Source organism: Pseudomonas sp. S1(2024) (assembly GCF_046557535.1).
The window spans coordinates 1-57,671 of the sequence record NZ_JBKGFP010000084.1; the positions used below are offsets into that span (position 1 = coordinate 1).

Here is a 57,671-nt window from a genome sequence, read left to right on the forward strand (position 1 = left end):
TCTCCTTTCCCCCCCCAACGACCCACTGCCCAGTCGTCGTGGTGATTTGCTTCTGTGGGAGCGGGCAGGCCCGCGAAGAGGCCAGCCCAGGCCACATAAAATCCACACCCTCCACCGATCGTCAGCTCAACGCATCCCATCCCCAGCCCAGGCGTCAAATGGTTCCAAAGGCCCCTTTGGAGAACCCCCATGACCCAGCACGCCGTGGCTCGCCTGGCCCAACTCGACGAACACCGCCCCCTGCGCGTCCAGGCCGGCAGCGAGGAGATCATCCTCATCCGCCAGGGCGACCAGGTGCACGCCTACCAGGGCAACTGCCCCCACGAAGGCGCGCCACTCAATGAAGGCGTGGTGTGCGGCGGCCTGCTGGTGTGCCCCTGGCACAAGGCCGCGTTCGCCGTGGACGAGGGCGCGGTCTGCGAGCCGCCGGCCCTGGCCGACCTGCGCCGCTACAAAACCTGGGTCAAGGGCGACGAGGTCTGGGTCGACGACCAACCCCTGCCCAGAACCGAGCCGCCCCGCCACAGCGACGCCCGCTGTTTCGTGGTGGTCGGCGCTGGTGCCGCGGGCAGTGCCGCAGTGTCCACCCTGCTGGCCCATGGCTTTGCCGGCCGCCTGGTCTGGATCGATCAGGAGCGCCAACCAGCCTACGATCGTACTTCCCTGAGCAAGTTCGTGATCGCCGGGCAGATGCCGCCCGATGAAGTGCCGGCCCTGCTCGACGCCGACGCCCTGCGCAAGGGCCAGCTGGAGCGCAAGCATGGCAAGGTGCGCACACTGAACACCCAGAAACGCCAGGTCACCCTGGCCGACGGCCAGCAGATCGACTACGACGCCTGCCTGCTGGCCACCGGCGGCAAGGCGCTGCGGCCCGATATCCCGGGCGTCGACCTGCCTGGGGTATTTACCCTGCGTTCACGGGAGGATGCCGCGCACCTGCTGGATGCTGCCGAGCCCGGCCAGCCGGCAGTGATCGTCGGCGATGGCTTCATCGGCCTGGAAGCCGCGTCGGCCTTGCGCAAGTACGGCGTGCAGGTGCACCTGATCACCCGCCATGAGGTCCCCCTGGCCCGGCAACTGGGCGAGCGCATTGGCCGTAGCATCCGCGAGTTGCACGAACGCAAGGGGGTCACCTTCCACGGCCCTACCGAGGTCGTACGGATCGAGGGCCAGGGCAAGGTCGAGGCCGTGCTGCTGGCCAACGGTGAGCGGCTACAGACGCCATTGGTGCTGCTGGGTACCGGGGTAAGACCTGCGACCGCGTTCATTCAGGGCGTGCTGCTGACCGAGGACAAGTCGGTGCAAGTGGACGCTGAAATGCGCGCTGCAGATGGCCTGTGGGCCGCGGGGGATATCGCCACCTTCCCCCTCAGCGGGCGCCCGGTGCGTATCGAACACTGGCGGCTGGCCCAGCAACATGGGGTGATCGCCGCGGCCAACATGCTCGGCGAGCAGCGCCGCTACGCCGACGTACCGTTCTTCTGGACCTACCAGCACGGCCGCACCTACGAAGTACTGGGCCACGCGCGGGACTGGAACCGTATCGAGTTCGTCGGCGAGCCGGAAAAAGGCAACTTCATTGCCTTGCAATGCGTGGATGAGCGGGTCGAGGCAGTTGTCGCCAAGGGGTATTCCGATGCCATGGCGACGCTGTCGCAACGCCTGAAGTGCCCGTTGACCTTGCAGGAGGCATTGGCGCTGATCGGTTGAGGCTGCCTTTCATTGCGCCCCGGTTGTGTGTAAAACGGGTAGATCTGCCGACCGCACAAGGACCCAAGCGCATGATCTACCGCCCCCTCGGCCACAGTGGCCTGCAGGTTTCCGCCCTTACTCTGGGCAGCATGATGTTCGGCGAGCAGACCAGCACCGAGGACGCCCTGCGCATCATCGACAAGGCCTGGGACCAGGGCATCAACTTCATCGACATCGCAGACGTTTACAACGCCGGGCGTGCGGAGGAAATCGTCGGCGAAGCGGTGGCCCGTCATCGCCATGACTGGATCGTGGCCAGCAAGGTCGGCTTTGGCCCGGCCGATGGCCTTCCCAACCGCAGCGGCCTGTCGCGCAAGCACATCTTCAATGCCCTCGATGCCACGCTGACGCGCATGGACATGGACTACCTGGACATCTACTACCTGCACCGCGAGGACCACAAGGTGCCGCTGGAGGAAACCGTGCAGGCCATCGGCGACCTGCTGCGCCAAGGCAAGATCCGCTACTGGGGCGTGTCCAACTTCCGCGGCTGGCGCATCGCCGAGGCCTGCCACATTGCTGAGCGCCTGGGCGTGCCCAGGCCGGTGGTGAGCCAGCCGCTGTACAACATCGTCAACCGCCAGGCCGAGCCGGAGCAGCTTACCGCTGCGGCAGCCCATGGCCTGGGCGTGGTGCCGTTCAGCCCGCTCGCGCGGGGCGTGCTCAGCGGCAAGTATGCGCCGGGGGCGGTGCCGGATGCCGGTAGCCGGGCCGGGCGCCAGGACAAGCGCATCATGGAGGTGGAATGGCGCCAGGAGTCGCTGGCCATTGCCCGGCAGATCCAGGCCTATGTGGAAGCCAAGGGCGTGGGTATCGTCGAATTCGCGATTGCCTGGGTGCTGAACAATCGGCTGGTCAGTTCGGCGATTGTCGGGCCGCGGACCGAAGAACAGTGGGATACCTATGGCGGGGCGCTGGCAGTGAAGATCACGGCGGAGGATGAAGCGTTCATTGATTCGCTGGTCACACCAGGGCATGCGTCGACGCCGGGGTTCAATGATGTGGCGCATTTTGTTAGCGGCAGAATTACCGTGCATTAACACTTGTCAACACACGCGTGGCATCGAGCAGCAGTCACAAGGCGCGGCCTGGTATTTCTGCCAGTTGTCCACCAGTGCTGCTCTGCATAGGGTGAGGTCACTCACTTGAACGGGGCGTAGCCATGTCATCCACCGCCGTCACTGACCGTTTTTTCTATCAACAGGACCGTTTGGTGTCCAGGTATCGCGACAAACACGCAAGGTTGCTATACGCCGAGAAGCTGCTTGCGCAGCTGGACGCCAGAACGGATGAACATTCAATGCTGCTGCAGACCGATTCGAACGGATCGGTGCTGAATGCGCGGGGGCAACAGCGTATTCGTGCTTACACGCCTTACGGTTTTTCTCCTGATGATTCGGGGAAGGTACTCGCAGGCTTCAATGGCGAGTATCTGGATGTCGTGACGCTCGGCTATCCGCTTGGGCAAGCCAAACGGTTTTATCTCGCCAGGGCAAGATTCAACAGTCCCGACCCATTGAGCCCGTTCGGGGAAGGGGGAACCAATTGCTATACCTACTGCGAAGGTGACCCTGTGAATTTCGCCGATCCGACAGGGTTACGCAGGTTTGATGGTTCTTCTCCGCCAAGACTTCCTTCAGGACGTCCTTCAACACTTTTTTCAAGACTTTTTTCAAGAATTTTTTCAAGAATTTCTCCAAACCGAAACTCTGCGCGAGGTGGCAGTAATCCGCCACCAAGTTCGTCGTTGAACATCTCCAGCCAGTCCAGCCCTCAGTCAGACCACAGAGGCCACCAAGCTGCAAGAGCGCGTCCGCAAGAAACTGAATTGAGACGAATAGGTTCAGGTGGGGAAAGTCCTGCAAACCTCAATGAGGGGGAGAGTTTTAACCTCAGTCAGGCGTGGAATCGACCAGGCACTATCATGCAAAATCTCCAGATCGCGATCTATCTTCCCTACAGCATCGCCAGAAGGTATCCGGCGATATCCATTCTTGCAGTTATCGGTATTGTCGGAGGTATAACAGCTGCAGTACTTCTTACAAGGAAGAACTGACTGAAGATTGGCTGCCAGTCTCTATCACCATTGGGGAGACCAATGCCGGGCTCCCGGTCCCCCCTTTCCCCAGTCACCCCGGTATCGTGCGCACCATTGGTTTTCCACCTCTGGAGCAGCACTGCACGCCGCCCACGGCTACCTGCTGCATCAGTTCCTCACCCCCAGCGCCAACCAACGCGAAGACCGCTGCGGCGGCAGCGTCGAGAACCGTGCGCGTATCGTGCTTGAAGCAGTGGACGCGGCGATTGCCAACTGGAGCGCCGAACGCGTGGGTATCCGTGTGTTCCCGCTGGGTGGTTTCAATGGCGTGGACAATGGCGTGGACAATGGCGAAGACCAGGAAGCCGCAGGCCTGTACCTGATCCGCGAACTGGCCAAGCGCAACCTTGCCTACCTGCACCTGTCCGAACCGGACTGGGCCGGTAGCAAGCCGCTGCGTGACGAATTCCGCCAGGCGATTCGTGCGGTCTACCCGGGGGTGATCATTGCTGCCGGTGCCTACACCGCCGAGAAAGGTGAAGACCTGATCGGGCGTGGCTTGATCGATGCCGTAGCGTTCGGGCGCTGCTTCATTGCCAACCCGGACCTTGTAGAGCGGCTGCGGGTGCAGACGCCGTTGAATGCGCACCGGGCGCAGTTCGATTATGCCAATGGGGCTGAGGGGTATACGGATTATCCGTTCCTCAAGCGGGCGTGATGCTGAAAGAGGGAGCTCATGGGCTCCCTTTTTTTCCTGTGCAGGCCTCTTCGCGGGCACGCCCGCTCCCACAGGTATTGCGCAGGTCTTGCATCCTGTGGGGGCCTTGTGGGAGCGGGCGTGCCCGCGAAGAGGCCTGTAGGGCTTAGCTCAGTTCAGCCAGGGCCTGCGCGGCATAGGCATGCGAACGCTGCCGCGCCAGCGGGTCGTGGATGCGGCAGTCGATCATCAGTTCATCCGCACCGGTCTGCTCGATCAGGGTGCGCAACCCTTCCCTTACCCGCTCCGGCCCGCCGGCCACAGTGCAGGCCATCACCTGCTCAAGTACCGCGCGCTCATGGTCCGGCAGGCCTTCGACATACCCCTCCTGCGGCTTGGGCAACAGGCCGAAGCGCCCGACATGCAAGTCCAGCATCCACTTGCGATGGGAGCTGGCCAGGTAATCCGCCTCGGCATCGCTGTCGGCGGCGAACAGGTTCATGCCCACCATCACATACGGCTTGGCCAGTTGTGCCGAAGGCTGGAAGTTGGCCCGGTAATGGGCAATGGCCTGCAGCAGGTAGCGCGGGGCAAAGTGCGAGGCGAAGGCATAGGGCAGGCCCAGTTTCGCTGCCAGGTCGGCACCGAACAGGCTGGAGCCGAGAATCCACACCGGTATGTCATGCTTGCCAGGCACGCCGCGCACCCGCCGTTTGCCATTTTCAGCCAGGTAGTCGCGCAGTTCGGCGATGTCCTGGCTGAAGTCGCGCTCTGGCGCAGCACCACGCAAGGCGCGCACGGTAGGCCCGGAGCTGCCCGGCGCACGGCCGAGGCCCAGATCGATGCGGCCAGGGTGCAGGGTGTCGAGCGTACCGAACTGCTCGGCCACCACCAGCGGCGCGTGGTTGGGCAGCATGATGCCACCGGCGCCGACGCGGATATGCCGGGTGGCGTTGGCGATTTCGTTGATGACCAGTGACGTGGCGGCCGAGCCGATGCCCGGCATGTCGTGGTGCTCGGCGATCCAGTAGCGGCTGTAGTGCTGTTGCTCGACATGGCGCGCCAGTTGGCGGGACTCTTCGATCGCGTCGGCGAAGGTCTTGCCTTCGCCGATCATGACCAGGTCCAGTACGGACAGTGCAGTCATGGGGTCTCCACAGGGATTATCAGTGACTGCCAGTTTCCCTGCTGCGCAGCCAGTGATAAACCCGGCTTCAGGCCCGGCATAGGGGCCTGCCATTCCCCAATCAGTCTTCCCAGGGCACGCCCGGTTCCCAACTGGCTACCAGCAGGTCGATGAAGCCGCGTACGCGCGGCGACAGGTGGCGCTTGCTTGGGTACACGATGCGAATCGGGTCCGCCGGTGGCCGATAGGCTTGCAGCACCTCCACCAGGGTGCCGGCGCGCAGGTCGTCGCCGGTGATGTAGGTGGGCAGGTGAATCAGCCCGAAACCCGCCCGGGCGCCGGCGAGCATTGCCTCGGAGCTGTCGATGTTCAACCGCCCGGGGTCTTCGCACAGGTGCAGCCCCGCTTCGGTATGAAAGCGCCACGGCATGACCTTTTCGCCGGCCAGGAAGGCGATCTTGTCATGGCCGTAGAGGTCGCCGGGCACCTGTGGTACGCCGCGTGCGTCCAGGTATGCGGGCGAGGCGCAGGTGACGAACTGCTGCCAGGCCACCGTACGGGTCAAGAGTTGCGAGTCTTCCTTCGGTACACCGATACGCACCGCAACGTCGATACCCTCCTCGACCAGGTCGACGAAACGGTCGGTGAAGCGGATGTCCGCGCGCAGCTCGGGCCACTGCTTCAGGTACCGGTCGAGAATCGGCAGCACATGGCGCTGGCCGAACGACAGGGGTGCTGTCAGGCGCAGGGTGCCGGTGGGCTTGCCACGGCGCTGGGCCATGGTGCTTTCCACCTCGTCCAGGTCATCCAGAATCTGCCGCCAGCGCTCGTAGGCCACCAGGCCCTCGTCGGTCAGGCTCAGCTTGCGCGTGGTGCGGTTGAGCAAGCGCACGGCCATGCGCGCCTCCAGGCGAGCGATGCTCTTGCCCACCGCCGAGCGCGTCAGGCCCAAGGTGGCGGCGGCGGCGGTAAAACTGCCGGCCCTCGCGGCGCTGACGAAGGCGGCGATGTCGCCGAAGCGGTTGGGTTCCATGGGAGGTTCCTGAGTCTGGTGCGGCTGGTTTAGATAGGTATGGATTTGTGAAATGCAAGCAGGACTGTCGAGAGCGATCAAGCGAAGACCTTGATCACCAGTAAATGCACCGGATAGAACAGGTAACCCCAACGCCCCACCGCAGGCACCCGCCAACCCTCCTGACGCAGCAACGACCACCCGAGCGGAATCGCCAAGGCCGCGGCCATCAGCGTCAGCACGGTAAACGGCGCCAACAGATGCTCCTGCAACCAGCTGTTGGTCAGGTTCCCAGCCATGGCCAACAGGCTGGGCAACAACCAGGCCGCCCCTTCCTTGCGCCGGGCCATCAACCAGGTGCCCGGCAGCATCACCCCCGGCAGCCCGTACATCAGCTGTTCACTGAACAGCCACCCTGCAAGCAGACCGGAAAAGCCAAGCACGCGCGCCGAAATCAACGGATGATGCACACCCCAGGCAACCAGCAACCCCAACACCAGGGTCGGCATCACGCTGAACGTTGACGAACCACTGTCCAGCCAACGGTACGCAGGTTCCGACAGCACTGCGAACACCAGCATCAGCCCCAGATAACGCAGGTTGCCGCGGGTATAGAGCGCACCGCACCTGGTGCGCGCCACATTCACCGCAATCGCCAGGCAAAACAGTGGAAACGCCAACCGGCCAACCACGAACAAGCCATCGGCATCAGGCCACAGAAAACGCAGGTGGTCGGCGACCATGGTCAGCATCGCCGTCCACTTGACCAGGTCCAGCCCGACTGAACGCACGCCTCAGCGCCCGCGCTCGACTGTGGCAGGCCCCAGGTAGCGATCGGTCCAGGCGGCCAGCGGCAAAGGTGGCTGCTGCTCGACGATCCGTCGCCAGATCAGCACCAGGTCGTCGCCATTGAACGCCGCCCCTGGCCCGGCACCCTCCCACAGCGACGGCACATCGGCAATCCAGTGCCCCTGGCTGTCTCGGTGGGCCATGTTGAAGCGGAACGTGTAGTTACCCGGGATGCCCATGCGCAGGTCGCTGACCACCAGCGCATCGCCGACCTGGTCGTAGCGCAGCCAGTCATCGGTGAACCAGCGCAAGCGCTGGTGCAACGGGTGCCCGGCCAGCGCTTGCGCCAGTTGAAGATTACGCGGCAAACGTTGCATTTCTGGCGAGTGCTGGTCGAACCCGCTGCTGATGCCCTCGTAGTAATCGCCATCCGGGGTCTTGGCAAGCACCCGCCAGACCAGGCTGTTGAACGCTATCGGCACGGCACGCACTTGGCTGACGGCGATGCCTTGGCGGTCGAGGGCAGCCTGGAACCGCTGCTCGGCCGCCATGCGTCCGGCCAGGCCGAACCCCAGGTAGGCTGCGCTGAAGAGCAAGGCCAAGGTCATTAGCTGCACCGCCTTGCTTGTCAGCCCCTTGATGCTTGCGTAGATCACCGCGGCCAGCAGCGGCACGGTGTAGACCGGGTCGATGATGAACACCGCCGCCCAGCTTTCCGGGGTGGCCTGCAAGGGCCAGAACAACTGCGTGCCGTAGACCGTGAAGGCGTCGAGCAACGGGTGGGTGACCAGCACCAGCCAGAACGCCAGGAACAGCCTGGGCAAGGTATAGCCTTTGCCTGGCCAGCATTTGTTGACCAGCCAGGCCAGCAGCAAGGCCAGCCCGGTGAGCACGAACAAGGAATGAGAAAAGCCGCGGTGGTAGGTCATCTGCGACACCGGGTCGGCGTAGCGGATGATCACGTCCAGGTCGGGAAGCGTGCCCAGCGCCGCACCATACAACAGTGAGCGGCGGCCCTGGATGCGGCCAAGCACGGTACCTTGCAAGGCCGCGCCGAGTACGGCCTGGGTGATGGAGTCCAAGGGTGGCATTCCTGAAAGGGAGGTTTCCGGAAGCTAACTTCATCCGGGCCCAATGCGCAATTCCTCTTGAAGGTGCATCTGCAACGGGCTGCCTGCACTGGCCTCATCGCCGGCAAGCCAGCTCCCACCCCGACCGCGTTGAGCTTGCGGCGTGTTATCTCCCTGTGGGAGGTTTCTCGTTCTCGATGAGGTCAGTGCAGGCAACATAAGACAGCTGCTCCCACCGGGTTTGCACATGCCTCTATGGATGATTCAGAACAACTGCCAGGTGTACACCAACGTCAGACGGTTCTCGTCGATGTCGCTGCGGTAGTTGGACCGGGCCATGGCATTGCGCACCCGGATCCCCAGCCCCTTCAGCACACCGCCCTGCACCGCATAACCGATGTCCAGGTCGCGCTCGCGGTCGCGCCCTTCGTAACCCAGCCCGGTATCGACATTGTTACCGGTTATGTAGCGCACGGTCGCGGTCAGCCCCGGCACGCCCATGGCCGCGAAGTTGTAGTCGTAGCGCACCTGGTACGAGCGTTCGTCGGTGTAGGCGAACTCATAGGTCGGTACTTCGTTACCCAGCGGCGAGATGTTGGCGAACACCCGTGGGAAAGGGCTGTCGCCATAAATGCCCTGGTAGCCGGCATGTAAGCTGTGCCCGCCATGCCGGGCAGTGAACATCGAAAAGAACGCCTGGTTGTCGATGTTGCCGAGCAACGCATCGCCGTCCTCGCGCGCGGTGAAATACCCCAGGTTGGCACTGAGCACCCAGTTGCCCAGGGGCTTGCTGTGCTTGAGGCCGACAAAGCCCTGTTCGTAAATGTCCTCAAGCTGCCCATACCACAGGCTGACGCTGCTCTGGTTGGCATTGAACGCATAGTCCCCGCCCAGGTAGTTGAAGGCGTCGCTTTCTACCTGGCGGATCGGCACATGGCCGAGCATGGCGTTCATCTTGCCGTCGCCGCCTTCGTTGCGCAGGTGGGTGCTTTCCAGGTGCCCGGCCTGCACGGTCAGGCCGTCGATTTCCGCCGAGCTCAGGCTGGCGCCCTGGTAGGTCGGTGGCAACAGGCGGATGTCGCTGAAGGTCAGCACCGGCAGGTTGGGTTGCAGTTCGCCGGCGCGCAATTCGGTTTTGGACAGCCGGGCCTTGAAGGTGGGCGCCAGGCGGCTGTATTCGTCGGCGGCGCGGCCGTTGCCGTGCACCGGCAGCAACCCGGTATTGGTGCGGTCTGGGCTGCTGTCGAGCTTGATGCCCAGCAGGGCCAGGGCATCAATGCCAAAGCCGACCGTGCCCGGGGTGTAGCCCGACTTGAAGTCGAGGATGAAGCCCTGGGCCCGCTCCTCGGCCTTGGATTGCCGGTTTGCCCCGACGATGTCGGAGAAGTCGCGGCTGAAGTAGTAGTTACGGGCACTCAGGGTGGCCTTCGAATCTTCGAAGAAGCCGCCTTCGGCGGCCAGCAACGGTTGGCTGAGCAAAGTCAGGCCCAGGGCGACGCAAGGGGTGTGGTTCATTCCGAAGCTCTCTTGATCTTGTTTTTATGGGTAAAGCGTTGGAAGCACGGCGGTTCATGGGGTACGGCGCAGCACCTCCCGGGCACGTGGCTGGCGCAGCCTCAGCAACCCATGGCTCAGCAGGCCGAACAGCAGGCCCCAGAACGCTGCCGACAGGCCCAGGAAGGCCACCCCCGAAGCGGTGACCAGGAAGGTGAACAGCCCGGCATCGCGCTCGGTTGGTTCCGCCAGGCTGCGGGCCAGGGCTTCGCTGATGGCGCCATACAGGGCCAGCCCGGCCAGGGCGGCGATCAGGGCGGCGGGGAATGCTGCAAACAGCGACATCAGCGTGGCCCCGGCGATCCCCAGCAGCAGGTACAGCGCACTGCCAGCCACCGCCGCGACATAGCGCCGCCGTGGGTTTTCATGGGCCTCATGCCCGGTGCAAAGGCTGGCGGTGACCGCCGCCAGGTTCAGCCCGTGGCAACCGAACGGCGCCAGCGCGGCGCCGGCCAGGGCGCTAGCGCTGATGATCGGGCTGGCCGGCGTGGTGTAGCCGGCGTTGCGTAGTACTGCCATGCCCGGCATGAACTGCCCGGTAAGGGCCACCAGCACCAGCGGCAGTGCCAGGCTGAATACCGCTGCCAGGCTGAACTGCGGGGTGACCCACTGCGGCGACGCCAGCTCCAGCACCAATGCCTCGCTGCGAAACGCCCCGCTGGCCACGGTCACCAGCGTGCCCACGCACAGCACCGCCGCCACGGCGTAGCGCGGCTGCACCCGGCGCATCAGCACGTAGGTGACGAACATCGCCAGTACCAGCAGCGGTTGCACCGGCAAGGCGCGGAACACCTCGATGCCGAAGCTGAACAGGATGCCGGCCTGCATGCCGGCGGCGATGGAGCCCGGCAGGCGCGCGATGATGCGGTCGAAGGCCCCGCTGATGCCGATCAGCAGCAGGACCAGGTTGGCTACCAGGTAGGCGCCAACGGCCTGTTCCAGGCCCAGTTGCGGCAAGGCGGTGACCAGCAGCGCCGAGCCAGGGATCGACCAGGCGATCACCACCGGCACCCGGTAGCGCAGGCTGAGCAGCGCGCCGAGTACGGCACTGCCCATGGACACTGCCCAGACCCAGGAGGACAGTTGCCGATGGGACAGGCCGGCGGCTTCTGCGGCGTGGAAGATGATCACCAAGGGGCCTGCGTAGGAGATCATCGTGGCGATGCAGCCGGCGACCAGGGCCGATAGTGAGCAGTCCTTGATCAGGGTTTTCATTAGCTTCTCGCAAGGCAGCGGCCGGCCTTTGTGGCTGGCTCTTGTTTTGGTGTTGCCTTCTTCGCAGGCTTGCCCGCTCCCACAATCCTGAAACCTGTGCAGTCCCCTGTGGGAGCGGGCAAGCCCGCGAAGAAGCCAACCCGGTGGATCAGGCCTCCTGCAAGGCCCGCGGCCGCCCACTGCGCTGCTCATCGGCACCGCCCCGGGCCTGCTGCAACTGGAAGTCGAATTTCAACTCGGCATGTCGCCCCGCCTCGCCCTCGACGAACACCACCTCGCCCACCAGCCCATCCCGCGTGGCATAGGCAAAGTCATCCCACAGGTATTTGTCTCCGGCCAGGTTGATCTGCGTGGTCAGGTGTCGGTACCCCGGTGCCGAGATGAAGAAGTGCACATGCGCCGGACGCTGGCCGTGACGGCCGAGCAGGTCCAGGCACTCCTGGGTCGGCCCCTGTGGATCGCAGCCATACCCGGACGGCACGATGGAGCGCGCGCGGTAGCGGCCTTCGCCATCGGTGATGATGCGTCGGCGCAGGTTGTACTCGGACTGGCTCTGGTCGAAGAACGAATAGGTGCCACGGGTATTGGCATGCCACAGGTCGACCGTGGCCCCAGGCAACGGCCGCCCTTGTGGGTCGAGCACCTGGCCCTCGAGGTACATCGGCGTGGCCACGCCCTCCTCGCTACCGTCATCCATGCGTACTTCACCTTCGGCGATCGGCGCGCCGGCCACGTACAGCGGGCCTTCGATGGTGCGTGGAGTGCCGCCGACAAGGCCTGCTTGCTGGTCCTTGGCATCCTGCAGCAGGTCGAGGAAGTGCTCGATGCCCAACCCAGCCACCAGCAACCCGGCCTCGCCGCGGCCACCCAGGCGGTTGAGGTAGTCGACGGCATGCCAGAACTCGTCTTCGCTGATTTCCAGGTCTTCGATCAGCCGCGCGGTGTCTTGCAGCACGCGTTGCACGATGCGCTTCAGGCGCGGGCTGCCGGCATCGTTGCCAAAGCCTGCGGCCTCTTCGAAGAACTGCTGTACCTCGGCAGTGTGGGAAATTTTCACGGTCATGGTGTTTACCTCATGTTGTTTTTCTGGAGTTACGCCTGTGCCGCAACCGCCTGGGCGTGCCGACGGCCGCTGGCCAGGTGCACGGCCATGGCCAGCGCGGCAATTGCGCCAGGGATGGCGAAAGCAATGAAATTGAGCTGCAGGGGCAGGTTGATGCCCATCAGCGCACCACCCAGCAGCGGGCCGACGATGGCACCGTTGCGGCCGATGCCCGAGGCCCAGCCCAGCCCGGTGGAGCGCACCGATAGCCCGTACAGTTGAGCGGCGCCGGCATACAGCAGGATCTGCGTGCCGATGGTGGTGGCGCCGGCAATGAAGATCAGCAGGTACAGCACCGGCATCGGGCTGTTGACGCCCAGCAGGCTGATCGACAGCGCGGCGGCGATGAAGAAAGCCACTTTGACTTTGACCAGGCTGTAACGGTCGCCCAGCCAGCCACCGAGAATCGCCCCGGCCATGCCACCGAAGTTCAGCGCCAGCAGGAACGACAGGCTCGAGCCCAGGCTGTAGCCGGCGTTGGCCATCAGCTTCGGCAGCCAGGAGCTGAGTGCGTAGACCATCAGCAGGCAGCAGAAGAACGCCAGCCACAGAGCGAGGGTGCGAATGGCCAGGCCGTTGCGAAACAGTTCCAGCACCGAAGCCCCGCTGCCTTTGCGGTCGGCCGCCTGCAGCACATCGTCCGCCTTCACGTCGCAATCCGGGTCCAGCCGCTTGAGCAGCTTGCGGGCCTCGTCGGTACGGCCCTGGCGTACCAGGAAACCGATCGATTCAGGGAGGTAGTACAGGATTACCGGCAACAACAGCAGTGGCACCGCTGCGGCGAAGAACATCGATTCCCAGCCAAAACGCGGCAGCATGAAGATGCCGACACCCGCCGAGAGCATGCCGCCCAGCGAGTAGCCACTGAACATGATCGCTACCAGCGTGCTGCGCAGTCGCTTGGGCGCGTACTCGTTCATCAGTGCCACGGCGTTGGGCATCAGGCCGCCACAGCCCAGGCCGGCAATGAAGCGGTAGATGCCGAACTCGCTCGGGCTGCTGGCAAACCCGTTGAGGATGGTCGCCCCGGAGAACAAGGCAAAACAGATGGCGATGCCCTTCTTGCGCCCGATGCGATCGGCCAGGCTGCCGAACGCCAGGGCGCCGAACATCATGCCGAACAGCGCATAGCTGCCCAGTGCACCGGCCTGCAACGGGGTCAGGCCCCACTCTTTCATGATGACCGGCAGTACCACGCCGTAGATGAACAGGTCATAGCCGTCGAAGATCAGCAGCAGGCCGCACCAGGCCATGACCATCCAGTGGAACGGGGTAAAGCGCGCGTTATCGATGATCGGGTGTACGTCAAGGGTTCGCATGGCATCTGTCGCTCTTGTTTTTGTTGTGAAAGAAAGCTTTTTGCCTAGGGGTGTCGCTCAGCCGAGGTCGCCGCCCCCTACCGGCAAGGTCACGCCGGTGATGTACGAGGCTTCGTCGGAAGCCAGGAACAGGATTGCGCCCACCTGCTCGTCGATGCTGCCGTAGCGGTGCATCAGGCTGCTGTCGAGGGTCTGGTCGACGATCTGCTGGTACCAGTGCTTTTCCTGTTCGGTCTGCTCGGCACTGTTGCGCGGTACGCGCCGGGGTGGCGCTTCGGTGCCGCCGGGAGCAGTGGCGTTGACCCGGATGCCACGGCCGGCGGTTTCAAAGGCCAGGCACGCAGTCAGCGCGTTGACGCCACCCTTGGCTGCGCCGTAGGGCACGCGGTTGACGCCACGGGTGGCGATGGACGAGACGTTGACGATGGCGCCGCTGCCACGTTCGAGCATGTATGGCAGTGCGGCATGGCAGCACCACAGGGTGGGGAACAGCGAACGGCGTACTTCGGCTTCGATCTGGTCCACTTCGTAGTGTTCGAAGGGCTTGGCCCAGATGGTGCCGCCAACGTTGTTGACCAGGATGTCGAGGCGGCCGAACGCTTCAACCGCGTTGGCCATGACCCTGGCGCAGTCACCATATTGATCCAGGTCGGCGGTGAGGGTGAGCATGCCCTCGCTGGCCAGTTCGTGAACCAGTTCGGAGCGGTCTACCGCTATCACTTGCGCGCCTTCGGCCTTGAGCCGCCAGCACACGCCACGGCCGATGCCCTGGGCGGCACCGGTGACCAGGGCGACCTTGCCTTGGAATCGGTTGTTCATATCCATCTCTCCGGTTCGCCACGGTTCCTGTGGGAGCGGGCATGCCCGCGAATGCGTCCGACCAGACAAAGTTGTTGAACCTGCTGGCCTCTTCGCGGGCACGCCCGCTCCCACAGGGTCGGCGTATTACTTGGAATAAAAGGAATCAGGCCGCCGCCGCGAACTTCTCGTAGTAGAAGTTCGCCGGTGTAATGCCCTGCTCGCGCACGTACTGGCTGACCGCCTCGACCATCGGTGGCGGGCCGCACAGGTACACATCCACATCGCCATCGTTGAGGTGGCGCGGTTCGATGTGCTGGGTCACGTAGCCCTTCTGCGGGTACTGGCTGTCGGGGTTGGCCACGCAGGCACTGAAGGTGAAGTTGGGGATGCGCGCCGCCAGCGCCTGTAGGCGGTCGAGTTCGACCAGGTCGAAGTCGTTGGTCACGCCGTAGATCAGGTGCAGTGGGTGCTCGCTGCCCTGCTCGGCGATCTTCTCCAGCATCGCCGTGAACGGCGCCAGGCCGGTACCACCGGCCAGCAACAACAGCGGGCGCTGGATCGGCCGCAGGTAGAAGCTGCCCAGCGGCCCGGCCAGGGTCATGCTGTCGCCGGCCTTGGCCAGGTTGGTCAGGAAACTGCTCATCAACCCGCCCGGCACGTTGCGGATCAGGAAGCTGACCTCGCCGTCCTTCTGCAGCGAGCTGAACGAATAGGCTCGGCTCTGCTCGCTGCCCGGCACCTTGAGATTGACATATTGCCCCGGCAGGAAGGCCAGGCGGCTGAGGGCCTCGCCCTTGATCGACAGGGCAATGGTGCTGGCCGACAGCTGGCGGACATCGCTGATGGCGGCCTCGAAACTGGCCTGTTCGGTCTTGCACAGCTGCGACGAGGCCGGGATGCGGATGACGCAGTCGCTCTCGGCGCGCATCTGGCAGGTCAGTACGTAACCTTCGGCGATTTCATCTTCGCTCAGGGCATCTTCGATGAAGTTGTCGCCCAGGTCGTAGCGGCCGGACTCGGCCTTGCACTTGCAGGTACCGCAGGCGCCGTCGCGGCAGTCCAGCGGGATGTTGATGCCCTGGCGGTAGGCGGCGTCGGCCACGGTTTCATGGCCGGTGGCCTCGATGAAGCGGGTAACCCCGTCTTCGAAATTCAGTGCGATCTGGTAGCTCATGTTGCACCTCGCGGGCGAGCCGGGCCACGGCACGTCGCAGGACGCACCGGGCAGTGCTCGCAAAACCCTGGATCAGATGTGGTAGATGTCGATGACCTGGCGAACGTAGTCGTTCTTCAGCACCACCTTCTTGGCCTTGATCAGCGGCTGCTCGCCGCGCAGGTCGAGGGTGTAGAAGCTGGTGCCGAAGTAACTGTCGGTGGTCTTGTAGCGGAAGCTCAGGGTGTGCCAGTTGAAGCGCACCTGGCAGCTGCCCTCGCCCTGCTCGACGATCTCGATGTTGCTGATGTTGTGCGAGGTGCGGGTGTCGGGCACGGTCGCACTGGAGCGCTCGGTCTTGATGCGGAACACCCGGTCTTCCAGGCCGCCACGGTTGCCGTACCAGATCAGCGAGATTTCGCTTTGTGGGTCTTCGGTGAGGGTGTCGTCATCGTCCCAGCTCGGCATCCAGAAGGTGCAATCACTGGCGTACATTTCCAGCCACTGATCCCACTGGGCGTCATCCAGGTAACGCGCTTCGCGGAAAAGGAAGTCGCGCACGGTTGCATACAGGCTCATTGCACGGCCTCCACGGGGATCAGTTGCTGTTCATCCTTCAAGGCCTGGATCATGGTTTCCTGCCAGTACTTGTGCTGCAGCACGAACAGGCCTTCGTCCTCGGTGCGTACGCCCGACAGCAGCGGCTTGAGTTCGATTTCCCGGGCCGCCTCGTCGGCGCCTTCCACCCAGTGTTCAGCGCCGCGGGACATGTCGTTCCAGCCGGTACCGCCGCCGTAGCCGGTCTGGCACGAGCGGAACTCTTCCAGGTCGTCGGGGGTGGCCATGCCGCTGACGTTGAAGAAGTCTTCGTACTGGCGAATGCGCTTGGCGCGGGCATCGGCGCTCTCGCCTTTCGGCGCGATGCAGTAGATGGTGATTTCGGTCTTGTTCACCGAAATCGGCCGGGCGATGCGGATCTGCGAGCTGAACTGGTCCATCAGGTACACGTTCGGGTACAGGCACAGGTTGCGCGAGTTCTCGATCATCCAGTCGGCACGGGCCTGGCCGAAGTCGGCGGCCAGTTGGTCGCGGCGCTCGTAGGCCGGGCGGTCCTCGGGGTTGGCCCAGCGGGTCCACAGCAGCAGGTGGCCGTGGTCGAAGGAGTAGAAGCCACCGCCCTGCTTGGCCCAGGCACCGGCGCTCATGGTCTTGATCTCTTCACCCGCCTCGCGCTGCTTGCGCTGGTTCTGGGTGGCGGCGTAGTTCCAGTGCACGGAACTGACGTGGTAGCCGTCGGCGCCGTTCTCGGCGGTTAGCTTCCAGTTGCCTTCGTAGATGTACGAACTGGCGCCACGCAGCACTTCCAGGCCTTCCGGCGACTGGTCGACGATCATGTCGATGATCTTGGCCGACTCGCCCAAGTGCTCGACCAACGGCTTGACGTCGGCCTTCAGGCTGCCGAACAGGAAGCCACGGTACGACTCGAAGCGTGCCACCTTGGTCAGGTCGTGGGAGCCGTCGCAGTTGAAGCTGTCGGGGTAGCCGGCGTTGCTTGGGTCTTTGACCTTGAGCAGCTTGCCGCTGTTGTTGAAGGTCCAGCCGTGGAACGGGCAGGTGTAGCTGGAGCGGTTGCCGCGCTTGTGCCGGCAGAGCATGGCGCCGCGGTGGCTGCAGGCGTTGAGGAAGGCATTGAGCTCACCGTCCTTGTTGCGCGCGATGAAGATCGGCTGGCGCCCCATGGTCAGAGTGAGGAAGTCGTTTTTCTCGGGTATCTGGCTTTCATGGGCCAGGTAGATCCAGTTGCCCTCGAAGATGTGTTTCATCTCCAGGTCGAACAGGCGTGGGTCGGTGAACATCTCGCGCTTGCAGCGGTAGATGCCCTTTTCACGGTCGTCCTCGAGCAAGGCATTGAGGTAGTCGAATCCCAGGGACATGGCCAGGGTCTCCCTTGTTATTGTTTAGACCTGGTCAGGTTAGGGATTGGGATCGGGAGGGAATATCCGGTTTGTGCGCAGTGCTATCCGTTTTGTGCAGGCTGGTTTTTCTGCAGTGCCCTGTGGGAGCGGGTTTACCCGCGAAGAGGCCGGTGCGGCTCAGCGCCGATTACGCAAGGTTTCCGAGGGCAACTCGCCAAACTGCTGCCGATACACCTCGGAAAACCGCCCCAGGTGCATGAAGCCATAATCCATGGCCAGCTCGGTAACGCTGCGTACCGCGCAACTGGCATCACCCAGGCAGGCATGTACCTGCTCAAGCTTGCGCTGACGCACATACTGCTTGGGCGTGGTCTGCAGATGCCGGTCGAACAGTGCGTACAAGGATCGCAGGCTCATGCACGCCTGCTCCGCCAGCGCTTCAGCTGTCAACTCAAGCTTCAGGTTGCGGTCGATGTAGTCGATGATCCGTTCAAGGCTTGCGCCCGGCGAACCCAGGCTTTCGCGACGGATATTGGTGCTCATCAGGGTCAGCAGCTTGCTGGCGACGATCTGGCTGTAGTGGCCCTGCACCCTGGGCAGCGAATCGCTCACCTCTGCTTCCTGGCAGACCATGGCCAGCAGGTTGACGAACCCCTCCAGTTCGTCCAGCCGGTAATGATTGCGCAAGAACCGCACCCCACCATCGGGTCGGTGCCAGCGCTGTTCGTCGCAGATCGAGTCCAGTAGCCGGGTCGGCACCTTGAGGATGAACTTCTCGCAGTCTTCCGAGTAGGTCAGGTCAACCGGGTCGTCGGGGTTGATCAACAATAGTTCACCCGGCACCAGGTGGTGCTCGCGCTTGTGCCCGCGCCACAGGCAGTTGCCGTTGAGCAGCACCTGCAGGTGGTAGATGGTTTCCAGTGCCGCGAGGTAACGCGCACGCTGCCGCCGTAGCTGATGCGGCAAAGGTCCAGCTCAGCGAACTTGCGGTGACTGAGACTGGCTTGCGGATGAGTGGTGCGGGACAGACCGATGCAATGCTGGCCTACGTGCTGGTTCACATAATCGGACACAGCATAAGGGTCGGCGTGATGAAACACGCTACTGCGCTCGCTCAGCAGGCGGCTTTCCATAGGCAAGGTTACCCGGATCGTTATTGTTCTGGTTGCCGCATCCTACGGCCCGGCGGGCTGTGGTTGCGGTCGTCACGGTCATTCTATCGAGCCGGCTGCGAGTCGCGGGGGCAGGCGACAACCGGTGGATGGGCACACTTAAGCAAAAAGGCGGGGGGTTGGGCAATGCGACCTTTGGAATGGATGGGCGAATGGCGGACAGGACAGCCAGGGTCTGTGTTCGTTTATCGAACGGTATTTTCCTGTGCTGGCCTCTTCGCGGGCACGCCCGCTCCCACAGGGATCACCGCGGCCTCAAGACCTATGCAAAACCTGTGGGAGCGGGCATGCCCGCGAAGATGCCCGTACAGGCAACCCAGAACCGCCCACTTCACTGCACCGGCAGGAAGTTCATCAACAGCAGGCTTTGCGCATAATTCAACCCAATTCGTCGATAACGCTCATCCAGCAACTCCGCCAGCAAGTCCAGCCGTGCCACGATCTTGCCGAACTCCACGGCAAAACTCAGGTTGCTGCCCTCTTCCGAGATCTCGTTGGAGAACAACAGCAGCACGCCATTGGCATCCTGCCGCTGGCTCAACATCCAGGTGGCCTTCTCGATATTGCGCGCCGCGTTGTTGACGAACAGCGGGTCGATGGTATCGGTCATGTAGAACTCGGTACGGCCGCCGTGCGCGGTGATCAGCATGCTGCCGATGGCGTAGATGAAGGCACCGACCCGATCACCGCGAAACTCGGGGCTCAGGGCGTAGCTCAAGGCTGCCAGGTCGCGACGGTTGCCTAGTTGTGGCAAGGGCTGGCGTTGCTCGATGGCGATACGGATCTGCCGCTCGGCAGTTGCAGCATCCACGTAGCCGGACAGCTTCCACTGGTTGGGGTTGCGCAGGTACAGCTTGTTCATCAGCAGGTACAAGCTCTGCAGGTTATCGCGCATGGACAGCGTGGCCAGGCGATCGACGCTGGTCTGGAACAGCTCGCTGGGCTTGCCGTTGCCGAACTGGTCGAGCACGTCGCGGCCCTGCTGCTGGGTGCAGGCGCACAGGCATGTGAGGGCGCCTGCCATTAGCAGGCGGGGGAAGAATTTTGGCTTGCTTGCAACCATCGGCACCGGGTCGATATTCGGCGGCCGCACCGTGGATCAGTGTGGCCTGGCCATGCATAGAGCCCGGAAATTGGAAAAAGTGCGGTGATCGAGGGTTTTGGATACCTGTGCCGGCCTCTCGCGGGCTTGCCCGCTCCCACAGGGACTGCACAGCCCGCAGCACCTGTGGTGAACCTGTGGGAGCGGGCAAGCCCGCGAAGAGGCCGGCGCAGGCAATACATGAATTACATGGCGTGACGCAACATCTCCACCACCTGCGCATGCAGCGCCGGGTCGCCACAAGCCACCACGCACCCACCATTCTGCGCGCTGCTGCCATCCCACGCCGTGATCACCCCGCCCGCCCCTTCGATGATCGGCATCAACGCCTGCACATCATATGGCTGCAGGCTCGCCTCGACGATCACGTCGACAAACCCGGAAGCCAGCATGCAGTAGGCATAGCAATCGCCACCGTAGCGCATCAGGCGCGCCTTGCCGGCAACGGCCTCGAACGCGGCCTTGCGCGCGGCGGTATCGAACATGTCCGGCGTGGTGCACATCAACGTGGCTGAGGCCAGGTCGGCACAGGCGCGGGTCTTCAACGGCGCACCGCTGCGCCAGGCGCCTTCCGGCGTTCCGACAAAGCGTTCGCCGGTGAACGGCTGGTTCATCACCCCAACCACCGGGCGGGTGCCGTCGTTCAGGGCAATCAGCGTGCCCCACAGCGGCAGGCCGGTGATGAAGGCGCGGGTGCCGTCGATCGGGTCGAGCACCCAGGTCAGCGGGCTGCTGCCGACTGCCACGCCGGCTTCTTCACCGAGGATGCCGTGGTCGGGGTAGCGGGCCTGGATCAGCCCGCGCATGGCGTCCTCGGCTGCCTTGTCGGCCACGGTCACCGGGTCGTACAGGCGCCCACCCTTGTCCTCGACGTCCAGGCTGGCGCGAAAGTATGGCTTGATCGCCACGGCAGCGGCATCGGCCAGCTGCTCGGCAAAGGCGCGGAATTCGCCGATCTGTTCAGCACTCAGGGACATGGGGCGGGCCTCGTGAAAATGATGGGGCCCGCATCATACCCGACACGCAGTGCCGCGCCAGCCTCCGCCAGGCTGCTCATGCGCCCTGCGCAGTCTAGACTGAACAAGACCAGATCACCGGGGGGCTGCCACACGTGGAGGTGTGAGATGAGCCAGTTCAAGCGTCTGTTCGTCATGCTCGGCCCGCAGATGCGCCACACGCCGGCGCTGCAACGCGCTGCGGCGCTGGCGGAATCCAGCGGTGCGTTGCTGGATATCAACGTGTTCGTCGACGATGTCGACACCTTCGGTTTGATGAGCGATAGCCGCGAGCGGGAACGGCTGCTCAGTGACAACCGCCAATGGCTGGCGGACGAAGCCGAGCAACTGGCCAACGCCGGCCTGGATGTATCTACCGAACTGCTGCTGACCCGCGACCCGCTGAGCAGTGTGCTGGAACGGGTCGAGCGCCTGGGCTGCGACCTGCTGATCAAGGATGTGCAGCACGAACCGGTGCTCAAGCGCCTGCTGGTAACGCCACTGGACTGGCAGTTGCTGAAGGACAGCCCGGTCGCCGTGCACCTGGTCAGCGATATCCGCCTGCCCCTGCCCCGGCAGATTGCCGCCGCGGTGGACCTGAACAGCCATGGCGCAGGCGAGCATCTGGATGAGCAGGTGATCCGCTGCGCCCATGCCCTGGCCCTGCAGTGCAATGCCGAGTTGCACCTGCTGCATGTGTGCGACGCGGCCAAGACACACATTGCCGACTTCGGCGCTGGCACGGTGACCATGCCCGGCTTCGATGTCAGCGTGCGCACCGCGCAGCGGGCGGCGTTCAACCGGCTGGGCGACCACCACCAGATCCCGCTGGAGCGCAGGCACTTCCTGGAAGGGGCCGCGATCAAGGCAATTGCTCAGTTCGTCGGGCACAGCCGGGCGGATGTGATCGTGATGGGCAGCCACCGGCATGATGCCATGCAGACGTTCCTGGGCGGGACCACGGCGCATGTGCTGGAGCATCCACTGTGCAATGTGTTGGCGATCAAGGCGGTTCGCTGAGAGCTGCTGCGCCTGAACTGGCCCCTTCGCGGGCACGCCCGCTCCCACAGTTCATGCACAAACCCGGAACCTGTGACGAACCTGTGGGAGCGGCCGTGCCCGCGAAGAATCCAGCACAAATTCCACTTGATATCTGGTACACCAGTGCCACACAAAAAGAATGCATTTGATAATGATTCGTAGTAGTTTCTCGGCGCTTGCCCACCCTACCCTCAGCGCCCTACTCCAGGATCGTACCGTCGATGCGTCGCACGTTCGTTTCGCTTTGTGTGCTTCATGCTGTCTCTCCGCTGGCCTTTGCCGAGCCTGAACCGCTCAGCGAACCCACCCAGATCGAACTCCAGGCCCTGAACATCACCAGCAGCGCCGACAGCGAACGTGCCGATGGCCCGGTCGAGGGTTACAAGGCTACCCGCTCGGCCAGCGCCACCCGCACCGACACTGCCCTGCACGAAACCCCGCAATCGGTCAGCGTGGTGCCCAAGGATGTACTGGAAGACACCGGCGCCACGCGTCTGCAGGACGGCCTGGACTACGCCGGCGGCGTCGGCCGCGCCAACAACTTCGGCGGCCAGGGCCTGACCACTTTCACCGTGCGTGGCTTCACCACCGGTGAGTTCTACCGCAACGGTTTCCCGATCAACCGCGGCTACCCCAACGCCCCCGACGCCAACACCGTCGAACGCCTGGAAGTGATCCGTGGCCCGGCCAGCAGCCTGTACGGCCGTGGCGACCCAGGCGGCACCTTCAACGTGGTCAGCAAGCAGCCGCTGCCAGAGTCGAAAGTCACCCTGGGCAGCCAGTTCGATGACCAGGGCATGCACCGCGCTACCCTGGACGCTACCGGGCCGCTGAATCAGGACGGCTCGCTGGCCTACCGCCTGAACCTGCTGGGTGAAGGCGGCGAAAGCTTCCGTGACGATGTGGAAAGCGAGCGCTATGACGTGGCGCCGGTGCTCAGCTGGCAGGTCAACGACAGCACGAAGATCGTCTTCGAGGGCGACTTCATGCGCAACAACCACCCGCTGGACCGTGGCCTGACCCGCCTGCCCGGCCAGCTCGGCACAGCTTCGCGCGACACCAACATCTGGGAAAAGGGCAGCGACAACCTGCTGCACAACGACAACAACATGGCCCAGTTGCGTTTCGAGCACCTGCTCAACGACAACTGGACGCTGGGCGGTGGCATGCAGTGGCTCGACGGCTCGCTCAAGGGCAACGCCGTGGAGGCCAACGCATTGCAGGCTGACGGTCGCACGCTGGGGCGCAACTTCAACTACCGCAAACTGGAGTGGACCGACCGCGACTACCAGCTCAACCTCACCGGCCACTTCGACACCGGCGGCTACGCTCATACACTGCTGACGGGCATCGAGTACGAAGACTACGACTACAACTCGATCATCCAGCGCTCGGCCAGCGGTGCCGATAAGTACCCGATTGACATCTTCGACCCGGTACTGGGCCAGCCACGCCCTGCCCTGACCCGCACCACCACCCATGACAAGGAAAACCTGAAGACCTGGGCGGCATTCATCCAGGACCAAGTGGCCCTGACCGAGCGACTGAAGGCGCTGGCGGGTGTGCGCTTCGAGCGCTTCGAGCACGATTACGACGACAAGCTGCCGACCAACCGCGACTTCAGCAAGGGCGAAAACGGCGTCACCCCACGCTTCGGCCTGATCTACGACCTGACCGATACGGTTGCGGTCTATGCCAACACCGCGCGCTCGTTCAAGCCCAACACCGGCACGCCAAGCGGAGGCGGAGGCTTCGACCCGGAGAAAGGCAAGTCCTACGAACTGGGTGTGAAATGGGAGGCACTCGACCGCCAGCTGAGCATCGACGCGGCGATCTATCACATCGTCAAGGAGAACGTCCTGGCGCGCGACCCGAACGACTCAACCGGTACCTACAGTATTGCGGCCGGCGAAGTGCGCAGCCGTGGCCTGGACATCAACATCGCCGGCAACCTGACGCCAGAGTGGCGCGTGATCGGTGGCTATGCCTACGTGGACGCCGAAGTCACCCAGGATACGACCCTGCCCAAGGGCACACGCCTGGCCAACATCCCGCGCAACAGCTTCAGCCTGCTGAACACCTACGAGTTCCAGGATGGCCTGGCCAAGGGGCTGGGGCTGGGGGTCGGGGTGAAGTACGTGGATGATCGCGCCGGTCAGACGGCAGCCACGACCTACACCATGGAGCGCTACAGCGTGGTGGACCTGCTGAGCTTCTACAAGGTCAACGAACACGTGCGGCTGAACCTGGATGTGAAGAACGTGTTCAACAAGGGCTATGACGAGGGCGCGTTCAACAACTACGTCTACCCGGGTGCGCCAAGGACAGTGCAAGCTGGGGTTTCGTATACCTTCTGACAGTTAATGGGGCTGCTTTGCAGCCCATCGCCGGCAAGCCAGCTCCCACCTCGACCGCATCGTCCCAGCCATACGCAGTCCCTTTAGGGGCCAGCGCAGATCCAAAGAACTGCGCGGTCCCTGTGGGAGCTGGCTTGCCGGCGATGGGCCGCAAAGCGGCCCCCGGTCTCAGAACCCTTTGCTGTAGAACAGCGAGTACGACTCGATGCCGTCGTTAGGCTGCTTGAGCCCCGCGTTGGAGTAATGCATAGCGCGGATCCCCACCTTCTGCTGCCCCGGCAGTTTCAGACCAAAGCCGATGCGGTCTTCGAAGTTGACCGACGAGCCCAGGCGCTGGTCGCCCACGTCGGTCTTGGAAAACGCCGCCAAACCAATGCCGGCCTCGATGTACGGGGTGTAGGTAAAACCGCTGAACTCGTAGGTGAACACCGGGCTGAACGACAGTGAATGTGCACCACTGGCCTCACCGCCTTCCCAATAGGTGTAGGCCGCATCCCAGTATCCAGTCAGATGACCGGTGCTGCTTTCCAGCCATTTCTTGTCCCAGTCGAACGACAGGCCGATACGGTAGGTCATGTCACCTTGGCCAGTAGCGCCAACGGCACCGCTCACCTGCGCTGCCTGGGCCAGATTCGCCCCGGCAAAGGCCAGCACTGCAGCAGCCAGCGAAGCTGCTAGACGGGTTTTCATCAATGACTTCTCCTGATGGTCTATACGACAAGTGGGGGCTTGGGCCCCTCGATCTTATGTGGTGACCGGATGCATCCCGACCGGTCACACGAAGTAATAGTTTTCTGATTATCGACCAGATAAACAGAAAGTTGAAAGTGAATTGCCACCATTGGCTAATACCCTGCGCCAGCATCTGCCATGCCGAACAGCAGCAGTCAGTCGTATTCCGCCTCTTCGTGTTCGCCCAGCAGGCGCCTTTGCCTGGGTGTGGCTTCCTCCAGCACCTGCGGGTTGAAACGCCAGTTCAGGTATGGCGAAAACTTCTGCGCGACCATGCGCCGTCCATAGTGCACTTGCAGCATGTCGCGCTGGCTTGATTGGGTGCAGTTGGCCCCGCCGCTATGCCAGACATCGCTGCGAAACACCAGCGCGTCCCCGGCATTGCACAGCACCGGCTGGGCCTCACGGCCCTGCCAGTGTTGCTCGCCAGCCTGCGGTGGCCGTGCAGCGCGGTGGCTGCCGGGCACAATCCAGGTTGGCCCGATGTGATGGTCGATATCGCTGAGGTACAGCTGCGCAGTCAGGATTTGCGGGGGCTGGGTGAAGTCGCCGCGCTCGCTGAGCCAGTCGGGCAACTGCATGGGCAGATGGTCCAGGTGCAGGGCCATGCCGGGGTAGCCCGGGTGGCTGCGCCAGGCGGTCTGGCCGATCACATGGCAGTCGGCGCCCAGTGCCGCTTCGGCCAGGGCAATCAGCGGCGGCAGGTCGAGAAAGGGTAACCACAACGGGTTGCGGTTGAATACGCACTTGTAGTGTTCCAGCAGCCCCTGGTAATCCCAGTGGATGGGCTGCAGGTCATCGATGGCGCAGCGCAGCAAGGCGATACGCAAGGGCTCGAGCACACCGGGGAGCAACACATAGCCCCGCTCGTCCAACATCTCCAGCTGAAGATCCAGGCTCATGGCGATGTGCTCCTTTCAGGCAGGAGCACATCCGTACTCCTGCCCGTTTTTCCATCACCGCCAGTTCAGGTTCACGGTGGTGGGGGTCTTGCCATTCACGGTCACCAATTGCTGCACCGTCTCACCCTGGGCGTTGCCAGTCACTTTGTATTTGCCGGGAGGCAACTGCACATACAGCAGCGGCCCGGCATCCGTAAGACTGAGCACGGGCTGGCCCTGTGCATTCTGGATGTCGACGGTAGCACCGCTCTGGAACTTGCCTTCCGGGCCGGTGGAGAGTTCTACGTGCAGGTCATAGCCCGGGGTCTTGCGCAGGGCGTTGGCTTCATCCTGGCCGATGCCGCCTTGCAGGTAGCGGACGCCGTTCTGCTCCTGCTGTTGCAGTTGCACGGCCTGCATGTCGATAGGGGCATTGAGGTCGGCGGCAGCCGCCAGGGTCCATGGCAGCGCCAGGGCGATCAGCAGCGCCGCGCCGAGGGCATAGTGATGGTTACGCATGGTACGACCCTCCTTTCGAGGATGGCTTACCTATTATCTGATCCTTCAGGCGTAACGGCGTTCGTGCTGATGCATGGTCGTCTTGATGAAATTCGCATCAATGGGGTGGATATTGCGCTGGAACATCAGGTTGCGCGCCCTTCCTCGAGCAGTTTCACGAACATGCTCAAACTGCGCGATACCGTGCCCCGGCGCCACACCAGCCAGGTCTTCAGGTAACGGAAATCCTCCGACATCGGCCAGGCACTGACGGTGCTGCAACCGGGCATGTTGTCGAGCATGCTGCGCGGCATCATGGCCAGGCCGGCGCCGGCGCTGACGCAGGCCAGCATGCCGTGGTACGACTCCATTTCGTGGATCTTGCCCGGTACCGCCTGGTCCTGCACGAACCAGTTCTCGAAGTGATGCCGGTATGAGCAGTTGGCGCGGAAGGCGTAGATGCTTTCGCCGTTGACGTCCTGGGCGCGGGTTACCGGGGCGTGGTTGAGCGGCGCGATGACCATCATTTCTTCCTCGAACACCGGCATGCCCTCCAGCGTCGGGTGCAGCACCGGGCCGTCTACGAACGCCGCTACCAGGCGCCCCGACAGCACGCCTTCGAGCATGGTCCCGGAAGGCCCGGTGGACAGGTCCAGGTCGACCTTGGGGTAACGCTGGTTATAGGCCGCCAGCAAGGCCGGGATGCGCACCGCGGCCGTGCTTTCCAGCGACCCCAGGGCGAAAGTGCCCTGCGGGTCTTCACCGGCCACTGTCAGCCGCGCCTCGTGCACCAGGTCAAGGATGCGCCGGGTGTACTCGAGGAAGTTCCAGCCTGCGGGGGAAAGGCGCAGGCGGCTCTTTTCACGTATGAAAAGCTCCACGCCCAGGTCCTCCTCCAGTTGCTTGATACGCGTGGTCAGGTTCGACGGCACCCGGTGGATATGCTGAGCAGCGGCACTGATGCTGCCCTGCTCTGCCACGGCCTTGAAGATCTCGAGTTGCACCAGGTCCACAGCCATTCTCCAAACGTGAATGTTTCGCTCATTATTATTCAGTTTTCATTAAAGCCATAGCCCACTAGTCTGGCGTCACGGATCAATTACAACGAGAGTGTCCCGCCATGAGTGCGATCAGCAGCCTGACCCACGCCATCTCCCTCGACCCGTACAGCGGCGAGCAGATCGGCGCCTACCCGTTCGACACCGACGCCGCATTGGAAGCGGCGCTGCAACGCGCCAAGGTTGGCTACCGCCAGTGGCGCCAGGTGTCGCTGGGTCAGCGCAGCGAGTACCTGCTCGCCTTGGCCAGTACCCTCGAAACCAAGGCCGAAGCCTTCGCGCAAATGATCAGCCGCGAAATCGGCAAGCCTGTCGCCCAGGCCCGTGGTGAGGTCAGCAAGTGCGTCGGCCTGTGCCGCTGGTACGCCGAACACGGCCCGGCCATGCTCGCCCCCGAGCCGACCCAGGTCGAGAAAGCCCGCATCGAATACCGCCCGCTGGGCCCGATCCTGGCCGTGATGCCATGGAACTTCCCGGTCTGGCAGGTACTGCGCGGCGCCGTGCCGGCGATCCTGGCCGGCAACACCTACGTACTCAAGCACGCGCCGAACGTGATGGGCAGCGCCTACCTGCTGGGCGAGCTGTTCAAGGATGCCGGCCTGCCGGAAGGCGTGTTCGAAGTGCTGAACGTGACCCCGGACGGCGTCACCCGCGCCATCAACGACCCGCGCATCGCCGCCGTGACCCTGACCGGCAGCGTGCGTGCCGGCATGGCGATTGGTGCGCAAGCCGGCGCTGCGCTGAAGAAGTGCGTGCTGGAGCTGGGCGGTTCCGACCCGTTCATCGTGCTGGCCGACGCCGACCTGGATGCCGCCGTGAAAGCTGCCGTGATCGGCCGTTATCAGAACACCGGCCAGGTCTGCGCTGCGGCCAAGCGCCTGATCGTCGAGGAAAGCATCGTTGACGAATTCACCCGCAAGTTCGTCGAGGCTACTCGCGAGCTGAAGGTCGGCAACCCGCTGGAAGAAAGTACCTACATCGGCCCGATGGCCCGTTACGACCTGCGCGACGAGCTGGATGGCCAGGTCCAGGCGACCATCGCCGAAGGCGCCACCCTGCTGCTGGGCGGCCACAAGGTCGATGGCGTGGCCAACTTCTACGCGCCGACCGTGTTCGCCAACGTCACCCCGCAGATGACTGCGTTCAAGCAGGAACTGTTCGGGCCGGTGGCTGCGATCATCAGCGCACGTGATGCGGAGCATGCGGTGGAGCTGGCCAACGACAGCGAATTCGGCCTGGCCTCGACCATCTACACCGCCGACTACGCGCTGGCCGAACGCATGACCGCGGCGCTGGATACCGGCGGCGTGTTCATCAACGGCTATTGCGCTTCCGACCCCCGCGTGGCGTTTGGCGGGGTGAAGAAGAGCGGCTTCGGGCGTGAACTGTCGCACTTTGGTGTGCGTGAGTTCACCAATGCCCAGACTGTGTGGCTGGACCGTAACTGATCCAGCGTAACAGGGGCCGCTTTGCGGCCCATCGCGACACAAGGCCGCTCCTACAGACGATCACGGTGCGATCCTGTGGGGTCGGCCTGTATCGCGGTCCCTTGTAGGAGCGGCCTTGTGTCGCGATGGGCTGCAAAGCAGCCCCAACAATCTCAATCCCGAACCTGGTCCTTGACCCAATCCAGCATCCCCCCCGGCACGATCAGTTCATGCCGCGCCCGCGAACAGGCGGTATACAACCCCGCCAGCATCCGCGCCCGTTCATTGCGGTTCCCCGCTACCTGCGGCGCTACCATCAGCTCCGGCGACACCATCACCCGGGCGAACTCCATGTTCTTCACATCGCGCACCCGCCCCAGGAACAGCTTGGGCGCCTTGTCCCAACGGTAACGGCTCTTGGCCCTGGCAAAGTGCTCTGGCGTGTAGCCCTTGCGCAGCATGTTGGCCACGGCGACGAATGCCTTGTCGTCACCCTTGTCCTGCTCCAGCGCCTGCCAGCTGGCATAGCGGAACAGCATCGGGTGACGCGGCCGGGTGCCATGGCGGTACAACTCGATGCAGTCTTCGACGAACAGCTCGAAGTCCTTGCGCGCGCTTTTCAGCAGCACGAACGGCACGCCTTGGTGGGTCAGGCGCTGGAACCAGCCAAACAGGCCCCATTCATCGTCGACGATCAGCGCCGTAGGCTGTTCCGGCACCGTTACCGCATCGAAAAAGCTGACCCGGGTGTAGTGCTCGGCGCTGCCACTGAAGGCCGCCTGGATCGCCGCCGGGTGGGCATTGATCAGCGGGTTCAGCACGTTGTCCATCGCCGGCCCGGCCCGCAGTGAATGGTCGATGTAACGCTGGCGGATAAAGCCGCCATGGTGCGCGCTGAGGCCGTTGAGGTTCTGCAGCTCGTCACCCAGGGCAATGATCGACTGCGGGCTGCGGTCGAGCACGGCAAGCATCGGTGCCGACAGCTCGTGGGCCTCGTCGACGATGACATGGGTGTAGCGGCTGTCGATCACATGACCGGTCAGCGACAGCAGTTTGACCCGATGGTAATCGCGCACCGGCAACTGGATTTCCCGTGCCGACGGGCGAATCAGCTCCTGCCAGTACAGGCGTGCCTTTTCCAGCAACACTTCCTGGTCCAGCGGCGTGGTACCCGGCCCGGCCCACGGCAGGTGGTGCAACTGCAGCAGGGTGTCGGCGCTGTGGCAGAACGTGCGTACCGCGCGGATGCACAAGGCAACCACATCGCGCGCGGCGAGCGGGCCGATGTCGGGGATGGCCAGCCAACGTACCACCTGCGCATCCTGCGGGCGCCACGAAAGCTTGGTGCGATACGGGTCGCGCAGGCGCCAGCCATTGCTGGTGAGGTCGCGGTTGAGCAGCTCGTCGGCCAGCTGGCCGAAGGTCAGCGCGGTGTAGGCGGCGGCGTCCTTGACCCGCGCCTGCAGGGCGCGCAGCTGGCCTTCGGTCAAGGCCAGCAACAGCGTGCGCTGGGGCTCGAGCAGGCGGGCGAACTGGTGAATCAGGAAGGTCTTGCCGGTGCCGGCAAAGCCCTGCACCGCCACCGACTCATCGATACCACTGAGGAATTCGCGCAGCAGGCGGTTCTGTTGGTCGCTGAGCATCAGGTCGCTGGCCAGCGAAGGCAGATACACCGGGTGCAGCGGTGTTGCCCGCTGGCGGTAGCTGTCGGCGAACTGGAAATTCCACTGGCCCTCGGCGTCCAGCAACTCCTCGGCCTGGTACTCCACCTCGGTCGACAGCAGTGCGATCCCGTTTTCGCCCAGCATGCCCAGGCCCATGGCGAAGGCTTCGCGATCGAAGTGCTGCGCCACCTGGCCCTGGAAGCGCCCCGGTGCGGCGCTTTCGACCTCGTTGGCAATGCGCACGATTTCGGCAAAGCGGCGTTCCTGCGCATCCGCCGAGGCGGTGGCGGGCTGGCGCGGCAGGTTCTGCACGAACAGCACGGCGGCGGCGTCGAGCACGCTGGCGGTGGTGAAGAAGTCGGTGGTGGGCTCGCTGGCGAGGCTGTCGGCCTGGTCGCTGGGCAAAGGCAGGTAGAACATCGGCACCTCGGGGGGAATCAGGGCGGCACGATAGCAATTTTTGCTGTGGAATGCTGGGTTGTGTATGCCTGGGCCGGCCTCCTCGCGGGCTTGCCCGCTCTCACAGGATCACCTCAGGGCCAGGTATTGTGAGGTCCCTGTGGGAGCGGGCGAGCCCGCGAAGAGGCCAGCAGCTACACCACCAGATTCAGCCCCTGCCCCGCTTCAAAGTCTCGCTGGGAAACTCCTTGAACAACTGCCGGTAACTCTCTGAAAACCTTCCCAAATGCCAGAACGACCAACGCATCGCCACCTCGGCCACGGTCACTTCACCGCCATGCAGCAGATCGCGCCGCGCACCGTTCAGCCGGCGCAGGCGCAACCAGTGCGCCGGCGGCATCCCGGTAAACGCCTTGAAGGCTTGCTGCAACTGACGCAAGGAAACCCCGGCAACACCCGCCAGCTCCACCAGGTTCAGCGTCTCCTCCGGGCAGTCGGCCGCCCACTCGCTCACCCGCCGCATGATCGCCCGTTCCTCGTCACGCCGGCCCAACGCCACGCCCTGCAGGCGTTGGCAGGCGTTGTCGAGGATGAACAGGCAGTCCTCCAGCAATTGCTCCGCCAGGGCCTGCCCCTGCAGAGGGCAATCCGCCTGGCCCAAGCGGGTCAGTGTCGCACTCAGCCAACTGCCGAACAGCGCATTCTGCCCGCTGCCCAGCGGCACCATGAACAACCCTTCCAGGCGCTGCGGGTCAAGCCCATGGCGCGCCAGGAAGGCCTGGTCGAACACGACCGCCACTTCCTGGTAGTTCTCTGGCGTGATCCAGATGTTCCGGCTCTGCTCGTTCAGCAGGTACAGGCTGTTCTCGCTGCGGTCGAAGCAGAACGCCAGCGAACCGCTCGGCGCGCGGAAAAACTGCTCCACCCGGGTGTTCAGCCGCTCCTCGTACACCTCCACCCCGTCCAGCCCCAGGCAACGCAGCTCACCGCTGAAATGCCCGGGCGACATCTGCCGGTACTGCTGCTGCCAGCCAGGGGTGGCACGTACTTGTTCGGTTACGTCGGTGGTGTGGTAAGCCTGGACTTGCAGGGCATTGGCGGTTGTCACGCTCGGTCCTAGTTGCACTCTTTTGGTGCATTCATTGCCGGAGAAAGTGGATAGATCAGCCTTGCGGGCTGCGACCAAGATAGTCTCCAGCGCGTCACCTGGGAAGCGGGACGCCTTCGAAACCCTGGAACGGTTTACGCTGGCACGCTTGCTCCCACACCAAAACCCAACCAAGAGGTCTGTATGAACGCCCCCTTCGATCAGCTGTCCGCCTGGCTGAAAGAACACCGTATCACCGAAGTCGAATGCGTGATCAGCGACCTGACCGGCATCGCCCGCGGCAAGATCGCACCCACCGCCAAGTTTCTCCACGAGCGTGGCATGCGCCTGCCCGAGAGCGTGCTGCTGCAGACGGTCACCGGCGACTATGTCGACGATGACATCTACTACAACCTGCTCGATGCCGCCGACATCGACATGGTTTGCCGCCCAGACCCGAGCGCCGTGTACCAGATCCCGTGGGCGATCGAGCCGACCGCGATCGTTATCCACGACACCTTCGACAAGCAAGGCAACCCCATCGAACTGTCGCCGCGCAACGTGCTGAAGAAAGTGCTCAAGCTTTATGCCGACAAAGGCTGGCAGCCGATCGTGGCACCGGAGATGGAGTTCTACCTGACCCAGCGCTGCGAAGACCCGGACTTGCCGCTGCAAGTGCCGCTGGGGCGTTCCGGCCGTGCCGAAAGCGGCCGCCAGTCGTTCTCGATCGATGCCGCCAACGAGTTCGATCCGCTGTTCGAAGACGTCTACGACTGGTGCGAGATCCAGGGCCTGGACCTGGACACGCTGATCCATGAAGACGGCCCGGCGCAGATGGAGATCAACTTCCGCCACGGCGACGCCCTGGACCTGGCCGACCAGATCACCGTGTTCAAGCGCACCATGCGTGAAGCCGCGCTCAAGCACAACGTGGCCGCCACCTTCATGGCCAAGCCGATCACCGACGAGCCCGGCAGTGCCATGCACCTGCACCAGAGCGTGGTCGACATCGCCACCGGCAAGCCGATCTTCGCCAATGAAGACGGCAGCATGAGCCAGCTGTTCCTGTACCACATCGGCGGTTTGCAGAAGTACATCCCCAAGCTGCTGCCGATGTTCGCGCCCAACGTCAACTCGTTCCGCCGCTTCCTGCCGGACACCTCGGCACCAGTGAACGTCGAGTGGGGTGAGGAAAACCGTACCGCCGGGCTGCGCGTACCCACCTCAAGCCCCGAGGCAATGCGCGTGGAAAACCGCCTGCCGGGCGCCGACGCCAACCCGTACCTGGCCATCGCCGCCAGCCTTCTGTGCGGCTACCTGGGCATGGTCGAGCGCATCGAGCCCAGCGCACCTGTGCAGGGCCGTGCCTACGAGCGGCGCAACCTGCGCCTGCCGATCACCATCGAGGACGCGCTGCAGCACATGGAAGACTGCGAGACCGTGCAGCAGTACCTGGGCAAGCAATTCGTCCAGGGTTATGTGGCGGTCAAGCGTGCCGAGCACGAGAACTACAAGCGGGTGATCAGCTCGTGGGAGCGTGAGTTCCTGATGCTGAGTGTCTGATCCACCCAGGGGTGCTTTGCACCCCATCGCCGGCAAGCCAGCTCCCACAGGTACAGCGCAGGCTTCAGGTTCATGGAGAACCTGTGGGAGCTGGCTTGCCAGCGATGGGCTGCGAAGCAGTCCCTATACACCGAACTCCAAGAACAATACCAACGAGGTGTCCCCATGCGTCATCTGCAAGCCCTGATCCCTGCCGCATTCACCCTGCTGTTCGCCACCACTACCCAGGCCACTCCCTCGGTCAGCGTGTACAACTGGACCGACTACATCGGTGACACCACCGTGGCCGACTTCCAGGCCAGCAGCGGGATCAAGGTGGTCTATGACGTGTTCGACTCCAACGAAACACTGGAAGGCAAGCTGCTGGCCGGGCGCACCGGCTATGACGTAGTGGTGCCATCCAACCACTTCCTCGCACGCCAGGCACAAGCGGGTGCCTTCCTGCCGCTGGACCGCAGCAAGCTGCCGAACTGGCAGCACCTGGACCCCAAGCTGCTCAAGCAACTTGAACAGAACGACCCAGGCAACCAGTACGCCGTACCCTACCTGTGGGGTACCAACGGCATCGGCTACAACATCGACAAGGTCAAGGCGGCCCTGGGCGTCGACCATATCGATTCATGGGCGGTGCTGTTCGAGCCCGAGAACCTGAAAAAGCTCAAGCAATGCGGTGTGGCGTTCATGGACTCGCCCGATGAACTGTTCCCGGCCGTGCTCAACTACCTGGGCATGGACCCGCGCAGCGAGAAACCGGCCGACTACGCCAAGGCGGAAGCCCGCCTGCTCGAACTGCGCCCCTATATAACCTACTTCCACTCCTCCAAGTACGTTTCCGACCTGGCCAATGGCAATGTCTGCGTGGCCTTCGGCTACTCCGGCGACGTGTTCCAGGCCGCCAACCGCGCCGTGGAAGCGAAGAACGGGGTAAAGATCGCCTACAGCATTCCCAAGGAAGGCAGCAACCTGTGGTTCGACCTGCTGGCCATCCCCAAGGACGCCAACAACCCCGAACAAGCCCTGGCGTTCATCAACTACCTGCTCGACCCCAAGGTGATCGCCAAGGTCAGCGCCACGGTCGGATATGCCAATGCAAACCCCGATGCCCAGGCCTACATGGACGCATCGCTGGTAAACAACCCTGAGATCTACCCACCCCAGGACGTGCTGGACAAGCTGTACATCTCCAGCACGCCGAGCCCGAAGATCATGCGCGTCATGACCCGCTCCTGGAGCAAGATCAAGTCCAACCGCTGAGTCGAGAACGCCCATGTCTTTCACTACCCAACACACCGCTTCGTACTATGCCGCCACGGCACGCGATGCGGCGCCCTACCCCAGCCTGGACGGCGAGCTGAGCGCCGATGTGTGCGTGGTCGGCGGCGGGCTGACCGGGGTCAATACCGCCCTGGAACTGGCCGAGCGCGGCCTCTCGGTGGTGCTGCTGGAGGGCCGACGCATCGGCTGGGGTGCCAGCGGCCGCAATGGCGGCCAGCTGATTCGCGGCATCGGCCATGACGTCAGCGGCTTTGCCCGGCATGTCGGCCAGGACGGCGTGCACTACCTGAAACAGGCCGGCATCGATTCGGTAGCGCTGGTGGCCAGCCGTATCGCCCGGTACGGCATTGCCTGCGACCTGCGCTGGGGCTTCTGCGAACTGGCCAACACCCCTGCGCAGTTCGCCGCCTTCAAGGACGAACAGGACGATCTCGACGCACTCGGCTATCGCCCTGAAACCCGCCTGGTCAATGCCGACCGGCTGCATGAAATCGTTGCCAGCGACCAATACGCCGGCGGCCTGGTAGACATGGGCTCGGGCCACCTGCACCCGCTTGACCTGGTTCAGGGCGAAGCCCGCGCCGCCCACGGCCTGGGCGTACGCATCTTCGAGCAGAGCCCGGTGCTGCGCATCGAGCACGGCCCCCGCGTGACACTGCACACAGCCCGTGGCAAGGTGCGGGCAAGCAGCCTGGTGCTGGGCTGCAACGCCCACCTCGATGAACTGGAACCACGCCTGAGCGGCAAGGTGCTGCCGGCTGGAAGCTACGTGGTGGCTACCGAGCCATTGCCCGAGTCACTGGCCAGCAGCCTGATCCCGCAGAACATGGCGCTGTGCGACCAGAAAGTCGGCCTGGACTACTACCGCCTCACGGCAGACCGGCGCCTGCTGTTCGGCGGCGCCTGCCACTATTCCGGTCGCGACCCCAAGGACATCGCCGCCTACATGCGGCCCAAGGTGCTGAAGGTGTTTCCGCAACTGGCCAACGTGCGTATCGAATACCAGTGGGGAGGCATGATCGGCATCACCGCCAACCGCTTCCCCCAAGTCGGGCGCCTCAGCCAGCACCCCAATGTTTACTACGCCCAGGGCTATTCCGGGCATGGGCTGAACGTGACGCACTGGACGGCGAAACTGCTGGCCGAAAGCATCGCGCTCGGCCACAGCCAGGGGCTGGACGTGTTCAGCGCCGTGCCACACCTGACCTTCCCCGGCGGCAAGGCACTACGCTCGCCGCTGCTGGCGCTGGGGATGTTGTGGTATCGACTGCGGGAGGTGCTGGGTTGACGTGGCAGCGGGCTTGCCTGCGAATCGGAAGTTAAAGGAAATTTTTCAAAAATTGCCGTAATTCACTGTTTTGAAAGGACTTTCAAAAAACCAGACAAAGGACTCAAAGAAGAACCTGTAACCCTTTGTTTTTAATGATATTCAGCAGTTTCAAAGCCGGTCCCGATGGGCGGGTCTCGCCCTGCTCCCATTTGCGCACTGTCGATGCGCTCGTGTGCAAATGCATCGCAAAGACCGGCTGACTGAAGTTGAGTGCCTCGCGCAAACGGCGTATGTCCAGTGCGCTGAAATCTCGCACCGGTGCAGGGGCATGGCGCTTCGTAATCCCGAAGCGTGACCTTGCCGATCACTACGGCCTCGTGCAGGGATTACCGCAGCCAATTCCCACTACAGATTGAACCAGCCCACTGGCCAACTGTCGCGCACCTGCTAGCGTTGTTCTGGCCGACCTATCATGGATGCATCTTCATCATGAAATCATTGCCCCGCATCACCCTGTTGTGCGCCGCACTGCTTACCATGGCCGCTTGCTCCAGCAATCGCGTGGACCCAAAGGACTACTCCGGCTTCCTCAAGGATTACAGCCGGCTGCAGGAAACCAAGAGCCCGTCGGGTGACCCGGTGATGCGCTGGATCGACCCCAAGGTCAACGTCAACCAGTACAGCCAGGTGTTCATCGAGCCCAGCCAGTTCTACCCCAGGCCGCAGCCGACGGCGGTCATCTCGGCGCAGACGCTGCAGGAAATCACCCGCTACTTCAACGAAGCGCTGCGCCGTGAAATGGGCAGCGTGGTACCGCTGGCCAAGGGCCCCGGCCCGGGCGTGATCGTGGTGCGCCCGGCCATCACTGCGGTGTCCACCAGCAACGAGGGTCTCAAGCCTTATGAGGTCATCCCTATCGCGCTGATTTCAGCCGGTGTGAACACCGCCATGGGCGGCCGTGACCAAGAGGTGGATGTCGGCGTGGAAGCTGCGTTCCTCGATGGTGCCAGTCAGAAAGTGCTGGCCCAGGTCGTGCGCAAGGGCACGGGGCAGGATCTGGAGAACAAGACCACGCAACTGACCCTGAATGACGTCAAGCCGGTGCTGGATGGCTGGGCCAAGGACATGCGCGCGAGTTTCCTGGAAGCGAAGCAGAAAGCCCGCTAAAGCCTCACTGGTCCATGTAGGAGCGGCCTTGTGTCGCGATGGGGCGCGGAGCGGCCCCAGATCCACGTATTCAAGCTGAAATCGCTGGGGCTGCTTCGCAGCCCTTTCGCGACACAAGGCCGCTCCTACAGTTGACCGCGTCAGCACTCTACGAAGGCAACAGCCAGGCCGCCACGCGAGGTCTCCTTGTAGTTTGCATGCATGTCCGCCCCGGTATCACGCATGGTGCGGATCACCCGGTCGAGCGAGATGAAGTGCTCGCCATCCCCTCGCAACGCCATCTGCACGGCGTTGATCGCTTTCACCGCAGCAATCGCGTTGCGCTCGATACACGGCACCTGCACCAGGCCGCCGACAGGGTCGCAGGTCAGCCCAAGGTTATGCTCCAGGGCAATCTCGGCGGCATTTTCCAGCTGCGGCGGCGTAGCGCCCAGCACCTGGGCAAGGCCGGCAGCGGCCATCGAACAGGCCGAACCTACCTCGCCCTGGCAACCAACCTCGGCCCCGGAAATCGACGCATTCTTCTTGCACAGGATACCGACCGCCGCTGCCGCCAGCAGGAAGTCCACCACGTCCGCGTCGCACGCCCCCGGGTTGAACTTCATGTAGTAATGCAGCACCGCCGGGATGATGCCGGCAGCACCATTGGTAGGTGCTGTGACCATGCGCCCGCCGGCGGCATTCTCTTCATTCACCGCAAGGGCGAACAGGTTGACCCATTCCATGGCGCTGAGGGTGGAACCGATCACGTTGGGCTTGCCCAGCTCCTGCAGGCTGCGATGCAGCCGCGCCGCACGGCGCTTGACGTGCAACCCGCCCGGCAGGATGCCTTCATTGCGCAGGCCATTGTCGACGCATTCACGCATGGCACCCCAGATCCGCAGCAGGCCCTCGCGTACCTCGGCCTCAGGGCGCCAGGCGCATTCGTTGGCCATCATCAGCTGCGCCACACTCAAGCCATGGCCCTTGCACAAGGCTAGCAATTGCGCAGCGCTGTCGAACTCGTACGGCAGCACCACCGCGTTCGCTTCGAGCGCTGGCGCGTCGATCTCGGCTTGCTCGACGATAAAACCACCGCCCACCGAATAGTAGGTCTGGCGCAACAGGCTGCCCTGCCCGTCCATGGCTTCCAGGCTCATGGCATTGGGGTGATACGGCAGGTTCTCGTCGAGCAGCAGCATGTCGCGGCTGTACTCGAACGCCAGCGGGTGGCTGCCATCGAGCATCAGGCAGTGCTCCTGCATCACCTGGCCAATGCGCGACTCGATGGTGGCCGGGTCGATGCGGTCCGGCCACTGGCCCATCAGGCCGAGCAGGCAGGCGCGATCGGTCGCATGGCCAACCCCGGTTGCCGACAGCGACCCGTACAACCGCACCTCGACACGGCTTGCCCGGGCCAGCAGCCCCTGTTCGCGCAGGGCCTGGGCAAAGGTAGCCGCCGCCCGCATCGGGCCGACGGTGTGGGAACTGGACGGCCCGATGCCGATTTTGAAAAGGTCGAAAACACTGATAGCCATGCTAATGCCTGACCGTGCCCGGGTATGAAGCCGCAGCGCGGTTATCTGGAGAAATTGAGCGATATTGCGATTTTGCGCGATACTGCCGCGCTGGCTCACGGATGACCAACGAAACTTCCTAAGCAAGGCTTTAGTGGTACTAAACGATGCGACGACAACTCAATGGCCAGACGTTCGTCTGGCTACACGTGTTCGCCTGTGCGGCCCGGCACTTGTCCTTCACCCGCTGTGCCGAAGAGCTGCACATTACCCCGGGCGCTGTCAGCCAACAGATGCGCCAGCTGGAGGAACGCCTGGGCTACCAACTGTTCCTGCGTCGGGCACGTGGTGTGGAACTGAGCGCCGAAGGGCAACGCCTGGCACAGACGGTGACCGAAGCCTACGGCAGCATCGAAGCCGAACTGCTGCGCCTGGATGCAGGTGAGATCCGCGGCACCTTGCGCCTGCGCTCGATCCCGTCGTTCCTGGCCAAATGGCTCACGCCTCGCCTTCCGCGCTTTCAACAACGATACCCGGACATCGAGTTGCGTCTGGTGGCCGAAGACAGTGCCCAGGCGTTGACCCCGGGCGATTTCGACCTGGCCATCGACCTGAACGATGGCAGCTACCCCGGCATGCTCTCGACACCACTGCTGGACGAGCAGATCTTCCCCGTGTGCTCCCCCACCTTGCTGCGCGGGCGCCCGCCGCTGCACGGGCCGGCGGATCTTGTGCACTACCCGCTGCTGCACGACATTACGGCCTGGCGCGGCAGTTCGGAATATGCCGAATGGGAGTTCTACCTGGAGGGCATCGGCGCCGCCGGCCTGGATGTGCGGCGCGGGCATACCTTCAACCGCAACCACCTGACCATCGAGGCGGCGATTGCCGGCATTGGCGTGGCGATCGCCCGACGCACGCTGCTCAACGACGAACTGGAGCGCGGCGCACTGATCGTGCCGTTCGGGGTGCCTATCGCCAATCACAAGCGCTATGTAGTGCATTACCCACCGGGCGGGCTTAACCAGCCGGGGGCGCGGGCGGTGCATGACTGGCTGGTGGAGGAAGCGCGGGGGTTCAGGGAGTTGCACCCGCTGAACAAGGACTAGGCCAGCCAATTACGCTTGCACGCTGCAAATGACTCATTGAATTGGCAGGGACCCTGTAGGAGCGGCTTTAGCCGCGAACACCGGCGCAGCCGGTGCCATGCACCGCGTTGGATTTTTCGCGGGTAAACCCGCTCCCACAGGGTGCGCAGAGCGCTTGCGAGATTTGTGCGTCAGTAGGCCTGCTTGCCGGTAAACGCATTCAACGTGCGCACCAGAATCACGAAATCCAGCCACAGCGACCAGTTGTTGATGTACTCGATGTCCGAGTCCACCCGCTGGATCATCTGTTCGATATCCCTGGTTTCGCCCCTGAACCCACGCACCTGCGCCAGGCCGGTCATGCCAGGCTTGATATTGTGGCGAGCGAAGTAGTCGACGATGTCCTGCGAATACAGCGTGTCATGCTGCAACGCATGCGGCCGCGGCCCTACCAGCGACATCTCCCCGGTCAGCACATTGAACAACTGCGGCAGTTCATCGAGGCTGGTGCGGCGGATAAAGGCGCCGACCCGGGTCAGCCGTGGGTCATCCCTCTGCGCCTGCTTCACCACGCCATCTTCCGGCTGGTGGACATGCATGCTCCTGAACTTCCAGATACGGAACGCTTCCCCCGTCCAGCCGGTGCGCTCCTGACGGAAGAAAACCGGGCCGCGGCTATCGAGCTTGATGGCCAGCGCAACGGCCAGCAACACCGGCGATGCCAGCAGCAGGATCAGCGCCGCCAACACCCTGTCCTCGAGGTTCTTCAAGAACAGGCTCATGCCCGTCAGCGGTGTTTCCGACAAGGTCAGCACAGGTATGCCGGCAATTTCCCGCACACTGTGATTGATCAGGCGCAACGAGAAGATATCCGGTACCCAGTTCACCGCGATGCACTTGTCGAGCAACTTGAAATACACATCGTTGATGACCTCGGAACCGCCCAGCGGGGTCACCAGGTACACTGTGCGAATGCCATGGCGGGCCACGATATCGTCGAGCTCGGCAACATGCCCGAGCACCGGCATGCGCTGCTTTCCTTCGGCACTTTCGCGCCCCGGCTCATCGGCATTGTCGATCAGCACGCAACCCAGCACGCGTTCGCCGAACCAGGGGTTGTTGCTGATTTTCTGATACAGGAAGTTGGCTAGATCACCGGCACCAATGATCAGGGCGTTGTCCAGGCGTGCATGGGCGGTGAAGCGCTTTTGCAATTCGCGCACGGCAAAGTGCAGGAACAACTGGGCGATGTAGCCAATGATGAACAACTGCACGACCAGCAGTCGCGAATAGGTTTCGCTCTGTTTGGCCAGGAAGGCCATGACCACCAGGAAGCAAAAGGTTGCCGACCAGGCCTTGAACAGCCGGAAAGCCTTGATGGAAAGCCCGACGTTGGTACGGTAGATCGCATAGTGATCGTAGATGACTGCCAGGGCGCCAACCAGCAACAGCAGCATGATCACGTAATCGGAAGTGATGTAGCCAAACTGGTCGTAGATCAGGTACCAGGCAATGCCGATGACTGCAATTCCATCGAGGCCGGCCTGAATGGCGTTACTTACGCTGCTTCTTCTCTGCAGTAAGGAACGACTGCTTCTGGGCTCTAAGACCATTTCAGACCTCATCAATTTGCGTGCAGCAAATGCCTTCCACCAACAAGCAAGCCTTGACAACGGCTCATGCAAAGCCCGTGGAGCAAAATCCTGCAGCCGCAAGCCATTGATCAAACTGTAGCAGCCATCCGCCATCAGCGAACCCGGAATCACCGCTCGGGCGGATTCTGACGCTCATACGGTGTGCCTGGCCGTCCCCCGTCGCAGCGGAACAGCAGGGTACGCACCAGGAACAACGGGTTGCCCACAACATAACGAATGAACAAACGCTTCGGCTCGCGCAACAGCCGGTATAGCCACTCCCCACCCAACCGCCGCAACCACTCGGGCGCCCGGCTGACCTTGCCGCCGAGAAAATCCAGGATCGCGCCGCCACACACGATCAGGCACGGCCCCCCAGCTGCCGCCAGCCTTGCGGCCACAACCTCCTGCCTGGGCATTCCCATGCCCAGCACGATCAGCTCAGGTTGCAACTCCCTGGCCAGTTGCAGGTAGGTATCGACGCTGGCAAAGCCATCGTGGACCGACACCGGCACCACCCCGAATGTGGCTGTGCTTCGTTGCACGGCCTGGTCCAGGTACGGCTGTCGGGTGCCCCAGAACGCAACCCGCCGCCCACGGTAGGCAGCCAGAAGCCTTGGAATGAAGTCGGTGCCATTCATGTTGAGCCCTGGCTCAAGCCCCAGCCGGCGATACAGGATCGCCAGGCCGGAACCATCGCGCAGCAGTACGTCGGCCGCTGACAATGCCTGGTGGCAGGCGCCATCACGAATCACCAGGTTCATTGCATGGGCATTGACGAAGCCCAGCACGGTCGCGGCTTTCGGGGCGCAGAGCCTGTCCAGCAGGCGCTGCGCGGCAGTGGCATCCGGCACCACTTCGAGCTTGCCGACAAGGGTGTTCCAGCGTTCTTGCCAATGAGCCATCAGTCTTCATCCCGTTTCGAACGTACCCATTCAACCTGTCGCTTGATCAGGAAGCGCAGATACAAGGGGAGCTTCCTTGCGGCGTAGAACGGCGCGTACAGCAGCACGGAGAACGGGATCAGTTCGCGACAGAAACGCGCCCAGGCCACTGCGACGGCAAGGCCGAGCAATGCCAGCGCGCAAAGGGCGATCCACGCAGGTGCCGCCAGGCCGAACAGCAGGTACGCCAGCCAGGCCACCAGGTTTAGGCCGAGCAAGGCCAGCACCAGCAACGCCAGCGGCGGCACCAGCAGGTCCAGGGTCATGGCCAGCAAGCTGCCGTTACGCTGGGTGATTGCCGCCAGCGCACGCTTGGGCGCATCGGCCAGCATCAGGCTCAGGTGCCCATGTTCCCAGCGGGTGCGCTGGCTGCCCAGGCCTTGCTGGCTGGCAGGGAACCGGCTGCTGACTACGGCCTCGGGGCAGAACACTGGCGGCTTGCCCTGCTGGCACAGGTCCAGGCCCAGCTTCACATCTTCCACCAGGTGCCCGTTGGCCAGGTCGATCAAGGTCAGGTCACGCCAGCCGAATGCCATGCCGGCGCCCATCAACTGGCATGGCAGGCCCAGCCGCGCCCAACCACGCGGGCGCACCAGGTTCTTGACCCGCCAGGCGAACTCGGCAACCTGCACTGTCAGCCCAGCCCCTGCCGGTGCGTACATCAGGTACAGCGCCTGCACCGGGCGAGCGACTTCTCGGTAACGCCGCGCCAGGCGCTCGATTGCCCCCTCGCCCACCTGGCAGTCGGCATCCACCACGATCACCACCTCGGGCGGCTGATCGGCCAGGTGGCGCACGCCAAAGTCCAAGGCGTAGCCCTTGCCGCGCAACCGTGCATCGTGGCGCTCCACCACTTCGGCACCCGCCTCGCGCGCCAGTTGCGCGGTGTCGTCAGTGCAGTTGTCCGCCACCACCAGCAAGCGGTCGCCAGGCCGCAACTGCGGGGCAATGCTCGCCAGCGTGGCACCAATTATCGAAGCCTCGTCGTGAGCTGGCACCAGCACTGCCACCTGCGGACGGGCGGTGTTGCCCATCGGCTGCGCGCGTGCAGGCAAGCAGGCCATCAGCACCTGCACCAACAGCAGCAGCACCGGAAACAGGACGATGGCCGCCAGCATGCCCAGTATCCAAGCCAATACACTCATCATGCGGATGCCTTGAAATAGCTGGCCAGCCTGGCCGCCTCGGTATCGATGTCATGCCGTTGCAGCACACGCTGGCGTGCCGCCTCGCCCATGCGCTGCAGCACTTCGGCAGGTTGTGCCAGGCAATCGGCCATGGCCGCTGCCAGCTCGTCCACGGCGCCGGCAGGGAACAACCAGCCGTTTTCGCCCGGCCGCACCAGCTCGGGAATGCCTGCCACATAGGTGGTCAGCACTGGCCTGCGCAAGGCCATCGCCTCCATGATCACCACCGGCAAACCTTCGGCAAAGCTGGGCAGCACCAGCGCACGCGCCGCCAGGATTTCCTCGCGCACCTGTGCGCTGCTGATCCAGCCGGTGATGCGCACCTGCTGCTGCAAGCCATGCCGGGCGATCAACGCCTCGACCTGGCCACGCATTTCACCGTCGCCGGCCAGCACCAGTTCGAAAGCGATCGACCGGGCGGCCAGTACTCGCGCGGCCTCGAGCAGCAGCAGCTGGCCTTTCTGCTCGCACAGGCGGCCGACGCACACCAGGCGCGGCGCCGTGGGCACGCCAACCGGCGCCACCTCATGGAAACTGCGCTCGAGGCCGCAATGCACCACCTTCACCTTGGCCCAGTGGTCGTGTGCCACCCAGCGAAACAACTGGCTGCGCCCGTACGAGCTGACCGCCGCAACAAATGCGGCACGCCGCACCTTCTCGCCCATGTGCAGAAACTGCGGCTTGTCGAACTCCTCCGGCCCGTGCACGGTAAAGCTGTAGGCCGGCCCGCCCAGCACATTGGCCAGCATCACCACCTCGGTGGAATTGGTGCCGAAATGTGCATGCACATGTCTTGCCTCGCCAGCCTGCAACCATTGCAGTACCTGGCAGGCCTCGGCCAGGTAGACCAGGTGGTAGGGCCAGGCGCGGTCGGCCCGCAAGCCAACGCGCATGGCCAACTGCAGCGCCCGGAAGAACCGGCGCGGCTGTGCCCGCAGCACTTGCCAGGCCGGTGCCAGCAACCCCTTGATGCCATGCTGCAGCACATAGCGGGTCTTGGCCCGTTCGCTCGCGTCGTCGGCATCCTGCAACTCGGCGTCCCACCCGCGCAGGGCAATACGCTGCACCTCTACCCCCTGGCGCTCCAGCGCCAGGATCTCGCGGCGGATGAAACTGTGGCTGACCTTCGGGTACTGGTTTATGAAGTAAGCAATGCGCATAGAAATCCAGATCAAGACCCGCGTAGTGAACATTCAGACCTGCCGCGGCAGGGCTGGCGATTACTTCAGGCTGTCGACTACCGGCGGCCGGCGCCCCGCCGATGCCATCTCGTCAGATACATCCCCCTGTTCCCCTTGTAGTCCAAGGTTGTGACCGCTGCCTGGCAACACGGCCTGCAAGCGGGCGAAAACATCGTCGAGCAGCACCTGGCGGCGGCGGTACATTGCCCGTTTCTTCGCCGGAATATCCTGTTCCGCCCGCTGTACCGCAGCCAGCGGAAGGGCGAAGAAGTCAGCATGGCTCGATGCAGTAGCACCGTGTTCCAGCCAGATCACATCATAATTGGCCGCCAGGTCGTGGCCTTTGTCGCTGCCAAAATACGCGTGCCGATGGTGGCGGCAGGCATCACGGACGGCATACAGGTGCGCCACGTCCAGGGTCCTGGCCAGGCACTTCAATGCCTCGAGCAACAGGCTGCGCGGGCGCAGCCCTTCGAAGTCCTTGGTCAGGTCGCGGTAGATGGCCAGTGAGGTTTCGCTGTCGATACCCTTGTGGATGCCCTGCACGGCACCAATGAACAGGCACAGTTCGCCCTGGCTGCGGCACAGGCTGAATGCCAGGGATGCCACGCGCAGGTCGCTCTGGAACAGGTTCAATACCAACTCGCCTTCGCGCTTGAACCAGATCGGTCGGTCCAAAACCAGACGACAACCCGGCGAATGGCTGGACAGCTCGCACAACGTCAGGCTTTCGTCCCGCCCCAGCAGCAACAGCGCCGGAAACTGCCCGGCCAGCACTTCGAAGTGCGAAGCCACCACCTCCAGGCGCTGCGGGGCTTCCCAGCATTTGCTGAGGTAAGGCCACTGCACGACACCGATGCAATCCACCCCTAGCCGCTGCAAGCCTTGCTGGCCCAACGCCGCCGTCATGCGCTGCAGGAAGGCATTCAGTTCAGGCCATTGCCTGGCAATCTGCAGCGCCAACCTGTACTTGTTGTTCAGCGCCCGCAACGAGTAGCCCGGTTGCAAGGTAAACACGCTTTTGACGATCGTACCGAGCATCATGGGCCTCTCTCACTTGTACTCGATCAACGTCGATTTGCCGGCCGCGATGCGGTGGCGCAGGAACTTCAGTTGCCCGAGCATTTCCGGGAACTTGCCCAATACCAGAAACACCGCCTGTAGCCAGTTCTCCCTCACCGACTTGCCACCACGGCGGGCCAGGCGTACGGCCTGCAGCGGGTAGACCGCCAGCAACAGCAGGCCCCAGCCGCCCAGCAGCAGGCAGGCCAGCACGATTACCACGGGGATGCCCAGACCCCACAGCCAAGCCCGGCGCGATTCGCGCAACCAGTGCCGCTCGGGTGGCTGACCATGCAGGTAAGCCCCTTCGGCATAGGCGTGGCCAGCGCGCAGGCTACGCCGCCACCACTGGCTGAAACGGGTCATGCCGGCGTCGTGCAGGGTCATCTCGGCGTCCAGGCGCCAGACTTTCCAGCCCTTTGCCCGTAGGCGCACGCACAACTCGGGCTCCTCTCCGGCAATCAGCTCGGGGCGAAAGCCGCCGACGGCGGCAAAGGCATCTGCTCGCATCAGGGCATCGCCACCACACGCCTTGGCCTCGCCAATGGGGGTGTCCCACTCCAGGTCACACAACAGGTTGTACACCGACCGCTGGGGGAAGCGCTCGCGTCGGCGGCCACACACCACAGCCACGTCGGGGTGGTCATCGAGAAACGCCTGCGCCGCGGCCAGCCAGCCGCCATCCACCTCGCAATCGCCATCGACGAACTGCACCCGTTGCAGCGACGGCAACCGCCGTTGCAAGGCGAGAAAGCCTTCGTTGCGCGCGCGTGCGGCAGTGAACGGGGTGTCCATGTCCAGCGCCAATACCTCTACCCCCAGGCTGCGAGCCAGGTGCGGTGAACCATCGGTAGAGCCGGAGTCGACGTACATGATCTTGTCCGTACCCTGTAGCAGCGAACGCAGGCAACGCTCCAGGCGCAGGCCTTCGTTGCGGCCAATCACCACCACACCGATGCCGCTCGCCATGGGCCTCACTCGACGGGCGCCGTGGCGGCCGGTTGCCTGGCCTTGATGATGGCCGGCACCCCCACCGCCAGCGAATTGTCCGGCACATCCACCAGCACCACGGCGTTGGCACCGATGATCACGTCGTTGCCGATACGGATGCTTCCCAGCACCTTGGCCCCGGTGCCAATATCGACGTTGTTGCCGAACACTGGTGCAATCGGCTCATCGACGTTCTTCAGGCCCACCACTACCCCGTTGCGGATGCGGCAGTCATCGCCAAACCGGGCATAGCCGCTGACTACGATGCCGCCAAAATGGTCGATGACGAAGTTGCGGCCGATCACCACCTCGCACGGCAGCTCCACACCCGTGATGATCTGCACGAACTTGAACAGGACCTTGTAGATGAGCGAAAACAGTTTTCGCAGCAGTGTCGGGCGCACCCCATAGCGCCAGCGGCCGAAGCGGTACACCAGCAATACCCAGAAGCCCTGGGCGCCCCAGTCGCCACCATGGGCACGCAGGTCGGCACGTACATTCTCGAACATGGCTCCACCTACCTTGTCGGTTGGCTGGCGTACCGGGTCTTGAACAACAGAGACCAGGTCGCCCGGCAGTGACGCCAGCAGGCCTGTATTGCGCCCAGACCGCGTCGTTTCAACAGCGCCTTGAGTGCCAGTACCAGGTCGCCCAAGGTGACCAGCAGCATGTGCAGGGCAAGGCCCGCCAGCCCGTGATGCTTGCGGAAGTACAGCAGCTCGCTTTCGATCTGGTATGACGAGATCTGTCGGCTGGCCGCCTCCAGTTCGGCCACCGATCTGGAGCTTTCCCCTCCGATGTGCACCACCGTGGTATGCGGGTAGAACACCACCTTCCAGCCTGCAGCCTTCACCCGCTTGCAGTGGTCGACCTCCTCGTAATAAAGAAAGTAGCGCGGGTCGAACAGGCCCACCTGGTCGAGCACTTCGCGGCGCACCAGGTAGAAGCAGCCAGGCAGCCAGTCGCACTCGCGGACCGAAGCGTGGTCCCAATCCATTTCGTCGACCATTTTCAAGCCCGGGAAGAAGCGCCCCAGCCCGGTACGCCCGACGAACACGTTGAACGGTGTGGGGAAGTAGCGGCAACTGGGCTGCAGGGCGCCGTCGCGTCCCTCCAGGCGGACCCCCAGCACACCGCACTCCGGGTGGGCTTCCATGTAGTCGAGGGTTTTCTGCAGTGAATCGGTGGCGACAAAGGCGTCGGTGTTCAGCAGCAAGGCGTACTTGCCCTTCAGGTGCGCCAGCAACTGGTTGTTGGCCCGGCCGAACCCCACGTTCTGCTTGTTGCTCAGCAGCAGCGCCTGCGGGCATACCTCGGCCATGCGCTGCAGCGAGTCATCGGCGGAGGCATTGTCCACCACCAGGTAGCTGGCCAGCCGTTCGCTGTCGGCCCGACGCAGTGCATCGAACATCGGCTGCAGCAGCCCGGCCGTGTTGAAGTTGACCACCATGACGTCCACAGGTTTGCTAGCCATTGTTGCCGTCCCCGAAGAAATACTGGCGCCTTTGCGCCATCAGCTGCGGCTCCAGTTGCGGGTCGTAGGCACCATTGCGCTGCTTGACCAGGTCGATCCATGGGTAGGCTTCGCAACGTGCCTCAACCCGCTTGATCAACGCCTCGGTGGTGCATATGAACTCTGCAGGGTTGCCACCGAACACCGTGCCCGGCGGCACATCCTTGGTCACCACGGCACCGGCGGCCACGATCGACTCAGGCCCGATGGTGACGCGAGGCATGACGATTGCACCGTGGCCGATGAAGCAGTTGTCCTTGATGTCGATGAAACCGACCGAATCCAGGTGCTTGCCGAAGCGATGTTCGATCAGCAATACCACCCCGTCATGACCGATCAGGGTGCAGTCGGACAGCCCCACACTGTTGCCGATGCGAACCAGCGAAGGGTCGAGGAACTTGCAGCCTGTATTGACATAGAAGTTGCTGCCTACCGAGTGGAAGTTGCCCCAGCGGGCAAGGTATGCCCCCCACTCAAGCCCTGACGGCTTGCAGAACCTCCTGTAGAAGGAGCTTCCTCGCCCCGTTGCATGGACATAGTGCGCCACTGCCTTGCGTATCCATCCCTTCATTCTGCCAGCCTCGCAATCAAAGCCATCTGGACTGTCCCTGAGGCGCATCCGGTCTCGTTCTTGTGGGTGCTGACCGTCGCGCACTCAACCCGTTTACAACATGCATCACCCCACGGCGTCGCTGGCCGCGCTCAGCCTGGCATCGAGGTGGTCGGCCAGGCGTACCGCAAACTGCAGCAGCGGCATGGTCGGATTGCAAGCGCCGCCCGTGGCAAAGATGCTGCTGCCGGCGACATAAAGATTTTCGGTACCGAACACCTTGCAGTTGGTATCGACAACACCAAACTGCGCTGAAGACGCCATGCGCGTGGTCCCCATGTGATGGGCATGTGGCGACAACTTCAGCGGTATCGAAGTGTCGTAAACGAAGTCATTGAGCTTGATGTAGCCCAGGTCCATGGCAACCCACTGCTTGGCCAGCTCGCTTCCGATGCACTTGATGGTGTGCCGGTCATCAGCGGTCAGGGCCCAGTTGACATTGACCTTGGCCACGCCCAGTGCGTCCTTCTCCTCCAGCAGCGAAATACGGCTGTGCAGGTTGGGAAACTGCTCGATCATGGTGCTGATGACGCCATCACCGGGGCAGTTGAACTTGGCCACGAAGGCGATCTTGCTGGCTACTCCCATGTCGCAGACCAGGTTCTCCAGAAAATGCTTCACCTCGGCAGTACGACCATAGGTTTGCACATCAGCCAGCAAGGCGGCCCTGACGTTGCCCTTGCCTGCCTTGTACTCCTCAACGAAGGCATCGGTGGTGTAGTACTCGCGCGGATCAGGGGCCAGCCCCGAGTTGAGGATGAAGGTGCCCAGGTCAATGTTCAGATGCTCCATGAAACACCCACCGACCAGCCCGTCCTTGCTCACTATCCCCGCCGCCGCCAACGACTCGCTGTTGAGCAGTTGCCGGGCATTCTCGATGGCACCTGTAGCGAGTACGAAGTTTCTTGCAACCAGGCGCTGGCGATTGCACTCGTAATCGGAAAGCACGACTGCAGCCAAGTGACCGGAGGCCTGGTCGAACTCCAGGTTCACGCAATTGCAGTTGATGAATACGTCCAGGCCCTGGGTCTGCTCCAGGGCCGTGGCGTACTTCTGCGCAAAGCGCGTTGGCGGGCTGAGCAGAAAGCGGTCCGGTTCGAAGTCACCGCCGTCGAGGCCATCATTCAACGCGCGAAAGTCCGCCCCTGGCGGCAGGTCGACGATATCCATGGCAGCAGGCAGGTAGCCTGCGATCTCCGAATAAGGAATGGGCCAGCCAGGCAAGTCGCCAATGGGGGGAACTGCGAAGTCCGAGGGGCTGAACGGCCGGCAACGGCCGGCCCAATGGTTGGATGTGCCGCCCAGATAACGCAGGCGAGCTTCCCCGGCATACAGCTCCAGGCCAGTGGATGCACAGGTGTACAAGGCTTGCGAGTTCGCCGAGTACTCGCGCCCGCCACCTTCGGCAAGCAGGACGCTCCAGCCGGCGGCGGCCAGGCGCAGGCCCAGGGTGATACCGGCCGGGCCGGCGCCGATGATGCAGACATCGTAACTGTCGCGCAGCGCCTTCTGCTGCTGATAGTCCCTGATCATGCGTGCTCGTTCCGGAAGTAACGGGACGGCAGTACCCAGCCGTTGATCACCACGAACCCAGGCCTGCCAGCAGGTTGGCTGGTGATGGCTGGCGTAGCAGCGAACACCACACCACCTACACCCAGCAAGACACAACTCTGGAGAAACCCCCTACGACCCAATTGCGCAGTACAAAACGTAAACTTCCCCATGATCCAATGACCTGCACCTTTGAAAGTTTCACCCGACAAGCAGAATTACAGCCAGTTGAAAAAGGCTGTCAGCAGCGCCCCGCAAAGCGCCCCGACCAGTAGCATCGGCAGTACCACCAGCTCACGCCTCAGGCTGAACATATCCAGCTTGCGATTCACGTACACGATCAACACAAGGGTTGGCACGGTATGCAGGGCAACCCCCCAGATCGCCCAGTCAACGCCACCGATCGCCAGCAACAGTGGCAGCCCCCCCCACAACGAGACCAGGCGGATGATGTTATCCATGGCCTGGTACCTGGTCAGGCCCAGGGCAATCCACACCTGATGAGCCAAGGTATAGCGCAATGTGAGGAACGACAGCGAAAGAATGGCCATCATCGGGCCAGCCTCACGGTAGCGATCGTCGTACAGCCAACCGATCAGCAAAGGGCTGGCGGTCAGGAAACCGCCACAGATGAACAGCACCAGCAGGTCGACCAGCAGGCGGAAGCGGTAATACAGGGCCTTGAGGCGCTCCTTGTCATCGGCCCGTGCCGCCTCGCTGAAAGCGGGCAGCGCCACCGCGCCGAAAATCTTCATCAGCGCGGTCTGCACGGCACCCAGGATCAACACGGCAATCGAGTACACACCCAGTTGTGCCGCCGTCATGCTGGCGCCAAACCACATGCGGTCACCGTACATGGCCAACACGCCAACCATCGACGACAGCAAGATCCAGCGGCCGAACACGATCAGTTCGGTCAGCGCGCTGCGGTCCCACTGCAGGCGGTTGTCATGCCCCTCCAGGGCGGTGTGACCGAGCAGGGTCCAGGCCACGGCAGACACCAGGCCGGCGATCACCAGTGCCCACACCGAATGGGTCAGGTAGCCCAACACCAGCATCACCACCAGGCCGGCCGCCTGCGAGGCCAGGTCCACCAGCACCACGCGCTTCTGTTGGAAAGTCCGTACCGCGACATCTATCTTGGTGGACTGAAAGCCCCAGATCACCGCCGACAGCCCGGTTGCCGCCAGCACCATCGGCAACACCGGTGCGGCATAGGTAGAGTCCGCCGGCCACAGCTCGGCGAGCTGGGCAAACCAGGCCCCCAAGGCCAGCAGCAAGGTCAGGGCGAACAGCACGAAGCCGCGGATGATCTGCACGGTCCATGCAGTATTGAGAAAATCCGGGTCGTCACCGCGATGGCTCTGGATGATGTTCTGCCGCAGGCCGACATCGGACAGTAGATGCAGGAGTACCGAAACGGTGGTGGCGATGACCATCACTCCGAACATTTCCGGCAGCAGCAAGCGGGCCATGATCAGGTTGCCGCCAAGGCGCATCACCTGTGACGCCACTTGTGCAACCAGGTTCCATGACCCGGCCCTCAGGGCCCGCTTGCGCAGGCTCGCGGTGGCAGACACATCAATCGACGGCATGAGAGCAATCTCTGACTGACTGGCTAAAAGGTCACTATAGTTTCAATCAGCCACGACGCTAGCCGTTGCCCACCGATGCAAAGGTGCACATAGCCAATGCCTGAACATTTTCGTGCGTTGATCGTCATCCTTTTTCTGGCGAGCGTGGTCTTCCTGCTGGCGCGGCGGCCTGCCACCGACCTGATTCCGCTGAGCGACTTCAAGCGCCGACGCAACCTGTGGTTCCTGCTTACCCTGCTGGCCTTCTTCTCGCACAGCTTCTGGCTGTACCTGGGTGCTGGCGCCGTCATCCTGTACATCGCCGGGCGCCGCGAACACAACCCCATGGCGCTGTTCTACATGCTGCTGTTCCTGATCCCGCCGGCTTCGGTGCAGGTGCCCGGGTTTGGCGTGGTCAATTACCTGGTCGACCTCAACCATATCCGCCTGCTGGCCCTGTGCGTGCTGTTGCCGGCGGCGCTGGCCCTGCGCCGGCAAGGCGACACCCTGCGCTTCGGCCGCACCTGGCCCGACAGGTTGTTGGCGGCCGGCCTGCTGCTGATGAGCGTGCTGTACCTGCGCGAGACCACCCTGACCGACACCCTGCGCCAGACGCTGTACCTGTTTGTCGACGTGTTACTGCCGTATTACGTGGCCAGCCGTGGCCTGCGCCAGATCAGCGACTTCAAGGACACCCTGCTGGCCTTCGTGCTTGCCTCATTCGTTCTGGCCCTGATCGGCGTGGCCGAGTACGTGCGCCACTGGCTGCTGTACAGTGCCCTGGTCGACGCCATGGGCGTGCCGTGGAGCATGTCCGGCTACCTGAGCCGTGGCGGTTCGCTGCGCGCCAGCGTCACCACCGGGCAGGCGATTGCCCTGGGCTATGTGATGAGCGTGGCCATCGGCCTGTTCCTGTTCGTCCAGGGTTACGTGCGCCGCCCCCTGCAGCGGGCCCTGGGCGCCCTGCTGCTGGCCGCAGGGCTGTTCGCGCCACTGTCCCGCGGCCCGTGGATCGGTGCCGTGGTCATCGTGGTGGTGTTCATCGCCCTGGGCAAAGGTGCGGTCAGGCGCCTGGCGCTGCTCGCTGCGGCCGGCATGCTGGCCCTGCCCTTGCTGACCATCGTGCCCGGTGGCGACAAGGTACTGGACATGCTGCCGTTCATCGGCAACCTCGAGAAAGAGAACATCACTTACCGCGAACGGCTGATGGACAACTCGTGGATCGTCATCCAGCGCAACCCGTTGTTCGGCTCGTTCGACTTCCGCAACACCCCGGAAATGCAATCGATGATCCAGGGTGACGGCATCATCGACATCGTCAACACCTACATAAACCTGGCACTGCGGGTCGGGCTGGTCGGGCTGGGCCTGTTCGTGGCGTTCTTCGCTGCCGTACTGCACGGTATCCGCAAGGCCATGCGCAGTTTCCCCGACAAGGACGACGAGCGACGCCAGCTCGGCCGGGCATTGCTGGCGACACTGATCGGCATCCTGGTGATCATCTTCACCGTCAGCAGCATCACCTTCATCCCGGTGGTGTACTGGACTGTCGCCGGACTGGGCGTGGCCTATGTCCAGATGGTTCGCCAGCTGCACAACAGCCAGGCCATCGCGCTGGCCGACCCCGCCCTTCAACCCAGGTGACGCCTATGAACCTGCTCCCCCTGCGCCGCTGGGGTCTTCAAACCCTGCTGCGGGTTTCGGCCATCGCCGGCCTGGCCTCACTGCCCCTCACCGGCTGGGCCTCAGCGTGGCAAGTCAGTGTCGATGAACAGAACGGCCTGCCCTTGGTGACCCGCGGTGGTGGACCAGTGATGAAAGCCAAGTTCGACTTCTGGGCGGCCAACTGGAGCTGGACCGGTTTTTCCACCACGTTCAAGGTAGTTGGCCCCGACCACTACACGCTGCAGGGCAAGAACAAGGAACTGGACTTCGATCTGGCGGCGGATATCCGCAAGGAGCAGGCGCAAACCCTGGGCTGGGCCTTCGACCTCGAGGCCCACAGCCGCCAGGCCGGAGTAATGGGCGGTGGCATGGTGTTCGAGTTCGACCCTGCGCAAATTGCCGGGGGCATGGGTGCACCGCAGCTGCTGCCCGGCAACCGTGGCTGGTCATGGGGCAAGGCTGACCAGGGCCGACGCATCGAAATGCGCTTCGACCCGCCGCTGGCCAAGGTGTATTTCGAGCGCGGCAACCCGTCCGAACTGCGTGCGTTCATTTACAGCGACCCGATCAACGCTGGTCGGCAGCAGATCAAGGCGGTGCTGAACATCACCGGCGACATCGACCTGGGTCCCACGCCCAGCGAACGCTTCGGCCTGGCCGACCCCGCCGGTTGGCCCGACGACCAACTGGACTGGCGCACCTCGCCCGTGGACCTGTCATTCCTCAACGCCCCGGAAAAGCCTGCCGGCAAGCATGGCTTCGTCAAGGCTGTCGGCGAACAGCTGATGTTCGAAAACAACACCCCAGTGCGCTTCTGGGGCACCAACCTTTCCGCCTATTCGCTGTTCAAGAGCCCCGACGAAGAAATCCGCCAACAGGCCAAGCGCCTGTCGGCACTGGGTTTCAACCTGGTGCGTTTGCATCACCACGACTCGCCCTGGGTCAGCCCGAACGTGTTCGGCGACGGCACCCTGGTGCGCGATACCCAGCAGCTCAGTGCCGAATCGCTGCGCAAGCTCGACTTGTGGATCAAGACGCTCAAGGACGAGGGCATCTATATCTGGCTGGACCTGCACGTGCAGCGGGCGCTTACTGCCAATGACAATATCGATGACTTCAAGGAACTGGCCAAGGGTGAGAGCCATGTCGACCTGAAGGGTTACGCCTATGTGAACCGAAGCATCCAACAGGCGATGAAACGCTTTGCCGAGCAGTACCTGACTCATGTGAATGAATACACCGGCCTGGCTTACAAGGACGACCCCGCCATCGCTGCCGTACTGCTCACCAATGAGAACGACCTCACCCAGCATTACGGTAACGCCCTGATGCCGAACAAGGACGTGCCGCGCCATAGCGAGCGCTACATGGAAGCGGCCAAAGCCTTCGCCAAACAATATGACCTGCCCACCGACCTCACCTGGCGCGCCTGGGAGCATGGCCCTTCGAAGCTGTTTCTCAACGACCTGGAACAGCGCTTCAACACCGACATGATCACTCACCTGCGCGGCCTCGGCGTGAAAGTGCCGATCGCCACCACCAGTACCTGGGGCGGCAATGGCCTGAGCGCGCTGCCGGCACTGACCACAGGCGATGTCATCGATGCCCATGGCTACGGTGCCAATGGCCAATTGGAGAAGAACCCGTTGACCAGCGACGGCGTGATCGACTGGCTCGCTGCCGCCCAGGTAGTCGGCAAGCCGCTGACCGTCACCGAGTGGAACGCCGAACCCTTCCCGCTGCCCGACCGCCACTCGCTGCCGCTGTACGTGGCCGGCACCGCCGCCCACCAGGGCTGGGACGCCATGATGCAGTACGCTTACAGCCAGCAGGCCTTCAACCCTGGCTGGCGCACGGCGGATAACTGGCACGCGTACAACGACCCGGCGATGATCGCCACCTTGCCCGCTGCCGCCCTGCTCTATCGCCGTGCGGATGTGAAGCCGGCCACTACCCGATACGTGTTCGCGCCGACGCCCGCCACCCTGTACAACCAGGAGATCACCCCGCGCAACTCGCCACTGCTGCGCACGGCCATGGAAAAGGGCCAACTGCAGATCGCCCTGCCACAGACGCCGGAGTTGCCCTGGCTGAAACCCGCCGCCATCCCTGCCGGTGCGCAGGTACTGCAGGACCCGGAGCAGTCCTTGCTGCCGGCCGACGCCACGGAAGCGGTCAGCGATACGGGCGAACTCAAGCGCAACTGGCAACAGGGCATCTATACCATCGATACACCGCTGACCCAGGCCGCCACCGGATGGCTGGGAGGTCGCTTGATCAGCCTGGGCGCCATCCAGGTGCAAGCACGAACGCCGTACGCCAGCGTCGTGGTGCAAAGCCTGGACGGCAACCCCCTGGGCCAGTCGCGTGAACTGCTGCTGTCGCTGGGTACCCGGGCCGTGCCCAAGGCCGATGACAAGACACCGTTCAACGTAGAGCCGTTTGCCGGCACCTTGAACATCAAGGCGCCTGCTGGCCTGAAGCTGTTCGCCCGGGATGCACAGGCCCAGTTGAAACCCTTGCCGATGGCTTACCAGGATGGACGCTACAGCATCACGTTCGACGGCAAGTACATGTCCAACTGGCTGTTCTTGAAATAGGGCATATGGCCATCTACCCTCACAACAGTCCTGTAGCTGAAAAGCGCAGCTGTACAACAGCAGAGTCCAGGAGGCATGGATGAAGTTTCTGGTTGTCGGTGGCGCAGGCTACATTGGCTCGCACATGGTCAAGCACCTGCTCGGTACGGGCCATGAGGTGGTGGTGGCGGACCTCGTCTCGCCCGGCCCCGGCGTCCAGTGGGCGAAACTGGACATCGCCGACGAGCCCGCCCTGGATGTGCTGTTCGGTGTTTGCCGCTTCGATGCCGTGTTCCACTTTGCCTCGTTCATCCAGGTGGGCGAGTCGGTCAGCGTGCCCGGCAAGTACTACCAGAACAATGTCGCGGCCACCCTTTCCCTCCTGCAGGCCATGGTGAATGCCGGTATCAGGCACCTGGTGTTTTCTTCCAGCGCAGCCGTCTACGGCAACCCGCAGTACGTGCCGATCGACGAAGCGCATGCCAAGGGGCCGATCAACCCGTATGGGTTGAGCAAATGGATGGTCGAGCAGATTCTCGAGGACTTCGACCGGGCCTATGGCTTGAAGTCGGTATGCCTGCGTTACTTCAACGCAGCGGGCGCAGACCCGGAGGGCCAGCTGGGAGAGCGTCATGAACCCGAAACCCACCTGATCCCGCTGATCCTGCAGGCCGCTTCGGGCCGGCGTGATGCAGTAACGGTGTTTGGCCGCGACTACGACACGCCGGATGGCACCTGCATACGCGACTATGTGCATGTGGCCGACCTGGCGGCGGCTCATGCACTGGCGGTGGATTACCTGCTGGCGGGTGGCGAGCGAACCGCGTTCAACCTGGGCAACGGGCTGGGCTTTTCGGTGCAGCAGGTGATCGATACGGCCCGGGCGGTGACTGGCCGGCAGATCCGCACCCTCTACGCACCCCGCCGCCCCGGCGACCCGCCCCGGTTGGTGGCGGATGCTGGCAAGGCCATGCACATGCTGGGCTGGCGGCCGGAGTTTGCCACGCTGGAGTCGATTGTGCGGCATGCGTGGCAGTGGGAGTTGCAGTACCCCTGGGCTCGCTACCCCACCAGCTGAAAGAGTGCGCCATACGTGTGGGAGCGGGCGCGCCCGCGAACACCGGCGCAGCCGGTGCCATCCACCGCGTCGCCTGCTTCGCGGGCATGCCCGCTCCCACAGAGACCCCACCAGCTGAAGGAATGCGCTGTACCTGTAGGAGCGGGCGCGCCCGCGAACACCGGCGCAGCCGGTGCCATCCACCGCATCGCCTGCTTCGCGGGTAAACCCGCTCCCACAGAGACCCCACCAGCTGAAGGAATGCGCTGTACCTGTAGGAGCGGCCTTGTGTCGCGATGGGCTGCGAA

The 57,671-nt window shown here is 63.4% G+C and carries 46 protein-coding genes and 3 pseudogenes; 15 read left to right on the forward strand and 34 right to left on the reverse strand.

Annotated features, from left to right (window positions below; genetic code table 11):
- The first annotated feature begins 189 nt into the window (after positions 1-189).
- From ACLCGK_RS23095 to ACLCGK_RS23110, 4 genes and pseudogenes are all read left to right on the forward strand, one after another.
- A complete protein-coding gene (locus tag ACLCGK_RS23095; protein WP_410953039.1) occupies positions 190-1,710 on the forward strand; it encodes an FAD-dependent oxidoreductase in 1,521 nt (506 codons plus the stop codon).
- Positions 1,711-1,781: 71 nt separating this feature from the next.
- Positions 1,782-2,792 carry an aldo/keto reductase gene (locus ACLCGK_RS23100; protein WP_410953040.1) on the forward strand — a complete coding sequence of 337 codons (1,011 nt, stop codon included), beginning with the start codon at positions 1,782-1,784 and terminating at the stop codon, positions 2,790-2,792.
- A 122-nt stretch (positions 2,793-2,914) separates the two neighbouring features.
- Positions 2,915-3,808, forward strand: coding sequence for an RHS repeat-associated core domain-containing protein (locus ACLCGK_RS23105; RefSeq protein ID WP_410953041.1), 894 nt, complete (start codon positions 2,915-2,917; stop codon positions 3,806-3,808).
- A gap of 121 nt (positions 3,809-3,929) precedes the next feature.
- Positions 3,930-4,508: pseudogene (locus tag ACLCGK_RS23110) on the forward strand (alkene reductase); the annotation flags it as partial.
- 145 nt (positions 4,509-4,653) lie between these two features.
- Here the strand turns inward: ACLCGK_RS23110 and ACLCGK_RS23115 are convergent.
- The 15 genes and pseudogenes from ACLCGK_RS23115 to hisN all read right to left on the reverse strand — a co-directional run bounded on the left by ACLCGK_RS23115 (position 4,654) and on the right by hisN (position 20,795).
- On the reverse strand, positions 4,654-5,634 hold the full coding sequence (locus tag ACLCGK_RS23115; protein WP_410953042.1) for an LLM class flavin-dependent oxidoreductase: 981 nt from the start codon (positions 5,632-5,634) through the stop codon (positions 4,654-4,656).
- Positions 5,635-5,734: 100 nt separating this feature from the next.
- On the reverse strand, positions 5,735-6,646 hold the full coding sequence (locus ACLCGK_RS23120; RefSeq protein WP_039613609.1) for a LysR family transcriptional regulator: 912 nt from the start codon (positions 6,644-6,646) through the stop codon (positions 5,735-5,737).
- A gap of 77 nt (positions 6,647-6,723) precedes the next feature.
- Positions 6,724-7,416 (reverse strand): TraX family protein, encoded by a 693-nt coding sequence (locus ACLCGK_RS23125; protein ID WP_410953043.1) that lies wholly within the window; start codon positions 7,414-7,416, stop codon positions 6,724-6,726.
- A 3-nt stretch (positions 7,417-7,419) separates the two neighbouring features.
- The gene (locus tag ACLCGK_RS23130) at positions 7,420-8,496 is read right to left on the reverse strand and encodes a metal-dependent hydrolase (RefSeq protein WP_410953044.1); all 1,077 of its coding nucleotides are present in this window, start codon (positions 8,494-8,496) and stop codon (positions 7,420-7,422) included.
- Between the two features lie 252 nt (positions 8,497-8,748).
- Positions 8,749-9,999: an OprD family porin gene (locus tag ACLCGK_RS23135; protein WP_410953045.1), complete on the reverse strand. Its 1,251-nt coding sequence runs from the start codon at positions 9,997-9,999 to the stop codon at positions 8,749-8,751.
- 54 nt (positions 10,000-10,053) lie between these two features.
- Entirely contained in the window at positions 10,054-11,253 is a 1,200-nt protein-coding gene (locus ACLCGK_RS23140) for a benzoate/H(+) symporter BenE family transporter (RefSeq protein WP_410953046.1), read from the reverse strand.
- A gap of 148 nt (positions 11,254-11,401) precedes the next feature.
- The gene (gene catA / locus ACLCGK_RS23145) at positions 11,402-12,316 is read right to left on the reverse strand and encodes a catechol 1,2-dioxygenase (RefSeq protein WP_023661753.1); all 915 of its coding nucleotides are present in this window, start codon (positions 12,314-12,316) and stop codon (positions 11,402-11,404) included.
- Positions 12,317-12,345: 29 nt separating this feature from the next.
- Entirely contained in the window at positions 12,346-13,674 is a 1,329-nt protein-coding gene (locus tag ACLCGK_RS23150) for an MFS transporter (protein ID WP_410953047.1), read from the reverse strand.
- Between the two features lie 57 nt (positions 13,675-13,731).
- On the reverse strand, positions 13,732-14,493 hold the full coding sequence (locus ACLCGK_RS23155) for a 1,6-dihydroxycyclohexa-2,4-diene-1-carboxylate dehydrogenase (protein ID WP_410953048.1): 762 nt from the start codon (positions 14,491-14,493) through the stop codon (positions 13,732-13,734).
- Between the two features lie 145 nt (positions 14,494-14,638).
- On the reverse strand, positions 14,639-15,649 hold the full coding sequence (benC, locus tag ACLCGK_RS23160; RefSeq protein WP_410953049.1) for a benzoate 1,2-dioxygenase electron transfer component BenC: 1,011 nt from the start codon (positions 15,647-15,649) through the stop codon (positions 14,639-14,641).
- A gap of 72 nt (positions 15,650-15,721) precedes the next feature.
- Complete coding sequence (benB, locus tag ACLCGK_RS23165; RefSeq protein ID WP_013972678.1) at positions 15,722-16,207, reverse strand: benzoate 1,2-dioxygenase small subunit; 486 nt, start codon at positions 16,205-16,207, stop codon at positions 15,722-15,724.
- Complete coding sequence (benA, locus tag ACLCGK_RS23170) at positions 16,204-17,562, reverse strand: benzoate 1,2-dioxygenase large subunit (RefSeq protein WP_410953050.1); 1,359 nt, start codon at positions 17,560-17,562, stop codon at positions 16,204-16,206. Before benA ends, benB begins: the two co-directional genes overlap by 4 nt.
- 159 nt (positions 17,563-17,721) lie before the next feature.
- Positions 17,722-18,677: pseudogene (locus ACLCGK_RS23175) on the reverse strand (AraC family transcriptional regulator).
- Between the two features lie 370 nt (positions 18,678-19,047).
- Positions 19,048-19,779 carry a hypothetical protein gene (locus ACLCGK_RS23180; RefSeq protein WP_330142969.1) on the reverse strand — a complete coding sequence of 244 codons (732 nt, stop codon included), beginning with the start codon at positions 19,777-19,779 and terminating at the stop codon, positions 19,048-19,050.
- 224 nt (positions 19,780-20,003) lie between these two features.
- Positions 20,004-20,795: a histidinol-phosphatase gene (hisN, locus tag ACLCGK_RS23185; RefSeq protein ID WP_410953051.1), complete on the reverse strand. Its 792-nt coding sequence runs from the start codon at positions 20,793-20,795 to the stop codon at positions 20,004-20,006.
- Positions 20,796-20,942: 147 nt separating this feature from the next.
- On the opposite strand from hisN, the gene ACLCGK_RS23190 reads away from it, so the two are divergent.
- Together ACLCGK_RS23190 and ACLCGK_RS23195 are read left to right on the forward strand one after the other, a co-directional pair.
- A complete protein-coding gene (locus ACLCGK_RS23190) occupies positions 20,943-21,833 on the forward strand; it encodes a universal stress protein (protein WP_013972683.1) in 891 nt (296 codons plus the stop codon).
- Between the two features lie 242 nt (positions 21,834-22,075).
- Positions 22,076-24,211 carry a TonB-dependent siderophore receptor gene (locus ACLCGK_RS23195; protein WP_410953052.1) on the forward strand — a complete coding sequence of 712 codons (2,136 nt, stop codon included), beginning with the start codon at positions 22,076-22,078 and terminating at the stop codon, positions 24,209-24,211.
- Positions 24,212-24,379: 168 nt separating this feature from the next.
- Here ACLCGK_RS23195 and ACLCGK_RS23200 read toward each other — a convergent pair whose 3' ends face one another.
- The 4 genes from ACLCGK_RS23200 to ptrR form a co-directional block, all read right to left on the reverse strand.
- Entirely contained in the window at positions 24,380-24,901 is a 522-nt protein-coding gene (locus ACLCGK_RS23200; RefSeq protein ID WP_410953053.1) for an acyloxyacyl hydrolase, read from the reverse strand.
- A gap of 197 nt (positions 24,902-25,098) precedes the next feature.
- Positions 25,099-25,845 (reverse strand): phytanoyl-CoA dioxygenase family protein, encoded by a 747-nt coding sequence (locus ACLCGK_RS23205; RefSeq protein WP_015270392.1) that lies wholly within the window; start codon positions 25,843-25,845, stop codon positions 25,099-25,101.
- A 54-nt stretch (positions 25,846-25,899) separates the two neighbouring features.
- Positions 25,900-26,343, reverse strand: a complete 444-nt coding sequence (locus ACLCGK_RS23210; RefSeq protein ID WP_054573257.1) for a hypothetical protein — start codon at positions 26,341-26,343, stop codon at positions 25,900-25,902.
- A 125-nt stretch (positions 26,344-26,468) separates the two neighbouring features.
- Entirely contained in the window at positions 26,469-27,335 is an 867-nt protein-coding gene (gene ptrR, locus ACLCGK_RS23215; protein WP_013972688.1) for a putrescine utilization regulator PtrR, read from the reverse strand.
- A 107-nt stretch (positions 27,336-27,442) separates the two neighbouring features.
- Here ptrR and ACLCGK_RS23220 point away from each other — a divergent pair, with 107 nt between their 5' ends.
- A complete protein-coding gene (locus ACLCGK_RS23220; RefSeq protein ID WP_015270394.1) occupies positions 27,443-28,828 on the forward strand; it encodes an aldehyde dehydrogenase family protein in 1,386 nt (461 codons plus the stop codon).
- A gap of 152 nt (positions 28,829-28,980) precedes the next feature.
- On the opposite strand, the gene ACLCGK_RS23225 is transcribed toward ACLCGK_RS23220, so the two are convergent.
- Together ACLCGK_RS23225 and ACLCGK_RS23230 are read right to left on the reverse strand one after the other, a co-directional pair.
- The gene (locus ACLCGK_RS23225) at positions 28,981-30,891 is read right to left on the reverse strand and encodes a hypothetical protein (protein ID WP_410953054.1); all 1,911 of its coding nucleotides are present in this window, start codon (positions 30,889-30,891) and stop codon (positions 28,981-28,983) included.
- Between the two features lie 187 nt (positions 30,892-31,078).
- Positions 31,079-31,978 carry a helix-turn-helix domain-containing protein gene (locus ACLCGK_RS23230; protein ID WP_410953055.1) on the reverse strand — a complete coding sequence of 300 codons (900 nt, stop codon included), beginning with the start codon at positions 31,976-31,978 and terminating at the stop codon, positions 31,079-31,081.
- A gap of 183 nt (positions 31,979-32,161) precedes the next feature.
- Between ACLCGK_RS23230 and ACLCGK_RS23235 the strand changes: the two genes are divergently transcribed.
- From ACLCGK_RS23235 to ACLCGK_RS23245, 3 genes are all read left to right on the forward strand, one after another.
- Positions 32,162-33,520 carry a glutamine synthetase family protein gene (locus ACLCGK_RS23235; RefSeq protein WP_013972693.1) on the forward strand — a complete coding sequence of 453 codons (1,359 nt, stop codon included), beginning with the start codon at positions 32,162-32,164 and terminating at the stop codon, positions 33,518-33,520.
- Between the two features lie 165 nt (positions 33,521-33,685).
- A complete protein-coding gene (locus ACLCGK_RS23240) occupies positions 33,686-34,774 on the forward strand; it encodes a polyamine ABC transporter substrate-binding protein (RefSeq protein WP_085720245.1) in 1,089 nt (362 codons plus the stop codon).
- A gap of 13 nt (positions 34,775-34,787) precedes the next feature.
- Positions 34,788-36,083, forward strand: a complete 1,296-nt coding sequence (locus ACLCGK_RS23245) for an NAD(P)/FAD-dependent oxidoreductase (protein ID WP_410953056.1) — start codon at positions 34,788-34,790, stop codon at positions 36,081-36,083.
- A 103-nt stretch (positions 36,084-36,186) separates the two neighbouring features.
- On the opposite strand, the pseudogene ACLCGK_RS23250 reads toward ACLCGK_RS23245, so the two are convergent.
- Positions 36,187-36,448: pseudogene (locus ACLCGK_RS23250) on the reverse strand (helix-turn-helix domain-containing protein).
- A 106-nt stretch (positions 36,449-36,554) separates the two neighbouring features.
- Here ACLCGK_RS23250 and ACLCGK_RS23255 point away from each other — a divergent pair.
- A complete protein-coding gene (locus tag ACLCGK_RS23255) occupies positions 36,555-37,232 on the forward strand; it encodes a DUF3313 domain-containing protein (RefSeq protein WP_025339019.1) in 678 nt (225 codons plus the stop codon).
- A gap of 140 nt (positions 37,233-37,372) precedes the next feature.
- Here ACLCGK_RS23255 and ACLCGK_RS23260 read toward each other — a convergent pair whose 3' ends face one another.
- A complete protein-coding gene (locus tag ACLCGK_RS23260; RefSeq protein ID WP_410953057.1) occupies positions 37,373-38,749 on the reverse strand; it encodes an L-serine ammonia-lyase in 1,377 nt (458 codons plus the stop codon).
- 146 nt (positions 38,750-38,895) lie between these two features.
- On the opposite strand from ACLCGK_RS23260, the gene ACLCGK_RS23265 reads away from it, so the two are divergent.
- A complete protein-coding gene (locus ACLCGK_RS23265; RefSeq protein WP_013972698.1) occupies positions 38,896-39,837 on the forward strand; it encodes a LysR substrate-binding domain-containing protein in 942 nt (313 codons plus the stop codon).
- A 170-nt stretch (positions 39,838-40,007) separates the two neighbouring features.
- On the opposite strand, the gene ACLCGK_RS23270 is transcribed toward ACLCGK_RS23265, so the two are convergent.
- From ACLCGK_RS23270 to ACLCGK_RS23320, 11 genes are all read right to left on the reverse strand, one after another.
- The gene (locus ACLCGK_RS23270; protein ID WP_024087158.1) at positions 40,008-41,429 is read right to left on the reverse strand and encodes an undecaprenyl-phosphate glucose phosphotransferase; all 1,422 of its coding nucleotides are present in this window, start codon (positions 41,427-41,429) and stop codon (positions 40,008-40,010) included.
- 149 nt (positions 41,430-41,578) lie between these two features.
- Positions 41,579-42,355: a WecB/TagA/CpsF family glycosyltransferase gene (locus ACLCGK_RS23275; protein ID WP_410953058.1), complete on the reverse strand. Its 777-nt coding sequence runs from the start codon at positions 42,353-42,355 to the stop codon at positions 41,579-41,581.
- Positions 42,355-43,542 (reverse strand): glycosyltransferase family 2 protein, encoded by a 1,188-nt coding sequence (locus ACLCGK_RS23280; RefSeq protein WP_410953059.1) that lies wholly within the window; start codon positions 43,540-43,542, stop codon positions 42,355-42,357. Before ACLCGK_RS23280 ends, ACLCGK_RS23275 begins: the two co-directional genes overlap by 1 nt.
- Positions 43,539-44,741, reverse strand: a complete 1,203-nt coding sequence (locus tag ACLCGK_RS23285; RefSeq protein WP_367245360.1) for a glycosyltransferase — start codon at positions 44,739-44,741, stop codon at positions 43,539-43,541. Before ACLCGK_RS23285 ends, ACLCGK_RS23280 begins: the two co-directional genes overlap by 4 nt.
- A gap of 60 nt (positions 44,742-44,801) precedes the next feature.
- On the reverse strand, positions 44,802-45,806 hold the full coding sequence (locus ACLCGK_RS23290; protein ID WP_410953060.1) for a VirK/YbjX family protein: 1,005 nt from the start codon (positions 45,804-45,806) through the stop codon (positions 44,802-44,804).
- A 9-nt stretch (positions 45,807-45,815) separates the two neighbouring features.
- Entirely contained in the window at positions 45,816-46,793 is a 978-nt protein-coding gene (locus tag ACLCGK_RS23295) for a glycosyltransferase family 2 protein (protein WP_024087159.1), read from the reverse strand.
- A gap of 5 nt (positions 46,794-46,798) precedes the next feature.
- Positions 46,799-47,323 carry a serine O-acetyltransferase gene (locus tag ACLCGK_RS23300; protein WP_410953061.1) on the reverse strand — a complete coding sequence of 175 codons (525 nt, stop codon included), beginning with the start codon at positions 47,321-47,323 and terminating at the stop codon, positions 46,799-46,801.
- A gap of 8 nt (positions 47,324-47,331) precedes the next feature.
- Complete coding sequence (locus ACLCGK_RS23305; RefSeq protein WP_015270408.1) at positions 47,332-48,288, reverse strand: glycosyltransferase family 2 protein; 957 nt, start codon at positions 48,286-48,288, stop codon at positions 47,332-47,334.
- Positions 48,281-48,898, reverse strand: coding sequence for an acyltransferase (locus tag ACLCGK_RS23310; RefSeq protein WP_024087161.1), 618 nt, complete (start codon positions 48,896-48,898; stop codon positions 48,281-48,283). Before ACLCGK_RS23310 ends, ACLCGK_RS23305 begins: the two co-directional genes overlap by 8 nt.
- 105 nt (positions 48,899-49,003) lie before the next feature.
- Positions 49,004-50,470 (reverse strand): FAD-dependent oxidoreductase, encoded by a 1,467-nt coding sequence (locus ACLCGK_RS23315; RefSeq protein ID WP_410953062.1) that lies wholly within the window; start codon positions 50,468-50,470, stop codon positions 49,004-49,006.
- A gap of 236 nt (positions 50,471-50,706) precedes the next feature.
- Positions 50,707-52,083: an oligosaccharide flippase family protein gene (locus tag ACLCGK_RS23320; protein ID WP_410953063.1), complete on the reverse strand. Its 1,377-nt coding sequence runs from the start codon at positions 52,081-52,083 to the stop codon at positions 50,707-50,709.
- A gap of 96 nt (positions 52,084-52,179) precedes the next feature.
- Between ACLCGK_RS23320 and ACLCGK_RS23325 the strand changes: the two genes are divergently transcribed.
- The 3 genes from ACLCGK_RS23325 to galE all read left to right on the forward strand — a co-directional run bounded on the left by ACLCGK_RS23325 (position 52,180) and on the right by galE (position 57,384).
- The gene (locus tag ACLCGK_RS23325) at positions 52,180-53,706 is read left to right on the forward strand and encodes an O-antigen ligase family protein (protein ID WP_410953064.1); all 1,527 of its coding nucleotides are present in this window, start codon (positions 52,180-52,182) and stop codon (positions 53,704-53,706) included.
- A gap of 5 nt (positions 53,707-53,711) precedes the next feature.
- Positions 53,712-56,327 (forward strand): glycosyl hydrolase family 5, encoded by a 2,616-nt coding sequence (locus tag ACLCGK_RS23330; protein WP_410953065.1) that lies wholly within the window; start codon positions 53,712-53,714, stop codon positions 56,325-56,327.
- A gap of 79 nt (positions 56,328-56,406) precedes the next feature.
- The gene (gene galE, locus ACLCGK_RS23335; protein WP_410953066.1) at positions 56,407-57,384 is read left to right on the forward strand and encodes a UDP-glucose 4-epimerase GalE; all 978 of its coding nucleotides are present in this window, start codon (positions 56,407-56,409) and stop codon (positions 57,382-57,384) included.
- The last annotated feature ends 287 nt before the right edge of the window (positions 57,385-57,671 follow it).

Excerpts from the sequence above, each read along its gene's own strand:
- ACLCGK_RS23150 (WP_410953047.1), bottom strand. The coding sequence starts at position 13,674 with ATGCGAACCCTTGACGTACACCCGATCATCGATAACGCGCGCTTTACC.
- hisN (WP_410953051.1), bottom strand. The coding sequence starts at position 20,795 with ATGTCCCTGAGTGCTGAACAGATCGGCGAATTCCGCGCCTTTGCCGAG.
- ACLCGK_RS23240 (WP_085720245.1), top strand. The coding sequence starts at position 33,686 with ATGCGTCATCTGCAAGCCCTGATCCCTGCCGCATTCACCCTGCTGTTC.
- ACLCGK_RS23285 (WP_367245360.1), bottom strand. The coding sequence starts at position 44,741 with ATGCGCATTGCTTACTTCATAAACCAGTACCCGAAGGTCAGCCACAGT.
- ACLCGK_RS23225 (WP_410953054.1), bottom strand. The coding sequence starts at position 30,891 with ATGTTCTACCTGCCTTTGCCCAGCGACCAGGCCGACAGCCTCGCCAGC.
- ACLCGK_RS23210 (WP_054573257.1), bottom strand. The coding sequence starts at position 26,343 with ATGCGTAACCATCACTATGCCCTCGGCGCGGCGCTGCTGATCGCCCTG.
- ACLCGK_RS23180 (WP_330142969.1), bottom strand. The coding sequence starts at position 19,779 with ATGGTTGCAAGCAAGCCAAAATTCTTCCCCCGCCTGCTAATGGCAGGC.
- ACLCGK_RS23140 (WP_410953046.1), bottom strand. The coding sequence starts at position 11,253 with ATGAAAACCCTGATCAAGGACTGCTCACTATCGGCCCTGGTCGCCGGC.
- ACLCGK_RS23310 (WP_024087161.1), bottom strand. The coding sequence starts at position 48,898 with ATGAAGGGATGGATACGCAAGGCAGTGGCGCACTATGTCCATGCAACG.
- ACLCGK_RS23305 (WP_015270408.1), bottom strand. The coding sequence starts at position 48,288 with ATGGCTAGCAAACCTGTGGACGTCATGGTGGTCAACTTCAACACGGCC.
- ACLCGK_RS23260 (WP_410953057.1), bottom strand. The coding sequence starts at position 38,749 with ATGGCTATCAGTGTTTTCGACCTTTTCAAAATCGGCATCGGGCCGTCC.
- ACLCGK_RS23255 (WP_025339019.1), top strand. The coding sequence starts at position 36,555 with ATGAAATCATTGCCCCGCATCACCCTGTTGTGCGCCGCACTGCTTACC.
- ACLCGK_RS23100 (WP_410953040.1), top strand. The coding sequence starts at position 1,782 with ATGATCTACCGCCCCCTCGGCCACAGTGGCCTGCAGGTTTCCGCCCTT.
- ACLCGK_RS23095 (WP_410953039.1), top strand. The coding sequence starts at position 190 with ATGACCCAGCACGCCGTGGCTCGCCTGGCCCAACTCGACGAACACCGC.
- ACLCGK_RS23135 (WP_410953045.1), bottom strand. The coding sequence starts at position 9,999 with ATGAACCACACCCCTTGCGTCGCCCTGGGCCTGACTTTGCTCAGCCAA.
- galE (WP_410953066.1), top strand. The coding sequence starts at position 56,407 with ATGAAGTTTCTGGTTGTCGGTGGCGCAGGCTACATTGGCTCGCACATG.
- ACLCGK_RS23325 (WP_410953064.1), top strand. The coding sequence starts at position 52,180 with ATGCCTGAACATTTTCGTGCGTTGATCGTCATCCTTTTTCTGGCGAGC.
- ACLCGK_RS23245 (WP_410953056.1), top strand. The coding sequence starts at position 34,788 with ATGTCTTTCACTACCCAACACACCGCTTCGTACTATGCCGCCACGGCA.
- ACLCGK_RS23320 (WP_410953063.1), bottom strand. The coding sequence starts at position 52,083 with ATGCCGTCGATTGATGTGTCTGCCACCGCGAGCCTGCGCAAGCGGGCC.
- ACLCGK_RS23280 (WP_410953059.1), bottom strand. The coding sequence starts at position 43,542 with ATGATGAGTGTATTGGCTTGGATACTGGGCATGCTGGCGGCCATCGTC.
- ACLCGK_RS23195 (WP_410953052.1), top strand. The coding sequence starts at position 22,076 with ATGCGTCGCACGTTCGTTTCGCTTTGTGTGCTTCATGCTGTCTCTCCG.
- ACLCGK_RS23115 (WP_410953042.1), bottom strand. The coding sequence starts at position 5,634 with ATGACTGCACTGTCCGTACTGGACCTGGTCATGATCGGCGAAGGCAAG.
- ACLCGK_RS23300 (WP_410953061.1), bottom strand. The coding sequence starts at position 47,323 with ATGTTCGAGAATGTACGTGCCGACCTGCGTGCCCATGGTGGCGACTGG.
- ACLCGK_RS23235 (WP_013972693.1), top strand. The coding sequence starts at position 32,162 with ATGAACGCCCCCTTCGATCAGCTGTCCGCCTGGCTGAAAGAACACCGT.
- benA (WP_410953050.1), bottom strand. The coding sequence starts at position 17,562 with ATGTCCCTGGGATTCGACTACCTCAATGCCTTGCTCGAGGACGACCGT.
- catA (WP_023661753.1), bottom strand. The coding sequence starts at position 12,316 with ATGACCGTGAAAATTTCCCACACTGCCGAGGTACAGCAGTTCTTCGAA.
- benB (WP_013972678.1), bottom strand. The coding sequence starts at position 16,207 with ATGAGCCTGTATGCAACCGTGCGCGACTTCCTTTTCCGCGAAGCGCGT.
- benC (WP_410953049.1), bottom strand. The coding sequence starts at position 15,649 with ATGAGCTACCAGATCGCACTGAATTTCGAAGACGGGGTTACCCGCTTC.
- ACLCGK_RS23155 (WP_410953048.1), bottom strand. The coding sequence starts at position 14,493 with ATGAACAACCGATTCCAAGGCAAGGTCGCCCTGGTCACCGGTGCCGCC.
- ACLCGK_RS23120 (WP_039613609.1), bottom strand. The coding sequence starts at position 6,646 with ATGGAACCCAACCGCTTCGGCGACATCGCCGCCTTCGTCAGCGCCGCG.
- ACLCGK_RS23295 (WP_024087159.1), bottom strand. The coding sequence starts at position 46,793 with ATGGCGAGCGGCATCGGTGTGGTGGTGATTGGCCGCAACGAAGGCCTG.
- ACLCGK_RS23270 (WP_024087158.1), bottom strand. The coding sequence starts at position 41,429 with ATGGTCTTAGAGCCCAGAAGCAGTCGTTCCTTACTGCAGAGAAGAAGC.
- ACLCGK_RS23205 (WP_015270392.1), bottom strand. The coding sequence starts at position 25,845 with ATGAGCCTGGATCTTCAGCTGGAGATGTTGGACGAGCGGGGCTATGTG.
- ACLCGK_RS23315 (WP_410953062.1), bottom strand. The coding sequence starts at position 50,470 with ATGATCAGGGACTATCAGCAGCAGAAGGCGCTGCGCGACAGTTACGAT.
- ACLCGK_RS23330 (WP_410953065.1), top strand. The coding sequence starts at position 53,712 with ATGAACCTGCTCCCCCTGCGCCGCTGGGGTCTTCAAACCCTGCTGCGG.
- ACLCGK_RS23290 (WP_410953060.1), bottom strand. The coding sequence starts at position 45,806 with ATGATGCTCGGTACGATCGTCAAAAGCGTGTTTACCTTGCAACCGGGC.
- ACLCGK_RS23190 (WP_013972683.1), top strand. The coding sequence starts at position 20,943 with ATGAGCCAGTTCAAGCGTCTGTTCGTCATGCTCGGCCCGCAGATGCGC.
- ACLCGK_RS23275 (WP_410953058.1), bottom strand. The coding sequence starts at position 42,355 with ATGGCTCATTGGCAAGAACGCTGGAACACCCTTGTCGGCAAGCTCGAA.
- ACLCGK_RS23105 (WP_410953041.1), top strand. The coding sequence starts at position 2,915 with ATGTCATCCACCGCCGTCACTGACCGTTTTTTCTATCAACAGGACCGT.
- ACLCGK_RS23220 (WP_015270394.1), top strand. The coding sequence starts at position 27,443 with ATGAGTGCGATCAGCAGCCTGACCCACGCCATCTCCCTCGACCCGTAC.
- ACLCGK_RS23265 (WP_013972698.1), top strand. The coding sequence starts at position 38,896 with ATGCGACGACAACTCAATGGCCAGACGTTCGTCTGGCTACACGTGTTC.
- ACLCGK_RS23200 (WP_410953053.1), bottom strand. The coding sequence starts at position 24,901 with ATGAAAACCCGTCTAGCAGCTTCGCTGGCTGCTGCAGTGCTGGCCTTT.